26 protein-coding genes and 3 pseudogenes are annotated in these 43,799 nt (G+C 46.7%); 17 read left to right on the top strand and 12 right to left on the bottom strand.

The window, feature by feature from the left end:
- Positions 1-639 precede the first annotated feature (639 nt).
- On the bottom strand, positions 640-3,450 hold the full coding sequence (locus tag JGK11_RS19740) for a TIGR03960 family B12-binding radical SAM protein (protein ID WP_293212561.1): 2,811 nt from the start codon (positions 3,448-3,450) through the stop codon (positions 640-642).
- A gap of 155 nt (positions 3,451-3,605) precedes the next feature.
- Positions 3,606-3,950, bottom strand: a complete 345-nt coding sequence (locus JGK11_RS19735; RefSeq protein WP_293174936.1) for an STAS domain-containing protein — start codon at positions 3,948-3,950, stop codon at positions 3,606-3,608.
- Positions 3,951-4,332: 382 nt separating this feature from the next.
- On the opposite strand from JGK11_RS19735, the gene JGK11_RS19730 reads away from it, so the two are divergent.
- Positions 4,333-4,527, top strand: a complete 195-nt coding sequence (locus JGK11_RS19730; RefSeq protein ID WP_293155487.1) for a hypothetical protein — start codon at positions 4,333-4,335, stop codon at positions 4,525-4,527.
- Between the two features lie 539 nt (positions 4,528-5,066).
- Positions 5,067-5,303 carry a hypothetical protein gene (locus tag JGK11_RS19725; RefSeq protein ID WP_293174939.1) on the top strand — a complete coding sequence of 79 codons (237 nt, stop codon included), beginning with the start codon at positions 5,067-5,069 and terminating at the stop codon, positions 5,301-5,303.
- 4 nt (positions 5,304-5,307) lie between these two features.
- On the opposite strand, the gene JGK11_RS19720 is transcribed toward JGK11_RS19725, so the two are convergent.
- The 3 genes from JGK11_RS19720 to JGK11_RS19710 all read right to left on the bottom strand — a co-directional run bounded on the left by JGK11_RS19720 (position 5,308) and on the right by JGK11_RS19710 (position 12,105).
- The gene (locus JGK11_RS19720) at positions 5,308-5,616 is read right to left on the bottom strand and encodes a hypothetical protein (protein ID WP_293212559.1); all 309 of its coding nucleotides are present in this window, start codon (positions 5,614-5,616) and stop codon (positions 5,308-5,310) included.
- A gap of 138 nt (positions 5,617-5,754) precedes the next feature.
- The gene (locus JGK11_RS19715; RefSeq protein ID WP_293174945.1) at positions 5,755-8,577 is read right to left on the bottom strand and encodes a PAS domain S-box protein; all 2,823 of its coding nucleotides are present in this window, start codon (positions 8,575-8,577) and stop codon (positions 5,755-5,757) included.
- Between the two features lie 729 nt (positions 8,578-9,306).
- A complete protein-coding gene (locus JGK11_RS19710) occupies positions 9,307-12,105 on the bottom strand; it encodes an NHL repeat-containing protein (protein WP_293195757.1) in 2,799 nt (932 codons plus the stop codon).
- A gap of 297 nt (positions 12,106-12,402) precedes the next feature.
- On the opposite strand from JGK11_RS19710, the gene JGK11_RS19705 reads away from it, so the two are divergent.
- From JGK11_RS19705 to argH, 7 genes and pseudogenes are all read left to right on the top strand, one after another.
- Complete coding sequence (locus JGK11_RS19705) at positions 12,403-12,561, top strand: hypothetical protein (RefSeq protein WP_293200741.1); 159 nt, start codon at positions 12,403-12,405, stop codon at positions 12,559-12,561.
- 265 nt (positions 12,562-12,826) lie between these two features.
- Positions 12,827-13,552: a DUF502 domain-containing protein gene (locus JGK11_RS19700; RefSeq protein ID WP_293155504.1), complete on the top strand. Its 726-nt coding sequence runs from the start codon at positions 12,827-12,829 to the stop codon at positions 13,550-13,552.
- Positions 13,553-14,060: 508 nt separating this feature from the next.
- Positions 14,061-14,669 (top strand): annotated as a pseudogene (gene nusB / locus JGK11_RS19695) (transcription antitermination factor NusB); the annotation flags it as partial.
- A 204-nt stretch (positions 14,670-14,873) separates the two neighbouring features.
- A complete protein-coding gene (gene ftsY, locus JGK11_RS19690) occupies positions 14,874-16,577 on the top strand; it encodes a signal recognition particle-docking protein FtsY (protein WP_293195761.1) in 1,704 nt (567 codons plus the stop codon).
- 614 nt (positions 16,578-17,191) lie between these two features.
- Positions 17,192-18,679 (top strand): PP2C family protein-serine/threonine phosphatase, encoded by a 1,488-nt coding sequence (locus JGK11_RS19685; RefSeq protein WP_293174960.1) that lies wholly within the window; start codon positions 17,192-17,194, stop codon positions 18,677-18,679.
- On the top strand, positions 18,669-18,908 hold the full coding sequence (locus JGK11_RS19680) for a hypothetical protein (RefSeq protein WP_293174963.1): 240 nt from the start codon (positions 18,669-18,671) through the stop codon (positions 18,906-18,908). Before JGK11_RS19685 ends, JGK11_RS19680 begins: the two co-directional genes overlap by 11 nt.
- A 315-nt stretch (positions 18,909-19,223) precedes the next feature.
- Entirely contained in the window at positions 19,224-20,609 is a 1,386-nt protein-coding gene (gene argH, locus JGK11_RS19675; protein ID WP_293174966.1) for an argininosuccinate lyase, read from the top strand.
- Positions 20,610-20,713: 104 nt separating this feature from the next.
- Here the strand turns inward: argH and JGK11_RS19670 are convergent, their stop codons facing one another.
- On the bottom strand, positions 20,714-20,905 hold the full coding sequence (locus tag JGK11_RS19670) for a hypothetical protein (RefSeq protein WP_194066729.1): 192 nt from the start codon (positions 20,903-20,905) through the stop codon (positions 20,714-20,716).
- An 885-nt stretch (positions 20,906-21,790) separates the two neighbouring features.
- Between JGK11_RS19670 and JGK11_RS19665 the strand changes: the two are divergent.
- The 5 genes and pseudogenes from JGK11_RS19665 to JGK11_RS19645 form a co-directional block, all read left to right on the top strand.
- Positions 21,791-21,952, top strand: a pseudogene (locus JGK11_RS19665) (redoxin domain-containing protein); the annotation flags it as partial.
- 239 nt (positions 21,953-22,191) lie between these two features.
- Positions 22,192-23,490: an RNA-guided endonuclease IscB gene (gene iscB / locus JGK11_RS19660; protein WP_293212557.1), complete on the top strand. Its 1,299-nt coding sequence runs from the start codon at positions 22,192-22,194 to the stop codon at positions 23,488-23,490.
- A gap of 63 nt (positions 23,491-23,553) precedes the next feature.
- A pseudogene (locus JGK11_RS19655) lies at positions 23,554-23,853 on the top strand (peroxiredoxin); the annotation flags it as partial.
- Between the two features lie 69 nt (positions 23,854-23,922).
- A complete protein-coding gene (locus JGK11_RS19650; protein WP_293185753.1) occupies positions 23,923-24,378 on the top strand; it encodes an NUDIX hydrolase in 456 nt (151 codons plus the stop codon).
- A gap of 158 nt (positions 24,379-24,536) precedes the next feature.
- Positions 24,537-25,343, top strand: coding sequence for an alpha/beta hydrolase (locus tag JGK11_RS19645; RefSeq protein WP_293185754.1), 807 nt, complete (start codon positions 24,537-24,539; stop codon positions 25,341-25,343).
- A 434-nt stretch (positions 25,344-25,777) separates the two neighbouring features.
- On the opposite strand, the gene JGK11_RS19640 is transcribed toward JGK11_RS19645, so the two are convergent.
- Positions 25,778-26,677 carry a pantothenate kinase gene (locus JGK11_RS19640; RefSeq protein WP_293185755.1) on the bottom strand — a complete coding sequence of 300 codons (900 nt, stop codon included), beginning with the start codon at positions 26,675-26,677 and terminating at the stop codon, positions 25,778-25,780.
- A gap of 318 nt (positions 26,678-26,995) precedes the next feature.
- Here JGK11_RS19640 and JGK11_RS19635 point away from each other — a divergent pair, with 318 nt between their 5' ends.
- The 3 genes from JGK11_RS19635 to JGK11_RS19625 all read left to right on the top strand — a co-directional run bounded on the left by JGK11_RS19635 (position 26,996) and on the right by JGK11_RS19625 (position 33,331).
- Complete coding sequence (locus tag JGK11_RS19635; RefSeq protein ID WP_293206657.1) at positions 26,996-29,095, top strand: GAF domain-containing protein; 2,100 nt, start codon at positions 26,996-26,998, stop codon at positions 29,093-29,095.
- Between the two features lie 414 nt (positions 29,096-29,509).
- On the top strand, positions 29,510-31,237 hold the full coding sequence (locus tag JGK11_RS19630; RefSeq protein WP_293185758.1) for a diflavin flavoprotein: 1,728 nt from the start codon (positions 29,510-29,512) through the stop codon (positions 31,235-31,237).
- Positions 31,238-31,585: 348 nt separating this feature from the next.
- Positions 31,586-33,331: a diflavin flavoprotein gene (locus JGK11_RS19625; protein ID WP_293185760.1), complete on the top strand. Its 1,746-nt coding sequence runs from the start codon at positions 31,586-31,588 to the stop codon at positions 33,329-33,331.
- Between the two features lie 158 nt (positions 33,332-33,489).
- Here the strand turns inward: JGK11_RS19625 and JGK11_RS19620 are convergent, their stop codons facing one another.
- The 5 genes from JGK11_RS19620 to JGK11_RS19600 all read right to left on the bottom strand — a co-directional run bounded on the left by JGK11_RS19620 (position 33,490) and on the right by JGK11_RS19600 (position 43,397).
- On the bottom strand, positions 33,490-34,941 hold the full coding sequence (locus JGK11_RS19620; RefSeq protein ID WP_293185761.1) for a methyl-accepting chemotaxis protein: 1,452 nt from the start codon (positions 34,939-34,941) through the stop codon (positions 33,490-33,492).
- 635 nt (positions 34,942-35,576) lie between these two features.
- Entirely contained in the window at positions 35,577-36,095 is a 519-nt protein-coding gene (gene pgsA, locus JGK11_RS19615; RefSeq protein ID WP_293185762.1) for a CDP-diacylglycerol--glycerol-3-phosphate 3-phosphatidyltransferase, read from the bottom strand.
- A 462-nt stretch (positions 36,096-36,557) separates the two neighbouring features.
- Positions 36,558-37,268: a sugar transferase gene (locus tag JGK11_RS19610; RefSeq protein WP_293191465.1), complete on the bottom strand. Its 711-nt coding sequence runs from the start codon at positions 37,266-37,268 to the stop codon at positions 36,558-36,560.
- A gap of 394 nt (positions 37,269-37,662) precedes the next feature.
- Positions 37,663-42,003, bottom strand: coding sequence for a hypothetical protein (locus JGK11_RS19605; protein ID WP_293212555.1), 4,341 nt, complete (start codon positions 42,001-42,003; stop codon positions 37,663-37,665).
- A 221-nt stretch (positions 42,004-42,224) separates the two neighbouring features.
- A complete protein-coding gene (locus JGK11_RS19600) occupies positions 42,225-43,397 on the bottom strand; it encodes an RNA-guided endonuclease TnpB family protein (protein ID WP_293191469.1) in 1,173 nt (390 codons plus the stop codon).
- Positions 43,398-43,799 lie beyond the last annotated feature (402 nt).

Genomic DNA, 43,799 nt, shown 5'->3' with positions numbered 1-43,799 from the left:
GGAAAGCACTCGTAGGTGTCGTGACCTTACTAACGTAGCCTAGTTAAAGACTTAGACTGGCTATCTCGTCCACTTTTGTCCAGTGTTTAGCGGATAGCACTCAACAGACTCTACTCTTGGCATTCGACTGCAACCTCCGCCCCTGCCAACCCTAAAACCTGGTCAGTCGATTTTAGATTTTAGATTTGAGATTTTAGATTTACAAGCACAGATGACTCTGGGAGCTTGAACCTTGGTCTAAAATTTTGGGATCTCCACGAATTAAGTCCGGGCTTGTATCCGTTTTCGATCGAGGTCAAAAACATCTATTGTTGAATACCCGCGGGCTCGGCTTGAACCATGAGATTTTTGACTAAGCCGACGATCGACAACCACTCGATCGATCGAAATTAATCGATCAATTTGGTTCATGCTCCGCTCCTGCGGGTTTAGCGCTAGATTTAGCCCGTGAATGTACAAAAAGGCTTGAAGTTTTGAACAGAAGCAATTTGCACCCAGCCCGCGTTGCTGGTTGGCTCTTAGCGACGAGCGACAAAAGCGCTCAAGCCGCTGCGGCTTCCATAACAAGCAATTATAGCTTGACACGACACATCCCGATCGAGAGCCGAAGGTGAAATATTTCACCACAGCTTCCCTATTTTAACCATAACCCAAGATTAGCTGACTGCGCTGAACCTGCAAAAGCTGAATTTCCTGCTGGCTGACTTGTTCGAGCATGAAAACAAGATGTTCGGGCTTGAGCAAGTTGCCGTCGCTGCGACAACTGCCGGTATAGCGCAAGACGGCTGTACCTTCGGATTGCTGCACAAGTTCTAGTTTGTGCAGCCGATCGCGCAAATTGACATCCCGCGTCTTTCCCGACTTAGTAGTGTGCACCCGCCAAAAAGCCTCTGTTTCGGCGATCGCCTTCACCCAAGCTTCCCAATTGGCAGGATCTGCGACGGAGACAGGGGTAGAATTATCCCGGTCAGATTCGCCATTTTCGGTCAACAGGCCTGTTGCAGCCACAGTAATTACGTACTCCGCTGCTTCTAACAACTGACTGGCAGAAGGAGCTTTGAGGTCGATCGACTCAACCTTGTAAATCGGGATATTTTCCGGCAGAGTCGCGGCCAATTTTGCCCGGAAAATCTCAAGATCGATCGACTCAGTGAGTTCAAAATCAGCAATTTCCCCAGTGCTGGTAACGCCCAGAGGCAGAGCATTTGCCACAGAAATCCGAGGATTTGGGTGGAAGCCCCCGGTAAACGAAATGGGTAAATCAGCCCTACGGACAACTCGATCGAACAATCGCAGCAAATCCAAATGACCAACCAAAGCCATATCGCCCACCTTCCCAAACCAAACCCGAAAACGCTGTTTCCGTTCTGTATTCGGCACAAACTCCCCAGCAAAATCCGGAATTGGCAGGGCATCTACAACCACATTGTGTCCGAAATCTGTGCCGCAAACCCCGCAGCGCGAACACCCTTCAAAGGAACAGTCGGGAACCGTCGCTGCTTCTAAAGCATGAAGCAAATCAAGTTTTAGCCAGTTTTTATCAATTCCCGTGTCTAGGTGATCCCAAGGTAGCGGGCGATCGAGAAAGAGGGGGAGAAGAGGAGAGGGGGAGAGGGGGAGAGTGGGGGAGGGGGAGAGGGGGAGAGGGGAAGATGTGGGAAAATCTTGTTTATCTTCTCTTCCTTCTTCCTTCTTCCTTCTTCCTTCTTCCCTCTTCCTTCTTCCTTCTTCCTTCTCCTCTTCCTTCTCAAACAGATTCCATTCGCCGCTTTCAACTTGGCGGTATTTCCAGGTAAGTCCCGATTCATCGATCGCCCTTGTCCAAGCCTTGTATGCTGTATCCAAGCTTTCCCACCACGCATCCATACCAGCGCCAAGTTCCCAAGCGCGGTGGACTACAGCGCCCAAACGTCGATCGCCCCTACCGACAAAATCCTCCATTGCCGAAATCCGCACATCGGTATAATTCACCTTGATATTTCTCATCGCTTTGAATTCACCCTTCAGCAATTTTTGCTTGCGTGAAAACTCGGCAGTAGAAACCGAATGCCACTGAAAAGGAGTGTGAGGCTTAGGCGTAAAATTAGAAATTGTCAAGTTAAAATTCAGTGGCCGCCTGCCATTAAGCCTGCATTCCCTTTGCAGCCAGCGGACTGTTTCGGCGATTCCCAGAACATCAAAATCGGTTTCTCCGGGCAAACCGATCATAAAATACAGCTTGATTTTATCCCAACCGCGATCGACCGCAGTTTTGACACCCCGCAACAATTCTTCGTTTGTCAAACCTTTGTTAACGATGTCGCGCATCCGCTGCGTGCCGGCTTCCGGGGCAAAAGTCAAACCGCTTTGCCGCGTGCCGCCGAGAATGTCGGCAATATTATCGTCAAATCTGTCAACCCGCTGACTGGGTAAAGACAGAGAGATATTTTTGTCTTTGAGGCGGTTTTTGATTTCCATCCCCACAGCCGGAAGTGCTAGATAGTCGGAACAACTCAGGGAAAGCAGGGAAAACTCGCTGTGCCCGGTGGCTTTCATTCCTTCTTCTATCGCCTCTACGACTTGCTGCGGTTCCACATCGCGGGCGGGGCGAGTCAGCATTCCCGGCTGACAGAAGCGACAGCCGCGGGTGCATCCCCGGCGGATTTCGACTGTCAGTCTGTCGTGTACTGTCTCGACGTAGGGTACTAGCCCGATCGAATAAGCTGGTATGGGAGTTGCTACGCGGCGCAGAATTTTTTCTGGGACTTGCGGGCGGTTGGGATGAACAGAACCATCTGCCGCCATATCGTAGAATTGGGGCACGTAAACGCCGGGAATTTGCGCTAAATCCAGCAATAGTGCTTCTCGGCTCAAATTATTAGTTTTGCCTTCTGCCAAAATCAAGCCAATTTCTGGCAGCAATTCTTCTCCATCTCCCAAAGCGATGAAGTCAAAAAAGTCAGCGTAGGGTTCGGGATTGGAGGTTGCGGTTTGTCCGCCAGCAAAAATTAGCGGCAAATCGCCGCCATTTTGGGCATTTGTCGCTCTTTCTTTCCAAGTTAGGGGAATGCCGGCTAAATCCAGCATTTCCAGAATGTTTGTTGCTCCGAGTTCGTAGCTGAGGCTGAAGCCGAGAATATCAAATTCTGTGAGCGATCGCCTAGATTCTACAGCAAACAGGGGAGTTTTGGTCGTTAGCGCAGCCCTCGGAGAGGATCGCAGTTTTGCTGCTAAGTCTGGTGCGGGCAAATAAGCTCGATCGCACAACTGTCTCGGCAAGGCATTCAAAATATTGTAAAGGATGATGTGTCCCAGATTGGAAGCACCAACTTCATACACTTCTGGATATGTGAGCACCCAGCGTACAGACGCCCCATCCCAAGGCTTGCGTACAGCCCCCAACTCGTTTCCTAGATAACGAGCAGGCTGATTGATTTCTGCTGTAAGTAATTCTTCGATTTTTACTGCCACGGCTCGACTCGCTCTCATATTTGCGACTCTTAAGCAGCCTACCTTAAAATCTGCCAATACGCCAACGGCAGTCCTATCTCTTTGGAGCCCTTTAACTCAAGTTGCTGTGTTTGCTTACTTGTTTTCACTGGTGAGTAGATTCTAGAAGTGCTTGTTTACACAAGACAAGAGTTTGCTGCTTCAAAGCTTTCGACATTTTCAAATATCTCAAAAACTCGATCGAGTTGGCTGAGTTCCAGAATCATTCTAATTCCGGCGGTAACTGAACACAGACTAAACCTGCGTCCCATTTTTTTCGCCTGCTTGAGGCCGGAAATCAATGCCATCAAACCCGCGCTGTCAATAAATGTTACTGCGCCAACATCTACGAGTACCGCTACTACTCCAGGGGCTGAAATTGTTGTGGTTAGTTGCTCTGTGAATTCTCCGGCTGTGGCTGCATTTAGGTGGTCTAGGGGTCGAATCACCCTAAGTGGTTTATGGGCAAGAAGTGTCTGCATATATCAAACCTATGGTTGCTACGTATTTTCAACTACCGTACTGGACGGAGGTAAGCCTAAACCTACTTGACACCTACGAGCGTAACCCTACCTGAGGAAAACCGATCGGTAGTTTTGAGTAGTTTACTGAATCTTTATTTATTTAGTCTTTTTTATAAAAGTTTGTGCAAGATTTACGGAGTAAAGGTAAGCTACTATACTATTTTTTATTTGTGCGACGAGGTTTAGTGTTGGCAATCGTAAAGATTGCGATCGACCTTATCCTAGCTGTTAGGTTAAACTGAGCAATGTAATTGAAATCACTGGTTAGTTCTGATTTGGATCACTCACTCCATCGACTGTTAAGATGACAATAATACTGTACGGAGTTCTCCGATATACTATGCAAGCAACTCATGCTATTCGTCAACTTGTAGAAAAAGCCCTCTACATTAAGCAGTTGACGCCTGACATTGAAAACGAAATCAACAACGAGCTCACCCGTTTGGGCTACATCTCGGATATTGATTATGAGGCTTTAGAGTTATTAATGGATGAAATGGATGCTGGCCGGGTGCAATTGGTATCTAGTAGATAGTTGGAACCGGAGAGCGCGGAAAAATCACAGATTGAAAAAAAATCCTTGCACGGTGGGAAAGACGGGAGTCTCAGAAGCATTTACCCCGGCACGGTACTTTTAAAAGCTCGCACCCAGTTGATGAGCTTGATATTTGAGGCGATGGTTTGTTCACCTCACTATCAAAAAAATACTTTTACTTCAATTAAATATATAACTTTTGGGGCTTGACAAATGAGGTGTAATAGTAATTTATTAATGATTACTGTTACCTAGCTGAGGTGGAAAACCGGTTTGGAACGATCGCAATTAAATTTGTTCGATCTTTCAGACTGAAGTCCTCATCAAACAAGAGAGGAGTTCAGTCCGAACGATCGAAAGTGATAACGGTTATTTTACCGGAATATATATAATCAGGCGCGATCGCCAGTTGTGTAAAGTTTTGTAAAAAGTATACGGGATTTGCATAAAAAAGAACAAGTTGCGCCGATAGCTCAAATAGAGAGGCTCGCGTCCTAGTGGCGAGAGAGTCTGTCAACTTGTATCTCAACTTATGTAATATGTCAAGAGAACCAGATAGCACGGAAACTTCAATCAACAGTCTATTTGCCAAAATCGAGACCTTGCTGATGCAGACTTGGCAAGAAACAGGCCACGGATGCCTAACTATTGAGAGCGAAAAAATCAGTCCGAAAAAAATCCAAGTAATTATTCGAGGCTCTACTTACTATCGCTATGTTATTTCCCCTGAAGGCATAAACAAGTGGGTTTTAAAGCAAATTGCCGAAGGGGATTGAGCGATTAACGGTTGGGTAATTGGTAATTGGTAATTGGGGAATTGGTAATTGGGAATTGGGAATTGGGAATTGGGAATTGGTAATTGGTAATTGGTAATTGGTAATTGGTAATTGGTAATTGGTAATTGGTAATTGGGAATTGGTAATTGGGAATTGGGAATTGGTAATTGGGAATTGGGAATTGGGAATTGGTAATTGGTAATTGGTAATTGGTAATTGGTAATTGGTAATTGGTAATTGGTAATTGGTCGTTATATAATGAATTTGCGATCGCTCCTATCCAAGAAAATTGATTAGTCGTGAGGATTTCCATCCTTGCCGAGTCAATCAAAAAGGGAGCATCTCATTTTTGCAAAAAACATTTTTTTTACAGTGCGAGCGTCCCCGCTCGCGTGCTATATCAGCACGCGAGCGGGGACAGCACTACAGATGCAAAACTGAGATGCTCCCATCAAAAATCGATCGCCCGCGACACCAAACTTGCCACCACCGCCACCAACTCAGCAGGATCGAGAGGCTTGGGTAGGTGAATTTGAAAACCCTGTCGCAGCGCCCGCACCCGTTCCTCCAGCCTACCGTAAGCTGTGAAAGCCACCGCCGGAATTTCCCTGTCCCCCATTTGCTCTCGCACTTGCGGCAGCAGAGCCTCTCCTTCAGCGGTTTGTATGCCGAGATCGATCGCCAACACATCCGGATTCAGCCTAGAAATCGCTTCCAAGGCTTCCATTCCCGAGACAGCAGTCTCCACCTCAGCTCCGCAATCTTCGAGCACTGTACGCGCAAAATCCAAGGAATCCCCGTCGCCATCAACCACCAACACCCGCACTCCCGAAAGGTTGCTGCTAACAAAAGACGGATCTATAGGGGATCTGGCCGGGGTTTCTCGAACCACAAACTCCCCAGCCCCGGTAACAGAAAATCCGCTGTCGCCCTCTTGCTGTTTAATTGGCAATCTCACGAAAAAGCTCGCTCCTTGTCCTTGGCCAGCCGATTCTACTTGCACTGTTCCCCCGTGCATTTCCACAAAATGGCGCACGAGAGCCAAACCTAGACCCAATCCGTTGTACGATCGCGTTGTAGAGGTATCAGCTTGGCTGAAACGCTCAAAAACGTGCGGCAAAAACTCTCCTGGAATCCCTTGTCCCGTGTCGCTGACTTCAATTTCCACACTAGGCGGTGACAAATTTTCACAACAGGCGGATTGTCCGGGCATACTCGTCCTCTCCACCTTGTGCAGCGCCACCCTCACCTGTCCTCCGTCAGGAGTAAACTTAATCGCATTCGACAGCAAATTCCACGCCACCTGCTGCAAGCGGCCGGAATCGCCAAACATCCGCCCCGCAGTTTGGTCGAAATCCGTCACAATTTCAATATTTTTTGCCCCAATCGCCGGAGCGAGAGTATCGATCGCACCTTCAACAGTCGAAATCAAATCTACCCACCGCAAATTCAGCGACAGTTGGCCAGTCATAATCTGCGACACGTCCAACAAATCCTCAATTAGCGTCCCCAGCGATCGCGTATTGCGGTCGATCGTTTCCAGAGCCTTAACAGTCGTTTTTTCATCAAACTTGCGGTGGCGCAGCAGTTGCGCCCATCCCAGCATCGCATTCAACGGCGTCCGCAATTCGTGGGACAAAGTTCCCAGAAACTCATCTTTAATCCGGTTCGCCCGCGCCAATTCCTCAGCTCGATCGTGCAGTTCTTTTTCCAACTCCTTGCGAACCGTCAAATCGAGAATAAAAGCCACTGATTCTTGCCGCTTTTCCCCCAACAAAATATACCCCACCAACACCGGAATCCGGCTGCCATCGGGCCGAATGTATTCCTTTTCGTAGGGACTACAAACGCCCTCGGCCTTTGCCTCTGCGATGCCGATTTCGTCCAGCGGTAGGTACTCCGGCGGTGTAATGTCAATCCAGCGGAGTTCCCCGCGCTGCAACTGTTCCCGCGTGTAGCCAACGAGGCGCAAAAATTCGTCGTTAGCCTCACTGATACCGCCGTCAACATCGCCGAAGAGAATTCCGATCAAGTTAGATTCTGCCAACATTCTCAGCTTTTCTTGACTAGCTTTGAGTGCTGCTTCTGATTGCTTGCGATCGCTCACATCTTGGATGTAAGCCGAGCAACCAGAATCGGAAGGATAAAAACGCACTTTCAACCACTTATTCCATAACGGCACGAATTCTTCATATTCGACTGTTACCTTGTCTGCTAATGCTTTGGTGGCGATTTTGTAAGACGGTAAATCCACGGCCCAGGGATATATTTCCCAAATATTTTTCCCGATCAGTTCTGCTTGTAAGTTGCCAAAAATCTCTTGACCTTTGTGGTTAATATAGGTGAATTTCCAGTTTGAATCGAAGGCGACAAAAGCGTCGGTAATGCTTTCGAGAATGTTAGTAATTCGAGCGTTTGCCGATAGTAGCGCTTGAGCTGTTTGTTCTGCTTGTTTGCGAGCTGCTTGTTCCCGGGACAAAGCCATAACACGTTCTTGTTCTGCCTGTTGGCGATCGCTAATATCGATGCAAGAACCGATGTAACCGGCAAAAGTGCGATCGGGTCTGTACAGGGGTACCCCTGTACTCACAACCCAGCGGTACTCCCCGTCATAGCGCCTCAAGCGGTACTCGATCCGGTACTCGCTGCGGGCGTCGAAGGCTCTCCGGTAAACATCCATATATTTTGGCAAGTCGTCAGGATGCAAGCTTTCCATCCAACCGATGCCGATTTCTTGCGCCAAAGTTTTACCGGTAAACTCCAACCAAACTTTGTTAAAGTAATCGCCAAGTCGATCGATATCCGACATCCAAATCATCACCGGCGCGGTATCTGCCATCATCCGAAACCTGGCTTCGCTTTCTTGGCGCTGTGCTTGAGCTGCTTTGCGATCGAGCCGTTCTTTAACTTCCCGCAGGGCCCGCTCGATCGACGGCACCAACCGCGTCAAACGCCGTTTGAGAACATAGTCTGTAGCCCCGCTTTTCAAAGTCTCAATTGCCACTTCCTCACCCAAAGTAGCCGACACAAAAATAAACGGCACTCCCGGACAAGTAGCGCGGGCCATTTCCAGCGCTGCTATCCCGTTAAAACAAGGCAGCATATAGTCTGCCAAAATAATATCAACACAGTGTTTTTCCAGCGCTACGGCAAAATCTTCCCGAGTTTCCACGCACAGCAAAGAAAAGTCTAGACCGCCATCCATGAGATATGCCTCAATCAGCTCGGCATCTAGGGGACTGTCCTCTACCAAGAGGATATTGAGCGTTTTCACAAAAATTCCTTAATATATTTTACAGAAAAATGCAATCAAAAATCCTTGAATACTTCCATTATTTACCTAATTTCCATCGCCATTCTAAAGAAAAGATAAAAAAATGCTCAGCTTACTGTTGGAACCTCTGCGCCAGGAAAGCGACTGCATTCTGAGTTGCGATCGCAAAACAACTATCTTTCTGAGTTCTGAACACAGAAGAACCCGATTTCTACCCAAAATCTGTGATACCTGTTTAAAAAAACAATGCAACTTTAGCCAAGCTGCAAACCCATACAGAATAAGTCATGACCCATCTCAAATCTCAAATTTCAAATCCTTTGAGCGATCGACCTTAACCCAGAAACCGGGTTTTTGACCCACCTAAGGCCCGCACTGTTTTATAGCAACTGCCTGAAACATACTCATCTATCCCAAGATAGATCTTTGCAAACTCGCTTTAATTCATAAACTCAGTTTCTTCAAAAAATTGTTTTTTGACCACAACAGACAATTTAAATGCGTTCGTTTTGGATGCACAAAAACTCGGTTTCTACGCAACCTACTGAATTACATATCACCTTAGCAAGGAATGTATTCCCTGTCAATAATTGTCCACAAAAAAAACAATTTGAAGCCAATACGCTTAACTTAAGAACAATCCGACTGGCAAATAATGCCTGTATTGCCTAGAAAATCGCGAAGTGAAATTCGTCAAAAATCGTTAAGTTAACCGTATTGAATTAGACGCTAAGCCAGCGACACAATACTAGCTCGTTCGTAAGGCAATTTGTTGGTCGGCAAAACCTCGATACTAATTTCCAGCGAATCCAAAGCCGGATTTTGTGCCAACAGCTTTTCGGTCAAATTCTTATTCAAAATCTCCCAGAAATCCGTTTCATTTGGATAATCAACCAAAAAATTGTCTATGCTTTTGTAAATCGGCACAAAGTCGGGATATTCAGCCTGCGTAATTCCTGGCTTGTACTGATACTTGACATCAATGTTCAGGTTATTCAAACCCTGGTGAGCGATCGAATAATTAGGAATCTTGAAATCCCAGGCTTCCCCTAATTTACCATTTGTAGTGCGACTAACGGTACTGCTGCGATCGTAAGGCAATTGGTTCGTCGGCAAAACATTCAAATCAACAGTCACCGAAGAAATTGCTGGATTTTCGGCAAGCACTTTTTCCGTCAAATTTTTGTTAACAATTTCCCAAAAATCAGTTTCGTTAGGATAGTTAACTAAAAAATCATCAACGCTCTTGTAAATCGGCACATAATCGGGATACTGATAATTTTGAATGCCCTCTTTGTACTGATAATTTACAGCAAAATTTAGGTTGTTTAACCCTTGATGGTTAATTGGGTAATTTGCCGCTGTAAAATTCCACTTCTCGGTCAGCTTACCATCGGAAGGAAAGAAAGCAATTCCTATCGGACGCTGTAACTTGCTGTCGGGAGGGACAAAAATAGAACTGTTACTCGACAAAGGATTGCTCGATATTGGCAGCGGTTCCCCAGTTTTGCCATTGTACCGCAAAACTGCACCAACATTGTTAGCATTGGCGCGGTTGTCAAAGCCAACTGCAAACAAATTGCCGATCGGCGAAAATGCCAAACCACCTACATAATTGCTACTGGGGGAAGTATCAGTATAATTGGTAGATAAAACCTTGACCAAATTCCCACTTTTTAAATTGTAGCGCCTGATATCGTTAGCAAAATCGCTCACGTAAAGGTCGCCGTCAGCGGGCCCGATTGCCATGCCCAAAAGACTCACAAATCCCTGACTCCGAGGCGAAGGATCGGGGGAAGCAAAGATACTTGACTGCCCAGTTTGCGGGTTGTAAAGCAGCACCTGGCTGGCGAAACCTGCACTAAAATCAGCTTTGCCATCACGAGCAACACTCCCCTGCGTTGTCACGTACAAATTGCCGTCAGGAGCAAACAGTAAATTGTTCGGCCCATTCAATCCTCCCGCTTGCTGTTTGCCCGTTGCAAATACATCTATAAATTGTCCTGTTTTGCCGTTGTATCTAAGAATTTGATCGGTCAAAAAACTGCTGACATAAAAATTACCGTCGGCACCAAAAGCTAAACCGTAAGGACGAGATAATCCGCCAGTTTCATCAGCAGTAGTGTTCGGATTGTCGCCGACAAACTTATCAATAAATCTGCCACTAACTCCGTCATATCGCAATACGGCAGATGCTGTCGGCTGTCCGGAATTCCCTGGCTTGTCACCGCTGGCAATGTAAATGTCCGGCTTACCGTCGCCGTTGCCATCTGGGCCAAAAAGAATTGTATCTGGACTAGACAAACCGCCGCTGCCCGCTGGGATAAATTCGCTTAGAAGATTGCCCGTACTGCCGTCAAACCGCAGTACATTATTGCCTCTGGTATTGCCAACTAGGAAAGTTCCTTGAGGATTGCTTGGTTGAGTGCGAGTAACTTTGCTGGTGCGGTTATAGGGTAATGTTTGGCTTGGCAAAACGTTCAAGTCGATCTTAATTGCTGCCAAGCTAGAATTTTCGTTGAGGATATTTTGAGTTAATTTTTTGTTGACAATTTCCCAGAAATCTGTCTCATTGGGATACTTGCTTAAAAAGTTATCAATGCTCTTGAGAATTGACAGGGAATCGGGATATTCGTTTGGGGGAATCCCCGGTTTGTACTGGTAATCAACATCGAGATTGAGCTTGTTCAATCCTTGGTGATTAATTGCGTAGTTTTTCAAGGAAAAGTTGCCATTTTCTTTTGGTTGACCGGCACGACTGCGGAAAACTGTAGTTGCTCGTTCGTAGGGCAATCTGTTCGTTGGCAAAACTTCGATTTGGATGGTAACATCGGTCAGTGCCGGATTTTCGTCTAGCACTTTTTGACTGAGATTTTTGTTGATATTTTCCCAGGTGTCCGTTTCGTTGGGGTAGTTAACTAGGAAGCTATCAATACTTTTGTAGATTGGCACAAAATCGGGATATTCATTTTTGGTAATTCCGGGTTTTAAGCCGTAACCAATTTTGATATTGAGGGTGTTTAAACCTTGGTGGTCGATGGTATAATCTGGGAAATTGAAAGCCCATTTTTCTGAAGGTAATAGCGCAGCAGTTCGGGATTGCGATCGCTCTGGAACTATACCAGTATCACCGATAGCAAAATCCATGCCTGTAAGTTCGTCTCTCTGAAGTGGAGTGGAGATATCGGTCTGGGATGTTAGACTGCGATCGACTTTAAGATTGTCGTCTGGTGAGTGCGGGAGCCGGAAGTCGGTGATTTGGTCAAAAAGGTCGTTAGCGAAGCCCTCGTAGAGGATCGCACTACCAGTCGCACCGGCAACCAAATCGGATGTTTGAGTCAAACCATAGCTGGTATCAAATAAAACATTCGTATCCCCGATCGCAATTTGGGTCAATCGATTTAGGCGATCCTCTACGAGGGCTTCGCTAACGAACTTACTGCCAAATAAGTCTGGTATTTCTGCTGAAACACCCGCAATATTTCCCTGAAGAGGTTTTGCTTCAAACAGTCCGGCTGTATTCAACATAAGCTATTATTGGCGAGATTCCCGCGATCGCAGATAAATTTGACTATATTTTACGGTTTTTCAAAGAATAGTCAACCAGTTTGAGATTTGAGATTGGAGATTTACTCGCAGAATTGAATTTGGGATTATGAACTTTGGTGTAATTTTTTTGACCTTCCAATCAGGAGTCTACGTGGCACGGCATCCATTTTTTAGGGGAGTCAAATAGTTTAAGAAGTAGCTGGCATTTGAGAAACATTTAATCTAAAGTCTCTCACCTTTCTCGATCGCAGTTCTGTCAAGTTCTCAAAAAATAGATTGTCCGATGGGAGTGGGCGCGATCGCGGTACGATCGCCACTGGCATTGTTCTAGCCCGCCCCATGCTAAAAATTTATCAATTGTGGAAGCAGCCCAAAAGCCCTCTACAGGAAACACCCCGACTCCGGCCACCTCAACACAGCGATCTGATTGGTTGATTCCGAGCTAAAATGTCTTAAAATATACAATAGGGTGAGCTGTTGCACAGCCCGCATATATTAAAATCAGGCGCTTTGCCTGCAATAATTCTTTAAAATATAGATACAGCACCGCCGATCCCTAACTCTTCCGCGCTCGGCAAGCGTAGGGTTTGGCAGCAGAGAAGACGATCCAAAATGGTCAATTCCAGTAAAGCCCGTGCAGTTGCTTTATTCTCAGGTTTATCAGGTGATTGCAACCAGTTACGAGGAGATTTGAACCGCCGTGCTCCAACGCATCAAACAAGACTTAAAAAATGACCTGATCGCAGGTCTGCTGGTAGTGATACCTTTAGCTACCACCATCTGGCTGACAATTACCGTCGCCAGTTGGGTAATCAATTTTCTTACCAAAATTCCCAAGCAGATTAATCCTTTTGACGGACTCCACCCGATTTTGGTCAACCTGCTAAATCTCTTAGTAGGGCTGGCTGTACCCCTGCTGAGCATTTTAGTCATTGGTTTGATGGCCCGCAACATCTTCGGGAAGTGGCTGCTAGACTTTGGCGAACGCCTGTTACAGGCAATTCCCCTAGCGGGTTCGGTTTACAAAACCTTGAAACAACTGCTGGGAACTATCCTCAAATCTAATGATAAATTTCGCCGGGTGGTGTTGGTAGAGTATCCCCGGCGGGGAATCTGGACTTTGGCATTTGTGACCGGTACGATCGAGAGTAACGACATTCCGTCTCATTTGTCCGGCGAAAGCCCGATCGGCATTTTCATCCCCACCACTCCCAACCCCACCACCGGATGGTACGCTATAGTCCCGGAAGCAGATGTCGTTAATTTGTCAATGTCGATCGAAGATGCCTTTAAAGTGGTGATCTCCGGCGGCATCGTCAACCCCAGCAACTCAGTTGCGGTCACCGCCGACAACCCCCCCGGCAAAACACTCGAACCCTTGCTATCCGAATCAAGATACCAGCCTGTACCAGTCGAAGAAGATTAGACAAGGCTGTAAAAGTCCTTTTAATCTTTTAATCAAATTTTCGGACGGGCTAGAAGCCCATCCCACAAAACAAAAAAATTGTGGGATGGGCTTCTAGCCCGTCCGAATTATTTTTGCAACTCACGTATATTGAACCAACTGGAAGCGCAGAAAGCCTACACTCAGAAACCGGGTTTCTCTGATACATCTTGGGTTTCAAAGCGAAGTATCTCCTAAGAAACTCGATGGGGAGAGGGGGAGAGGGGGGAGAGGGGGAGAAAGAGTTTCTTTCATCCATAACGGGTGGGCAGCCTCCGTGGGACGCTCCTAAGAAACCGGGTTTCTAGCCAGTAAATTTTCCCAATAATAATTGATCCTAGGTATCTAAAACCTGCCCAGAAACAATCGTTACTGAGGGCAGGTTTTTTTGGGAGTTTTTCTGCTAAAGTCCAAGTCTATGCTCTGAACCAGCGCTTAGCAATCTCAACAATTCTGAAATTCCTAAACTCCCAATTTCTATCTAAAAAATATGAAAAAAGCACGCGAAACCTCACGCGAACTCGCACTCCTCGGCATCAGCCAACTGCCGACTAATCCAGAACTCTTAGAAGCCAAGAAACTGCAAGATGTTCTCCTCGCAGCCATCCGCACTCTGACGACAGAAGTTCAAGAATCCCTAGAAGCAGCAGCTTCGGAAGTACAGCGGGGTAGCGACAAACTCCTGGCTAGCGAAATCCGCGCCGCTGATATACAAAGTGCTAGAGCGATGGTGCGCGAAGCACTCGAACTCACCCAAACCGCCATCAACCGTCTCGGTTCATCGATGGAGTTTCCAGAACTGCTTCAGCTTGCCAACCAGCAAGATGTCCGCACCTATGCTTTGCAAATCCTGACCAAAGTCAGCGCCAACCGCGTTCAAATTGACGAATTGCTCTCGGAAGCCCTGGTAGACTGGCAAATCGATCGCCTGCCCAGGATCGATCGAGATATCATGAGAATCGCGATCGCCGAAATCCTCTATCTCGGCTTACCCGAACAAGTCAGCGTCAACGAAGCCGTCCAACTGGCAAAACGCTACAGCGGCGACGAAGGACATCGGTTCATCAACGGAGTCCTCCGCCGAGTCGTCGATAAAATCAATCATTGGTCATTGGTCATTGGTCATTGGTCATTGGTCATTGGTCATTGGTCATTGGTCATTGGTCATTGGTCATTGGTCATTGGTCATTGGTCATTGGTTATTGGTCATTCGCGATCGGCAATCCGCAATCCGCAATCCGCTCTACACTAAGGACTGATGGCTAAATGACTAATAACTATTCTCTATTCCCCATTTACTTCTATGGTATTTAATTGGTTTCGTCGCCAGTACAGCGAAAGCGGATCTTCTGAACCAGAAACTCCCCCCGAACAGCCCCAAGATGAGGCGGCAAAATCCGCATCGGTTGAGCCTCAAACAGATGCAGCAGTTGAGGAAACTTCCCCCGCTGTAGCTGAGGATTATCTCAATTGGGCCAAAGCTGCTTACAAAAATATTCAAAAACAGCAAAAACCTGAAACAGAAGTTGCCCAGACAGCATCGGCGGAAGTTCCAGCAGCCGAAACAGAATTTGTAGAAGTTGCAGAAGCCGCACCAACTGTTGCAGAAGTTTCAGAAATTGCACCACCACCGCAGAATGAAAGTACCGATGGTCAAGAACCAGATGCAGCCATCCCAGTAGAGATTCCCGAACCTCTGCCACCATCATCCGAGTCGATCGCGCCTCAACCTGTTACTCAAAAATTAGAAGTTACAGCAGAAAATATAGCAATTGCCCAACCTGCAACTGAGCTTGCAGACACAGAATCGATCGCATCTGAGGACTCTACAGCCGAAGCCCTGCCGTTTTGGGCCCGAGCTGGGGCCGATCGCATGGATCGCATCGAACGCCTCAAGGAAACCGCCCTTGAGGAACCAGAAGTCATCGCAGCGGCCGCCGAAAGAGCCGCAATAATCGAAGAAATTCCCGGTTTTGCCTTTGACGAAGGCTTCCTCTGGTCATCTGAAATCCTAGCCAGTCAAGGGCGCCGGCCAGATCAAGTATCCGTCGAGGAAATCAGTTGGCTGCAAAAACTGCGGAAAGGTTTGGAAAGAACTCGCCGCAGCTTAATTAATCGACTAAAGGCGATCGTCGGTCAAGGCCCGCTCAATCAAGACGCCGTAGCTGAAATTGAGACTTTGCTCCTACAAGCCGATGTCGGAGTCGCCGCCACCGACATCATTATCAACCGCCTCCAAGAAAGACTCAAACAAGAAGTCTTGCCGCCAGAACAGGCTCTAGCCTTTCTCAAAAGCATCCTGCGCGACATTCTCGACGCTCCGACAGCCGAAACCGCCGCCGGCAATCCCGCCTACAGCCTGACATTTGCCCCAGAAAAAGACACCTTCAACATCTGGTTAATTGTAGGAGTCAACGGTGCGGGCAAAACTACGACGATCGGCAAACTAGCCCACATCGCCCAAAAATCCGGCTACAAAACCCTGATTGCCGCTGCCGACACTTTCCGCGCCGCCGCCGTCGAACAAGTCAAAGTTTGGGGTTCCCGCAGCGGCGTGGAAATTATTGCCAATCCAGGGAAAAATACCGATCCGGCTGCTGTCGTGTTTGATGCGATCGCCGCCGCCAGCGCCCGAGGCACAGAATTGTTGATCGTAGACACCGCAGGCCGCCTGCAAAACAAAAAAAATCTGATGGACGAATTAAGTAAAATCCGTCGCATTGTAGACAAAAAAGCCCCAGGCGCTACCGTAGAATCTCTACTGGTCTTGGATGCCACCCTAGGTCAAAATGGTTTGCGACAGGCAGAAGTTTTCGCAGAATCGGCAAAATTAAGCGGAGTAGTATTGACAAAACTTGACGGTTCTGCTAAAGGTGGTGTTGCCCTAGCAGTAGTGCAGCAGCTAGGTCTGCCAATCCGGTTTATTGGAGTGGGGGAAAGCATCGAAGATTTGCGCCCGTTTTCTAGTTACGAATTTGTCGAAGCCCTACTCGATTTTAGATTTTAGATTTTAGATTTTAGATTGATGAGGTATCTCTAGCCGTCCCGATTTTTGGAGGCGGACACAGATATTCAAAATCTCAAATTATTAACCTCAAACTACCATCGCAGGACTTGTGCCGATCGCCACCTGACGGTCTGTGGAAAACTAAATATCTAGAAACAATACCTTAAAACCTTCTGTTATTGCTTGCTTGCGATCGACGAAGCGCCATCAATTGGTGTCAACTTAAGGTCTCAGGTAGTAACGTTTTACTCTCTGAGGCTTAGGCCCGCCGATCGGCCTGGCGCCCCCTTAAAAAGCAGTGTGGTTTTATTGTCATCAGATAAATTAGGTACGTAGTTGGGATGCGAGCCCTCTTTATCTATACGCCTAAAGAGGGCTCGCATCCCAACTACATACCTTGATTAAGTAGTTTCAGAAGGGCTCAAAGTCTCCCTTATTAAGGGGGATTTAGACTCAGCTATAAACGAGATTTCTTGAGGATTTCAGGCTTAAATTCACACCAATGACCTACTGCCCAAACTACTTGCTCCAAAAACAACCGGATTTCTGTTCGTGTGGTGCGTAATTCCTCACTCAATCAATCTCCTTTTAAGATCGAAAATCACCAATCTAAAATGACTGCTGTGCCCTTGCCTCGCCCCTCACCTCAACCTGCTGACCGCCCTACGGGTCGCAATTCCACCGACGCGACGCCAGTATTTGCCCTCAAAGAACTGGTGGCGCGCTTGCACCGATACCAGCACAACGTTCAAGATATGTTGGGCTCGCTGGGATTTGCCCTGCGTAGTTTTAACAATCTCAACCAATTTTTGGAGTTGGTGCCTCTGGTGGCAACTCGCGTTACCGACGCCGACGGGGGAGCTCTGGTGCTCTTCAAACCCAACGGTCAAGTTCGGTTCCAGCAGTTGCACTGTCAGGAAGGACGGCAGTGCCAAGATATGCGGAAAGCGCTGGAAATAGCCACCAGGCAAGCTACAGCAGGTGCGGGCGCGGCTGGTGAATCTTTTTCTCAAACCTCTGGGCAAACTTCTAGTCTTGACTTGCAAGTCGGCCGTTATTTGGGCCCGGATGTTCATTTGTTTGGGGCGCCAATTTTAGTCAAGAATTTGGAACGCGGACGGCTGTTTGTTTTTAGCAGTGACCCACAATATGTTTGGACTCCGGGCCGACAGAAATTAGTTCGGTTGGTGGCGGATCAAACCGCCGTGGCAATCTGCAAAGACGAACTGACGGTGAAGTTGGCCGAAAAAGAACGCCTGGACAGAGAGTTAGAAATTGGGGCGGAAATTCAATTGCGGCTGCAACCCCGCAGTTGTCCCACAATTCCCGGTCTTGATGTGGCCGCGCGCTGCCAAACTGCTAGCAGAGTCGGCGGTGATTATTATGATTTTATTCCCGCTGACTATGACCCGATCGGCAAGGAAAATGAGGGGGAACACCCCCCATCCCTGATTAAAAATCTCAAGTCCAAAATCGACAAGGGTCGCTGGAGCATCGTCATTGGCGATGTGATGGGCAAAGGGGTACCGGCTGGCCTGTTGATGACGATGACGCGGGGTATGCTGCGGGCGGAGGTTTTGAACCGCCATTCGCCTGCGAGAATTTTGCAACATTTAAACCGGGTAATGCACGCGGATTTGGAGAATTCTCACCGTTTTGTGACTCTGTTTTATTCGGAGTACGATCCGAAAACTCGCATTCTGTCTTACAGTAATGCTGCTCACCACCCGCCTTTGCTGTGGCAAGCTGCAACTAATTCGATTGTTCGGCTCGATACTTTGGAGGGAATGTTGATTGGCCTGGATGCTGATTCGCACTACCAAGAAGCCCACGTGCAATTGCAGCCTGGTGATACTATTATTTATTACACAGACGGATTTACTGATGCTGCTAATCAAAGGGGCGATCGCTTTGATGAGGATAACTTGACCGCGGCTTTTCAGTGGGCTTGTCAAAATTATCAGCAGTCTGAGGAAATTCTGGATTATTTGTTCGATCGCGTTCACCAGTTTATCGGCATCGGCAACCGCAATGAAGATGACATGACACTGGTTGTACTTAGGGTAACACCGACCACAGGAGAAAATCACCATGATAGTTAATTTAATGCCGGAAATTATTACTGGATTTACCAGCTCGATTCATTGGCATGACGCCGTTCATTTGTTAGTTGTGAAATCTCATTTGAGTTCGCCTGTGATATTGGGTCAAAGCTACGAGATTTTTACTAATTTCCAGAAAGCTTGGAACAATTTTGTTTCGACTGGTCAGATAGGAGCTTTTTTTATAGGTATTTTCATTGGCTGGTTCATTAAAGGGATTATTCCTTAGAGTTATTCTCTAAGAGGTCGTCAGGAAGGGATTTCAAAGGTTCGCCGTCAGGACTTCAGTCCTTTCTGATGCAGCAGCATAATTTTAATAATTTTGTAGTCTAGAATTCAGTTTTTTAGTGTCAATACAGGTATACAAAGTTTGTAGTAATTACCTTAGTCCTTTCTTGCCGAATTTGGGACGAAGGACTTGCCTTATTTACTGCGAACCGGAGGACTCAAATCCTGAGTGCGAACCGAAGGACTAAAGTCCTTACTACGAAACAGTTTTTAGAGAGTTCTGCAAGAGAGATATAATTTAGTTTTACATTCAGCAATGACCACACAACCGAAAACTTGGAGTCAAAGATTTGAGTCGGCGCTGCACCCAGCGATCGCCCGATTCAATGCTAGTATTGGCTTCGATATAGAACTGATTGAGTATGACTTGACCGGTTCTATCGCTCATGCTAAGATGCTCGCCAAAACTGGGATTATTTCCGCATCAGAAGGCGAACAGCTAGTCAATGGTTTGGAACAAATCCGCCGCGAATACCGCCAAGGTCTTTTTGTGCCGGGAGTTGATGCAGAAGACGTTCACTTTGCTGTAGAAAAGCGCCTGACGGATATCGTCGGGGATGCGGGCAAAAAGCTGCACACGGCCCGATCGCGCAATGACCAAGCCGGCACCGATACTCGTTTGTATTTGCGCGATCGCATCGCAGAAATTCGCGAGCAATTGCGGGAATTTCAAGGGGTTTTGCTCGAAATTGCAGAACTCAACGTCGAAACTTTAATCCCCGGTTACACGCACTTACAGCGCGCTCAGCCAATCAGTTTGGCTCATTACTTGTTAGCTTATTTTGAAATGTCCGATCGCGATTGGGAACGCCTTGGCGATGTCTTGAAGCGGGTGAATATTTCGCCTTTGGGTTGCGGCGCGCTGGCGGGGACGACTTTCCCGATCGACCGACACTATAGCGCAGAACTCTTGGAGTTTGACCAGGTTTATGCTAATAGTTTAGATGGAGTGAGCGATCGAGATTTTGCGATCGAATTTCTCGCAGCCGCCAGCTTAATTATGGTACACCTGAGCCGCTTGTCAGAAGAAATGATTTTGTGGTCTTCTCACGAATTTGGATTTATTACGCTCAAAGATAGCTGCGCTACGGGCTCTAGCATCATGCCCCAGAAAAAAAATCCCGACGTGCCGGAGTTGGTGCGGGGCAAGGCGGGGCGGGTTTTCGGTCATTTGCAAGCCTTGCTTGTAGTAGTGAAGGGATTGCCTTTGGCCTACAACAAAGATTTGCAAGAAGATAAAGAAGCTTTGTTTGATACCGTCAAAACTGTACAAGGTTGCTTGGAAGCAATGACGATTTTGCTGCGGGAAGGAATCGCGTTTAACACCAATCGCCTTGCCAGTGCCGTTACAGAAGACTTTTCTAACGCTACAGACGTAGCAGATTATTTGGCTGCTAAGGGCGTTCCCTTCCGGGAATCTTACAACCTTGTGGGCAAAGTTGTGAAAACTTGTCTGTCGGGGGGCAAACTCCTCAAAGATTTGACACTTGAGGAGTGGAAAGACTTGCACCCAGCTTTTGATACAGACATTTATAGCGCGATCGCACCGACTCAAGTGGTCGCTGCTCGCAATAGTTACGGTGGCACCGGATTTGAACAAGTGAGAAAATCACTGATTGCTGCGCGCGATCGGATCGCCTAAACTATCCTCGTTGAATTCTTAGGCAAATTCAGAATGGCTATCTCTCCTTAGAACGATCGTGTTTTGCACTCTCGGTTCTAAGTTGGGCAGATAGCCTGACTATATTACTCTTCAGCAGCAGCCATATCTTTGTCCCGTCCGCCGCCGCTCATGGCGCCCATCCCGCCGCCGTTGCCGCCGTCAAATCGCCTTCTCTTGTTGGAGAACATATCTTGATTTCTCCGCTTGCGAAACTTGCGAGCGTATGCTTGATTTCGTTGTGCCTTCTCTTTCTTGAGATTGCGGCGCTTAGCCATTCTGACCTCACTAATAAACATTGACATTCCCCAAGCTTTCGGCGAGGGGATTCTTCAGGTTAAAACTCTCAGCACTTGCTTGTGACTGAGATTCTGGCTTGGGTGAAGTCACTTGTTTCCGACAGGATTGCTCCAGCGGCTTTAGAGGTGTCTTCTCCCCAAGCGTGAATTCCGGTATACCCTACCGTACTCGATCGATTCTCTTTAATGTAGTTAGGTTTTGTTCAAATTTAGCTTTCCTAAACCGCAACACCGATCGGTGTGACTGCGAACTCAACTAATTGAGTGCGAGTTTTTACGTTGTCTAGTTATACTCAATTTTAGACCGATGACGATTATATCACACCCGGCACTATTACCGATCGACAAGAACAGTCCCTCGACTGAGAGTCTCTTGAGTCGCTCTTCATCAGCGCGCGATCGGGACGCAACATTTTTTACTTGCGAAAATATTCTAAAAACTCTTGACCGAGAAGCGGGGCCGGGGCCCCTAGCTTCAGATATGGGGCCCCGGCCTGTAGCGGCGACCGCCGCCTAGAAACGAGTGCGCGGCCCCGGCCACCGTGATAAAATAGTAGAAGCGATTAAGAATCACCATCTACACGTTGAATCAATCTAGTACGGAGAAATCCCGGCAACCGAGATATCTGGCGCGAGATCCAGAATACTTAAAGGGCAAATAAAGGCAGATTGAGGAGTGTACCTAACTGGCAAAAGTGATGGACTCAAGCAAGCAAAACATACTAAAAGTAAGCCCAATCGCAACATCTTCGGATAGTTGATCTTGAGGGTCTAGAGGGACACTTGAATGTCCCGCTGTCGCCTTTTCTAGGTGGGCAGGAATCCCCGTTGCTTCAGCGCTGGGGAGGTTCAAAAATACCACAAATGACACTAAATCCTGGTGATGTAGCCCCTGTTTTCAGCCTGCCCGACGCTGCCGGCCAACTTGTGGGCCTCGCAGATTTTCGAGGCCGACGAGTTGTACTTTATTTTTATCCTCGGGATAACACCCCCGGCTGTACCAAAGAAGCTTGTGCCTTTCGCGAGTAGCAAAGAAATGGAGTAAATCGGAGTTTCCAGTTTACCCCAGGGATAAAAACCCTGCTACACCAGAATAAGATCCTTGAGATCTACGCTACCTGAGGTCAAAACCCCAATAGAATTCGCTAGTTCTAAGCGGTTTGGCAAATAGAACATTGCCTAGTTTTTGAAGGTGAAACACTATTGCCAGTGACAAGTCTCAGGAGCATTTTCAAAGCAAACATCACCCGAAAGGCGAAGCAGAAATGCAACCAACCAAACAACAGAACTGGGTATTTCAAATCAACGGAGATAAGCAACCGTTAGATATGATTCACCCCGGCAGATGCCGAGAATTACAAAATCGTGGGAAGCTTGCCAGTTTTCGCAGATTCCCTTATGTCGTAATCCAGCAACAAACTATCGAAAATCCCCAAACAAAGGAATACATCCTCAAGATTGACCCAGGTAGTCAGTGGACAGGGTTTGCCATTCAATGTGGTAATGATATCTTGTTTCGAGCAGAACTAAATCACCGAGGAGAAGCAATCAAATTCGATTTAGTTAAACGGGCAGGGTTTAGACGTGGAAGACGTTCGCGCAATTTACACTATCGCAAGAAACGCTTGAATCGTGCCAAGCCAGAGGGTTGGTTAGCTCCATCAATTCGACACAGAGTGCTAACAGTTGAAACTTGGATTAAACGCTTTATGCGGTATTGTCCAATTGCCTGGATCGAAATTGAACAAGTTCGGTTTGATACGCAAAAGTTAGCTAATCCAGAAATAGATGGAGTTGAATACCAACAAGGTGAATTACAAGGATACGAAGTGCGTGAATACTTGTTGCAAAAGTGGGGTAGAAAATGCGCTTACTGTGGCACAGAAAACGTACCGCTAGAAGTTGAGCATATTCAATCTAAGTCGAAAGGGGGGAGTAGCCGCATTGGAAATCTAACTCTAGCTTGTCATGTCTGTAACATCAAGAAAGGCAACTTGGACGTTCGCGATTTATTGGCAAAATCGCCTGATATTTTGAAGCAAGTTTTAGAGAATTCCACAAAACCGTTAAAAGATGCGGCTGCGGTCAATTCAACCAGATACGCAATTGTGAAAATGGCTAAATCTATTTGCGAGAACGTGAAATGCTGGTCTGGTGCAAGAACGAAAATGAACCGAGTGCGTCAAGGTCTTGAAAAAACTCACAGCCTTGATGCTGCTTGTGTTGGCGAGTCTGGGGCAAGCATTCGAGTTCTCACCGATCGACCTCTATTGATTACCTGTAAAGGTCATGGCAGCCGCCAATCCATTCGAGTTAATGCTTCTGGATTTCCGGCAGTGAAAAACGCTAAAACTGTTTTTACTCACATTGCAGCAGGTGATGTAGTCAGGTTTACTATCGGCAAAGACCGGAAAAAAGCTCAAGCTGGAACTTATACGGCAAGAGTTAAAACACCTACTCCAAAAGGGTTTGAGGTTTTGATCGATGGCGCAAGAATAAGTCTCTCAACCATGAGCAATGTAGTTTTCGTACATAGGAGTGACGGCTATGGCTATGAGCTTTAATTTGCTCCCGTTGACTCGGAATTACTCCAATAAAACGATTTCTAGCGATCGGACTACGAGTCGCGAAATATTGCAGTGATCGGTGTCAGTACAGACGGGGCAAAATCTCACACCAAGTTTGCAGCTAAATATCAACTGCCTTTTCCCTTGCTGTGCGACTCAAACGCCGAAGTGGCAACCGCCTACGGTTGTTACGGACTCAAAAAATTTATGGGCAAAGAATTTATGGGCATTACTCGATCGACCTTCGCGATCGACCCTAATGGTAGGATTGAAAATGTTTGGCGCAAAGTCAAACCAGAATCTCACGCAGCGGAGATTTTAGGACAGTTGCCGGACATTTTGCCTGAAAGAAGAATATAATAATTCTGACCCCAAATCTGCGAGATAGCAGGTCTAAAATTACTTTCCCCTAAACAAGCTTTTGAGTGTATGCGTAGATTGTGGCAATTTGTACAGACTGTGCTGGGTCTGATTTTTCGACATCCCGTCACTGGTACCGCCGTGATTCCTGTGTTACCTGACGGGCGAATAGTGTTAATTCGACGCCGCGACAACGGTCGCTGGGCACTTCCGGGAGGTATGGTGGATTGGGGAGAGGATATTCCGACAACAGTGCGCCGAGAATTGGCGGAGGAAACAGGACTCGATTTAGTCAAAATTCGTCGCTTGGTGGGCGTTTATTCGGCTGCCGATCGAGATCCTCGCTTGCACTCGATTTGTATCGTGGTGGAAGCAGAGGTGCAGGGCAAGATGCAAGTTCAGGATTCGCTTGAAATCAGCGAGGTGGAGGCTTTTTTGCCGACTGCGCTGCCGGAAGACCAGCTTAGCCATGATAATGGCGAACACTTGCAGAACTATTTTCAAGGCCTGACAACTTTAGCGTAAATTCTCAGGGCATCTACATTTGAGCAACGTTGGGAATTACCTCACCTTAACAAGCTACCTTTTATTAGTAGGGAATTAATTTTTAATGTTTCCATGCTTTAATTTATGATATCTGAACATTAATTTAATAATCTTTTTATTGCTGAATATTAAACCGGATGTACTCACCGTTACGCAATTCTCGGGTCAAACTCTCTTTAGGACACATTTTCTGGCGCGAAGTCGGCAGAGGCCCAAATTTAGTATTTTTGCATGGTTCTTGGGGCGACGGCAGTCAGTGGCTGCGGACGATCGAGCTTTTGAGCCCGGACTTCCAATGCTTCGCACCAGATTTGCTGGGCTTTGGCGACTCGGAACACCCAAATGTTAATTATTCGATCGATCTGGAAGTAGAATGTCTCGCCCAATACCTCGATGCTTTGAACCTGCAAGAGGTTTATTTAATTGGTGACTCTTTGGGCGGCTGGGTGGCTGCTAGCTACGCCATCAAATATCCCGATCGAGTTCAGGGTTTAGTGTTGTTAGCCCCAGAAGGCGTCAAGGCTGGCAACCAGGGGGGGCGGTGGCAGACGGCTAGCTGGCTGATAGCTCAACCTCCGTTGGCATACTGGTTGTTGCGATCGATCTATCCAATTGCTAAGTTGCTGGGGGGTCAAAAGCAGATTGACAGACTGCTAAACTTGAGACAGCAGTTGATGCAGTCCCCAGTTGCCGTGCAGTTGCTGTTCGGGCGGCGGCGGTCTGAAATTATAGCAGAGTTAGTTGATGAGAATTTGGCCTTGCTGAAAGCGCCTGTTTTGGTTTTGCAAGGTTCTGAAGATACCCCCGCAGCTTTGTCTCTGTGTCAATCCTATGCCGCTCTGGCTCCTAATGCCGAACTGGAATCTGTCAGTCCGGGAGACATCAATTTGCCGCAGGAAGTCCCGGATATTGTTGCTCGCTATATTCGCCAGTTTGCCAAATGAATTGGTCATTGGTACACCTTTTAAAAAGGTATGTTGTTGCGCTTGAGCGCTCTTTATATGCAAGAGCGCTTAAGCGCAACAACGTGCCTAATATGCAAGAGCGCTTAAGCGCAACAACGTGCCTAATATGCAAGAGCGCTTAAGCGCAACAACGTGCCTAATAAACATTAACCTGCATAATAGAGCCAGTTGCTGCGTTTAACACTGTGTTGATTGAGGCAGATTTTTTCTGTTCTTATTATTCCCATTCCGATTGATTGCAAAGAATTGGTCGCCGTCAACATTTAACAAACTAATATGAATTCAAAAAAAATACAACCGTATGCCCCTGTTCCAAACCTGTACGGAATCAATCATTACCAATTCTTCAACATCAAATCTCAATCAATTGGTCAATCCCCCAATCCCTCAATCTAAAATCTAAAATCTAAAATCTAAAATCCCACGGTTCCCCAAAAAATAGCCTCTGGTGCGTCAATTACCGAGGAAGCCGTATCGGGAAATAGTGCGGTCAGGTATTTCAATAACAAAATGCGATCGCCCCCCGTGACTGCAATTTTGCTATTCGGAAACAACCTCCGCCAATCTTCAATAAAATCCCTAACTCCTGCCACCGCCGCATATACAACCCCGCTTTGAATTGCCCCAGCAGTATCTGTAGCCCAGCGACGCGGCAGATTTTCTGGTAAGCCTACTGAGGGCAATGCAGCGGTTTTTTTCCCTAACGAGGACAACTGCAAACCCAAACCCGGTAAGATGGCACCCCCGACTAAATACCTATTGACATTAGCCCCAGTAAATGTTAGAGCTGTACCAGCATCTATCAGTAAAATTGGCCAACCCAATTGGTTGCCAGCACCCAATAAAGCTAAAGCTCTGTCAATCCCCAGGCTAGGATAGAGTCCCCCGATCGGTAACTGGTCTAAAGTAATAATTCGGACTTCAGGATAACTCTGCCAAATTGCTGTTTGCTGGGGAACTACTGAGGCCAAAACTAAAGGTGGCGGCACTACAGAAAGTGTGTGAGGACTAGACACAGCGGGAGTAGCAGGAAGACAAAGCAGATTTTGAGCTGATATTTGCTCGATCGACCTCATCACCGTTTCCACCAAATATTCCGCTTTTTCTGCCTCACAGAGCCGGGAAACAGCATCAGTTTTGAGATGCTCAGTATCCCATGTTCTCTCCAAAGTTCTGCCCTTAAATAATCCCCAGTGCAACCGCGAATTGCCGATCGCCAAAGCTATTTTAACCAGGCTTTTACCTGTCAATCCAGCGATCGGGTTGTCAGTGCCAGATCCCGGACAAAAATTGTCGGCAATTGAGTTTTTCATGTTCATCGATCGATCGCGCGCAAACATTATCACTAAAGATAGATTTTAGATTAATTTTATTCGCTTAGGGGGACGGTTAACTCTAATTGACATCTGACGAAAAAGATGGCGCGTGCCTCATTAGTATTGTCGGCTCCTTGACCATAATTATTATTTATAAATATTTGTAAAGCAAATAATTGCTATGCTCGGGATATATCATTTATAATGTTTTAATATCGTCCTAAATTCGTGGTAGCGACGATCTGCTGTTGGCGGGGTAAGCAAATGTGTAAACAACCAGAGTCTATCAAAATACTGTACAAGTGCTGAGTAAATATGTCTTTAAAAATACAACAACAAGAAACCCCCTGGCAGAGACTGACTGCGCGGTTGCCTGAATCAGGTAACTGGAATCAAGAAGAAGGTCTTTCGCTGCCGGAAGTAGACCAACAAAAAGCCATCATCGTGCAGATGCAGCAGCAAGTTCAGCTATCAAACTTGCTCAACGAAATTAATAACGAAATTCGCAGCACCCTTGATATAGAACAGATTTTAACATCGGCGTGCCGATTGCTGGGGCAAGCGCTACAGTGCAGCCGCGCGAGTATTTTAGTCAAAGAATCCAATACAGAAAAAACGTTGGTCACGCGGGGAGAGTACAACGCGGGAGACTATCCCATACAACTGGGGATGAAAGTACCGATTACTGACAACCCGCACTTGGCCGCAGTCGTGTCTGGACAAGAGTCGCTAGCATTGACGAAGTTTCTGGATTTTCCGGGGTTAAATGCACAAACCCGAAAAATTGCCGAGACTTTGGAAATTAAGTCAATGCTGGCAGTCGCTACTCGCTATCAAGGTGAAGTGAATGGCATAATTGGCTTGCATCAGTGCGATCGCGAACGGGAATGGACTGATTGGGAACGGCAACTGTTAGAAGGGGTAGCATCGCAATTGGCGATCGCGATCAATCAAGCCAAACTCTACAGCAAAACCCGCCGTCAAGCCGAACGAGAATCTCTGCTGCGACTGATTGGCAACCAAATTCGCAGTACCCTGGATCTGGGAACTATCCTGCAAACAGCGGTGAGAGAAGTCCGCCAATGGTTGCAGTGCGATCGGGTAATTATCTATCAGTTTGAAGATAACTGGCAAGGAACAGTTGTCGTTGAAGATATGACAGTTCCTTGGCCTTCCATTTTAGGAGATATGGGGGAAGATAAGTGTTTTAGGGGAAATTATGCCGATCTTTACCAGCAAGGGCGAGTCAAAGCAATTAATGATATTTTTCAGGCCGGTTTAGAGCCTTGTCACGTTGATTTTTTAGACAGCTTGCAGGTAAAAGCTAATCTGATCGTACCGATTGTTACATCCCAAAGCGCAGACAATTCACTTTCTACAGACATAAATTCTCCTGTAAAATTTCCCGGTAAACTGTGGGGTTTGTTGATTGCTCACGAGTGTCACGATACCCGGAATTGGCAGCGCCAAGAAATGGAGTTGCTGTCGCAGCTAGCCGATCAAATGGCGATCGCGATTCAGCAAGCAGAACTTTACAGCCAAGTCCGAGAAGCGGCAGTCAAATCTCAAGCTCAAACCCAGCAATTGCAAGCAGCCCTCCAAGAATTGCGATCGGCGCAGCAGCAATTGATTCAAAGCGAAAAAATGTCTGGTTTGGGGCAAATGGTAGCGGGAATTGCTCACGAAATCAACAATGCCAACAATTTCATTCACGCTAACTTGTTTCACGCTCAAGAATATTTTAAAGTCTTAAACGAAGCTCTAGAATTGTGCGGGAATGCCTGCCCAGAAGCAGCGGAGGCAATTGTCAGAATCAATGAAGAACTAGAACTCGATTACGTTCGAGATGACTTTGGCAAACTGCTCAATTCGATGCGGGAAGGCAGCAGCAGGATTAGAGCGATCGTGATGACGCTGCGAAATTTTTCTCGCTTAGATCACGCAGAATTTAAAGCTGTGGATTTGCATGAAGGTTTGGAAAGCAGTTTATTGATGCTGCAAAATAAACTAAAATCAAATATAAAAATTGACAAGCAATACGGAAATCTGCCGCCAGTCAAATGTCATGCCGGTCAAATCAACCAAGTATTTTATAATTTGATTGACAATGCCTTAGATGCGATCGCCTGGGCCGACAAACCGGGAGAATTAACGATCCGCAGTTGGCAAAGCGAGCCGGACTGGGTAACAATCTCTGTGCGCGATACAGGAAGTGGCATTCCGGCGCACATTCAAGACAAGATTTTTGACCCGTTTTTTACGACTAAACCTGTAGGAAAAGGTACTGGTTTGGGGCTTTCAGTGTGCTATCAGGTAATTGTACAAGCTCACGGCGGGCGGATTCGGTGCGTCAGTCAGGTTGGTGAAGGCACTGAGTTGATTGTGGAGTTACCACTTACTAATCAGAAGGGATAAGATTTGTCATATTATTTCCTCCGAGAACTCCCACAATAAAATTCGATCGTTGGCCCCAACGTAACAACACTTCGGAGAGTTTCAGGGCCGCCCTATGAGCGGCTAGAAACCCGGTTTCTACGAGTTTTTTGTTGGGAACGAGAAATATACGAAGAAACCGGGTTTCTGAGGTCGCGGGTGCGTGTATTTTTTTTTAGCTCGATCGGCAAAATCATAATTTTGTCAAGACCCGATCGGTAGATTTGTGCAAAAACTGGCGTGAAGCGAATCTATCGGGTAGGGAATCGCCCAACTCAAACATTAATAACTTTGAAGTTACTTAACAGCATCATAAGAAATTTTATGAAGATTTACAAAAGAAACGTGTCAGAATGGAAACAATAAGGTAATGGATAACAGACAAGGAGGCAGAGTATGGTAGCCCTGACTGAACGAGTCCAACGCAGATTGACGGTGGAAAAGGTCGAAATTGCCTCTGATACAACGGCAATTCGATGCCTGGACTGGGATAGAGACCGTTTTGACATCGAATTCGGGCTCAAAAACGGTACAACTTACAACTCTTTCATCATTCGCGGCGAAAAAACAGCCCTCGTAGATACCTCGCACGAGAAGTTTCGCCAGCAATATATGGACACTCTGAAGGGGGAAATTGACCCGAAAGAGATTGATTATCTAATTATCAGCCACACTGAACCAGACCACAGCGGTTTGGTGAAAGATGTGCTGGCTTTGGCACCCCAGGCGATTGTCGTGGGGGCGAAGGTAGCAATTCAATTTTTAGAAAACCTGATACACCAGCCATTTGAGCGACTTGTAGTCAAAAATGGGGACAAACTAGATTTAGGAAACGGCCACGTTATCGAATTTGTGTCGGCGCCGAATTTGCACTGGCCTGATACTATTTTCAGCTACGACAGCAAAACTCAGGTGATGTTCACCTGCGATGCTTTCGGGATGCACTACTGTTCTGACAGTACCTATGATGACGATTTAGCGGCGGTTGAGGAGGATTATCACTTTTATTATGAGTGTTTGATGGCTCCAAATGCTCGATCGGTACTGAGTGCAATGAAGCGGATGGCCGAGTTGGGAGAAATCGGTACGGTGGCAACCGGTCACGGGCCGCTGCTCAGGTACAATGTGGTGGAACTTACCGGACGTTACAAAAAGTGGAGCCAAGAACAAGCTAAGGCAGAAACCACTGTAGCGGTATTTTACACTTCTGATTACGGATTTAGCGATCGCCTCGCCCAAGCCATTGCCCACGGGATTACCAAAACCGGTGTCGCCGTAGAAATGATGGACTTGAAAACCGCCGAATTGCAGGAAGTGCGGGAACTTGTCGGTAGCGCTGCGGGGATTGTGATTTGTTCGCCACCGAGTAATGGCGCTGCTGCGGAGAATGCCGAAGCTGCTATTAACACAATTTTAGTTGCAGCTAACAACAAACAATCCTTCGGTTTGTGCGAATCCGGCGGTGGCGATGACGCATCGATTTATCCGCTGCGAAACAAGTTCAAAGAGTTGGGTTTGAAAGAAGCATTTCCCAACATTTTGATTAAAGAAGCGCCGACGGAAGCGATTTATCAAGTTTGCGACGAAGCCGGTACCGACTTGGGACAGTGGCTGTCGCGGGACAAGGCTGTCAAACAGATGAAATCCCTGGATAGCGATGTTGATAAAGCTTTGGGACGCATCAGCGGCGGATTGTACATTATTACTGCTCAAAAAGGCGAGGTTAGCAGTGCGATGTTGGCTTCTTGGGTGACGCAAGCCAGCTTTAAACCGCTGGGTTTAACTATAGCAGTTGCGAAGGATCGGGCGATCGAATCGATGATGCACGCGGGTGATAAGTTTGTACTCAACGTGCTGGAAGAAGGCAATTATCAAAGCTTGATGAAGCACTTTTTGAAGCGTTTTGCCCCAGGTGCCGATCGATTTGCCGGAGTTAAAACTCAACCTGCTACCAACGGTTCTCCGATTTTGACCGATGCTTTGGCCTACATGGAATGCGAAGTGGTCAGCAGGATGGAACTTTCGGATCATCATATCGTATATGCTACGGTCGATAGCGGCCGCGTCTCCAATCCCGAAGCACTGCCGGCAGTTCACCACCGCAAAGTCGGCAATCACTATTAGTCAGTTGACAGTTGACAGTTGACAGTTGACAGTTGACGGTTGTCAGTTGTCAGTTGACTGTTGAGTGTTGTCAAAAGCAAGAGAGAAATTAAACCCTCGAGTTTTTTGTCTTTCTTGTCTGAGTCAACACACTCCAAAGGTATTAGTAAGGTGCGTCAGCCGAAGTTTTATTCGAGTTAATCATCAACTATCTGCTGACGCACCCTACATTTAAACACAGGACGATGCTACTGTATTTCTTCCTTTCTCCCTCTGCGTCCTCTGCGTCCTCTGCGGTTAATAAAAAAAATCTCATTCACAAAATCAACAGTTTCCCCCTTGCAAACTTAATATAGATAGGTGCAATTAATGACTAATACTTTGACTCCTAGACTCGCATCTAATACCAAACCCCGCGACGTGCAGTTTGTCCCAATTGCCACAGATACCGCAGCAGTGCGATCGCGCACTTGGGACAGACTAAAATTTGAAGTAGAATATTCCCTGCAAAGGGGGACAACAGCCAACAGCTATCTCATTCAAGCTGACAAAACTGCTTTGTTCGACCCGCCGGGAGAATCTTTCACCCAAAATTATCTGGAATCTTTGCAGAAACGGGTGGACTTGAAAATGCTGGATTACATAATTTTGGGGCATTTCAATGCTAACAGATCCGTCACGATCAAAGCTTTGTTAGAATTGGCTCCACAAGTAGCTTTTGTTTGTACGAATCCGGCGGCTATTGGTTTGCGATCGGCTTTTCCCGAACAAGAGTTAAACATTATGATCGTTCGGGGTGAAGAAACTCTTGATTTAGGTAAAGGTCACAAATTAAAATTCCTGGCGACTCCGACTCCGCGCTGGCCTGATGAACTTTGCACCTACGATCCGCAAACTCGAATCGTGTTCACTGACAAATTTTTTGGTTCTCACGTTTGCGGCGATCAAGTATTTGATGAAGGCTGGAGCGTTTACAGCGAAGATCGGCGCTATTATTACGATTCCCTGCACGCATCTCAGGCGAAACAAGTGCTGACAGCAATGGATAAATTAGCTGATTTGCCAACAGCATTTTACGCTCCCGGTCACGGGCCGATCGTCCGTTACGGCCTCCACGAATTGAGCAATTTGTATCGGGAATGGAGCCAACAACAAAATTCAAAAGACTTGACAGTTGCTTTGATTTATGCTTCGGCTTACGGCAATACTGCTACTTTGGCGCAGGCGATCGCCAAAGGGATTACGAAGGCCGGTGTTGCTGTAGAAAGCATCAATTGCGAATTTGCCGAACCGGGAGAAATTCAAGAGGCGATCGAGAAATGTGCCGGATTTATCATCGGTACTCCGACGCTAGCCGGACACGCACCGACGCAAATTCAAACGGCTTTGGGAATTGTGTTGTCTACAGCAACTAAAAGCAAATTAGCGGGGGTTTTCGGTTCTTTTGGCTGGAGTGGCGAGGCGATCGACTTAGTGGAAGGAAAATTAAAAGATGCTGGCTATCGGATTGGATTTGAGCCGATTCGAGCCAAGTTTAAGCCGACGGCTGCGACGATTCACGAGTGCAAAGAAGCGGGAACGGATTTTGCTCAAGCCTTGATTAAGTCGCAAAAATTGCGGGCGCCGAAACCGCAGTTGACTGGTGGGAGCGATCGCACGGAACAAGCTGTAGGAAGATTGGTAGGTTCCCTGTGTGTACTGTCGGCGCGGCGCGGGGATGTCACGAGTGCGATGTTGGCTTCGTGGGTGTCGCAAGCCACGTTTAGCCCTCCGGGTTTGACGATTGCGGTGGCTAAAGATCGATCGATCGAAGCTTTGATGTACGCCGGAGATAAATTTGTGCTCAACATCTTAGCAGAAGGGCGACAGTTGCGGAAGTATTTCATGAAAAACTTTGCTCCGGGAGAAGACAGATTTGCCGGAGTTGAAACAACAGAAGCTAGCAACGGCTGTCCAGTTTTGACTGATGCTTTAGCTTATCTCGAATGCGAAGTGATCGGTCGGATGGAATGCGGGGATCACTGGGTGGTTTATGCGGCGGTTGAAAGCGGTCATTTGTTGAAAAATGACGGGGTGACAGCCGTGCACTACCGGAAATCGGGGAGTCATTATTAAGCTGCATAGGTACGTTGTTGCGCTTCAGCGCGCTCTTTCCTAAGATCCGGAAAGAGCGCTGAAGCGCAACAACATACCTTAGCCAGCCTTTTGGTAGTTTTATATATGCTATCCTGACAATTAAACCGCACCTTACAGCTTTTTACTTCTTCCTTCTACTAAGCCATTTTATTTAGTTCTGCTGCGGTTTGGTTGAGCAGTTCCGTACAAACTTTAACTTGAGCAATGCTAGTAGCAGTTTCTGTTGCTCCTAAATTAACATGGTTCATTGCTGCGAGCACTTGTTCAATTGCGATCGCCTGTTGGTTAGCATTTAGAGCAATTTGTTGATTGTTCAAAAATACCTTGTCTATCGCCTCTGCTACACCAGCAAAAATTTCTGTTGTCCCCCTAGCTTGTGTAATTCCTTGTGCTGCGGTTTTTGAACCTTCATCCGTTACCATCACCGTGTAGCCGATCGCAACTTGAATTTCTTTAGCTAGAACATTAATTTTATCGGCTGATTGTTTACTTTCATCAGCTAGTCGCCGAATTTCTGTCGCGACAACAGCAAAACCCTTGCCGTTTTCCCCAGCACGGACTGCTTCCACAGCAGCATTAAGAGCTAACATATTTGTTTGGTTAGCGAGATCGGCTACCAGGTCAGAAATCCCACTAATTTTAACAGTATTTTCGTTCAAGTATGTAATCTGTTTGGCGATCGCGTCTACTTTTTCTTGCAGAGTTACTATTCCCTTCATCGTCTTTTCTACAGATTGATTTCCAGACTCAGCTAGGGTTAGTGCTTGATGCGACGAGACTGCCGATGCTTCTGCTTGCTTGGCCGACAAAGACGATGCAACACTTAACTCGTTCATCGTCGCAGTAGTTTGATTCACAGCATTAGCTTGCTGAGATATCGTGTATTCTTGTCGCTCGACTGCGGCAGTAATTTCCATGGAAGAAGAAGCAATCTTCTTGACAGATTGCACTATGGGGTTAACAATATCGCGGCTGACGATCGCAGTCAAGATTACTGCGGACAACAAAGCAAAACTCAGAGTACAGACTAGCAAAACTGTCAAACCCTGAATATTGGCTTCAATTTCCTGATGTTTTGTTTCGCCAACTTTTCGCTGGAGTTGGATTAGTTCTGAAAAAGCCTCAACTGTTTCGGCACCAAAAGGAGTTGTCGTAGCTGCGCGATACTCTGCTGCTTCCTTAAGTTTACCTGCTTGCTGCAACTCAAACCACTTAGGTCTGGCCGCAATATACCTGTGATAAGCATCTTGCAGCTTATGGAAAGCAACTTGCTCTTCTGCGGTGAGTTCGCCTTTGGCATATTCTCGCAGGTTATCGTCAATTATTTTGTATAATTGTGGCTCTTCGGTCAAAATGTCCGATCGCTTGGATGGTAAAACTAGAAACTGTGGGAAGCCGTAACGCAGCTTCCACAAAGCTGACTCTGAGTTGGCTAGAGCCACCGTCCCCTTAACTTGATATGCGTACATTTTCTCCGCATCTTGTGCTAATTCAACAGTATTCCGCCAACCCACAAATCCGACTACTGCGAGTAAAGCCGTCAAAGCTCCAAAGCTAGCCAACAATTTAGCCCGAATTCCTAAGTTCATTATTTTTGCTAATTTGCAATAGAGTATTTCCTAGCAGCGCTATTAATAGCAGTTATGGACGCACCAACATTCAATAGACTTGCATGGCATTCATTAGCTCGCTTTTCTTTGAACGATCTGCGTTCATCTGCGTCGATCTGCCTTACATCTGCGGTTGACTGATATGTTAACCGCAGATACAATTCCAGTCTAGTCAACTACTGTTTCAATTGTGGCGATCGCAATCCAGGATATTTTTGGGTCAATTATGGACGCAAGAACGCCACAGATTGGCTCTTCCCACATTGGGCGCCCTCGGTTTTTACTTGTTTTTATAGAGCTATTAAGCTATAAATTATACTTTTATACCGCGTGTTAAGTAATGAAAAACTTTTTTAAAGGCATAATTTATTACTGTAAGGATGGATTATTCTCAGTAATTATACTGTGTGAGCCTATTCCTAAGCGGGTGCGGAATGTGCGATCTCAAGCATGGCAATTTGCCATACCACAAAGTGCTTGTATAGCAGATTAGTGCATCCAGAATTCTTCGTCAAAAACGTTTTTGTGTACATTCCAGCAAAGTTCGATCGCCCGTTGCGACCTTAGCTAGCTAGAATATCCAATTTGTATTCAAACCAATAACTTGCTCATCCTTACTTTTCCTCAGCAGTCTTGGACGGCCAGAGATAGATAGCGCCAGAAATTAAAGTTAAACCCACAGAAACCCAAAACGCAATTAATGCCGGAACGTTCCAGTCTTCGGAGAGGGGAGCGATTAAAAGTGCGATCGCCACAATCTGACTCACCGTCTTCAACTTGCCCCAAATATTAGCTCCCGAAATCGTAGTTTTATTAACACGCCACCCCGCAATTGTCAACTCCCGCCCCAAAATTAAAAACACTGCCCAAGCCGGGACTTTACCCAACTCAATCAATACTAAAAGCGGTGCGAGTACCAACAATTTATCCACCAAAGGGTCGAGAAACTTACCCAAATCGGTAATTTGGTTCAGCTTTCTAGCCAAATACCCGTCCAGCCAATCAGTAGCCGCCGCTACCACAAAAATCGCGGTACAAATCCAACGGCTTTGCGCGCTTGGGTCGTACAAACCGTAGAGCAGAAACGGCACTCCCAATAAGCGAGAAAAAGTAATCAAATTAGGCAAATTCATAAGACAGTTAATAGTTGACAGTTGACAGTTGACAGTTGACAGTTGACAGCTTGTCCGAAGAACGCAGTCGAAGAGTTGACAGTTGACAGCCTGCCCCCCGATCGCAGTCGAAGAGGGAGCATCTCAGTTTTGCAAGAAGCATTTTTTATGGTAGTGCGAGCGTCCCCGCTCGCGTGCTTATACAAGCACGCGAGCTTAAGAGCTCGCACTGTAAATGCAAAACTGAGATGCCCCCGATCGCAGTCGAAGAGAGCTGGTCGTTGGGCTGACAGTTGACCGAAAGAAGAAAGATGAAGGAATAAAAGAATAGTAAAAAAATTAAGGGCAAGCTTTTTACAAGCTTGCCCTTAATTTAGCATTTTTTGGTAGCTGTTTAACTTTGAGCAAAACAGCTTTTAACTTAATATTCATCTAATCGAAGCTCACAAAAAACAACCCAAAACAACCGATCGACTAAATCAATTAACACGCACCGTGTTTATTCAATACAACCCAAATAGTTTTGCAAATCAGGCTGATGTCGTAGACAACAGACCACTTGCGCTGATAGTCTAGATCCATGTGCACAATATCGTCAAAGTCTTTAACTCCAGAGCGTCCGTTGACTTGCCACTCCCCAGTCAGACCGGGTTTGACATTTAAACGCTGCCAGTGAAAGTCCTCGTAGCCTGCGACCTCATCGGGAGTTGGCGGTCGAGTTCCCACCAAACTCATGTCCCCGACTAGCACGTTCCAGAATTGAGGCAACTCGTCCAAGCTCGTGCACCGCAAAAAGCGACCGATGGGGGTAATTCGCGGGTCATTATCATTCTTGAAAATGTGACCCTTGGCTTGGTTGGTAACTAGGTGTTTGAGATTTTCTGCACCTACAACCATCGATCGAAATTTCCAGATTCTGAAATGCCGTCCTTTGAAGCCACAGCGAACCTGACTGTACAGCAGCGGGCCCCGACTGTCCAAAAGCATCACTAGCGCTACCGGCACGGCTAACGCCACAGCAATTGCCAGTCCTAACAACGAGCCCAAAATATCGATCGACCGCTTGACCTTACTTGTTACGGATCGGTGAAGTGGCTGTTTTGATACACAAACTCTGTAAGTAGGTTTCGGAATAAATAACGAAAGCATTTCTGATAACACTGATAATTTAGAAGCACCCATCACAAATTTCATCTGATTAGTCTCAAGATTTAACAAGATGATCTCACGTCTATCTTATGAGACTCTCCCGATCGCGAGAAGAGGAACTCCAGGGCTTTGCACAATCTTTAAAAAGCTGCTACTCTTTTATAAAGTTTGTGTGTATTTATTTTAAAAATGTATAAATTTTAGGTAAAATTAACTAGATTCAACAAAAAAAGTGAGTTTTTGAGCGCCACAAACCCGGTTTTTATAAGCAATATTCGGGAAGAAAGGGATAATTCGCCTCAGAAAACCGGTTTTTTGCAGTTTACCAGAAAGAATCGGTTGAAAGCCCGCCCGCCTTCGAGAGAGAAATTAAAATCAGACTATTCATTACTCCAATCCTCGGACTTAAGGGTAGAGTTCGCTCTCCTTCGGTCAACTGTCAACTGTCAACTGTTGAACGATCGATATCCGTGGGAATATCCCAAGCAATTGTTAGTGGCTCCAACAATTTTTGCTGGCTGCTAGAGGCAAGTTTGCCTAAATATTCGCGAACAACAGAGGCGTGTTCCACATTCAAACGATAACCCCGCGAAACATCTTCAAAGAAAAGCGGCTCCGCCAAAATTGCTTGCCAATCCGGATTTTGCCTCGACTCCTCGGCTAGCAGCATGAAATCTTCCTCCTCTGGCAAAAGCCCCGCCGGCAATCTTCCTTCCAAAATCCCCAGAATTCGGGGCTCGCAGGTGCGGGTGTTCACGCCCTGGCGTTCGAGCAACTGCAAAATTTCCTCAAAGCTCAGAGTTTTCTTACCCAAAACCTGCATTAATTCCCACAGCAGAAAAAAGTCGCTGTACTGTTGCTGTCGCACATCCAAAATTTGAGGATAGAGAGCTAAACTTGCCAACCCGCAGGCAACTTGACCGCTTTTTTTTGAAGAGTTTGTGCTTTGAAATACGGAATTTGAGGCGAAATTGTAAATTTCCGAAATATCTCGATCGCTCTCCAATTCGCGATCTTGAACCACGATCGCATTCGGCAGCTTTTGTCGCAACCAGCGGGCGATCGCAGGCCAACCACCCATGCCCCCAGTACAAATCGCCTGATTGATTCGGGCCGACGACATTCCCGCACGGCTGAGCAAAGCATTCAATTCACGATTCAACTGCTGTACAAAAGGCACTAAAACCAAACTTTCCAAATCTCGACGCTTCACTTCCCAATGCTGCTGGTCAATATCAAAAGCAAAACTTTCTTGATGTTGCAAAATAACTTTCAAATGCCTTGCCACTTCTAACAATTGCAGGCCAAAATCTGAAGATTGCAACCGCTGCTGCAATTGATAGCGACTCGGTAAATCTGGATGACCAGGACGCGGCAAATCGATCGACATTCCCCAACTTTCATTCTTAGCCAACAACTGACAAATAATATCTTGATCGAAAGCATTGCCAGCCGCATCAAAACTTTGGCAAGTAAAATCAGCACGAGTTAAATCTTGAAGATTTTCCTGCAACTCAACTACAGCTAATTCCACCGTGGCAGCCCCCGCATTCACAATCAAAGTTCCCCCGCTAAAAGAGGAAGCATTGACAGTTAGCGGTGCAGCTTCTGCAAGGGAGCTTTCAATAGTATCCATTGCCGCAGATTGCACTCCTGTGGCATTTTTTATAGGAGTTACAGCAGCAACCAAAGTGGCGATCGCATCGGGAACCACAAAAATTTGTGCGCCCGAAGCCACCAGATCCGCGCCCAAAACAGCCTCCCGCAGGTTAAACCCATAGGCCTGAGACCAGCTTGCTGGAGTCCCCAAAATCACGCCCTGCAAGTCTTGCAGCGCCGCATCCAGAATTTCTGGCGTCAGTCCCGAAGCTTTACAGATTAAATGGGAAATTGGCAATAGAGCAGAATTCGCCTCCGGGCTGGCAGAATCCAAAACTTCCGGCGATGTGCGAAATTTTTTCCCCTGGTGCTTTCGATTCAAAGTAGCCAGCAGCGCCCGCACAGCGTGCAGCGGTAGGGCGATCGACACAGCCAGATCGGATGACCACTGCAACAGCGGTTCGTACATCCCACCAGTTGCCCGCTGATAAGGAATGCCCACCTTTAAAGGCAATTTAAAATTTTGCAATAAAAATTCTCCCGCACGCAAATCCAACTGCGGGGATCCCACTGACTTGACTGTCACCTGCGGGCCGCTGGTGGCGGTTGGGGCTGTTTCCTCGATCGCCGCGACTGAGGGAATCCGAAAGCTCGCGCTGGCTGCGGAAACCTCAGCCTGGGCTGTTTCCCAGTAAATTGGGTGCAACTGGCCGCTGGCGCGATCGAGCAAAGCCGCCGACAGCCCGCTGGAACCAAAATCAAGGCCCAAATACCAGAGAGAATTCGGGCGTTTTTGGGATTGAGAGGATGAAGGGGCGATCGCACCTGGAACAGAATGTAGCGCTGACTCTTGCTGCTGCCCAACAGCAAACTCTCTAGATTCGGTTATCTCCTCAACAACCCCGGCTTTACTCTGTCTGGAAATTAGGTTTTTTTTTTGACTTTTTGGAGGATTTGACGGCAGTTCCTCGGTTTCCGGAGTTTGGGCCACTTCTGGATCGGTATCCTTCAAACTCGCCAAAATCTCGTCTAGCGTCAAATTCGATTCATCTTCACCAGCAAACAAATCATCCTCAAGTTCATCCTCCAAAACAAAGGGTTCATCTTCAGATGAAAGTTCCAACTCATCGGAGAACAAATCCTCCAGCGATCCGAGTTCTTCCTCCGCCGCTTCCGCAAAGGGATTGTCTGCACCGTCGTCAGGGGAACTCCCCAATAAATCCAAGTTGTTAGAAGCACTTGAAGTCGATCGCCTTGGAGCATTATTATCCGAACCCTCGAGATTGTAGAGGTCTGCCTCCAACAGTTCCATCGTACTCACATCCAACTTGAGAGCTCGATCCAGGTCATCTTCTAATGCCTCAACCGGCAGCAAATCCTCCTCCGGCGAAGCTTGGATGTAAACATCGTTGAGCCCTTGGGACGAGCTTCCAAAATCTCCAGTTTGAACATCACGGGCACTGGGTACACGGGTGTTCCTGGGTTGGTTCGAGCTAATTCGATCGCCCGCGCTCGCAGTCGGGGGCCCCTGCTCAGGACGCGGCCCCGGCACAGCAGCAGTGTCGAAATGCTCGCCTAGGTTTTGAGCCATTTCTAGATTTTCTCGATCGTCCAACTCAAGTTGAGGCTCGATCGAACTTAAGGCTGACGGTGCTGAAACTTCAGCTACTGTTGTAACTTGCGGTTCAAATAAATCTTCAGTATCTAAAGTTAGAGCCTCTACAGAATTACCGATTGCAAATTCTGAATCTTCATCTGCTAGAACATCTTCCAGCGATTCGCCTTCATCCAGTAGATTTGCAAACAAATCTTCCGCAGAATTTAGGGGTTCTGTAGTTTCACGCTCTGCCACTGATGGAGATAGTACCGCTTCTGTCGCGGCAGCACTTTCCGTATTTTCGATCGTGAAATCTTCCAGTTCTAATTCTAGTTCTGCGACTGTTTCTCCCGCGAACAAACTAGCGTACAAATCCTCAACATTTTCGTCATTTTCTGCTAAGAAATTTTCCGAATCAGCACCCGAAAAGCGAGTTGGCTGTGGAGGGATTTCCGGTGAAGAACCGAACAAATTATCTTCCAAATCCGGGAGCGAGAGAGGAGTTTCAATGCGATCGCGATCGCGCCTCAACTTTCCGAATTGCGAAGAAATTTCTGTCCCGGCGTAGGGCAATCTGTCTTGTTCTGGGAGTTCGCCACTGCGCTCTTCACTTTCGGCATCGGCTGATGAGTGGATCTTGGTATTTGAGAAGCCGCCAGTAGCAACAGAGCGATCGGATGCGGTTGGGGAACCTGTTTGGACATTTGCCAGGGCGATCGGCTGCTGCACGTAGGAAGAGGCTTCTCGTCCCAACTGTGCGACCAAGTGATTAACAAAAGTCGCGAACATTGCCTCGCTCTGCTGGCTCAAACCATGCATATTTTCAAGTCCTTGGGACAAGGAAGCTTGATAGCTTTGCAGATTTGCTTCCAAAGCCTCGAACACGATACCCATCGTAGAATCGAGCCTCATCAGCAGACTGTCAGCACTAGCTTGGAACCGTTGCATTTGCTCCAATCTCTGAGCCGGTGTTAGCAGCGGGAGTTCTTCTGAGGTTTGTGCGCTTAAAGCCGATTGCTGCGATTGTGCAGCAGTGCTTGGTAATAATTGATTTTCTAGGCTACCAAAAATTTGGGATAAATCGCGATCCAAGGTTTCTTCCAAGCGCCCCGTCAGTACCTGCAAGAATTCAGAAATGATTTGCTGTTGGTTTGCTTGTTGCTGAGCTAGGGATTGTTGTTGCTGCCGTTTTGCTTCTAGCTGTTTGATTTCTTGAATGAGGGCTTGTTGCTCTTGTCGCAGAGCTACTATTTCTTCTTGGAGCGGCCCCGTCAAACCCGATCGCAGGTTGGTGATTTCCTCAGTGACGGCAAGCATAATTTGCTCTGTTGCTGAGGGGCGATCGATCCTCGGGGGCATTTTGGGTACTGGAACTGGTTCCGGGCGGACAGTTGGGCTGGCGGGCCCCTTGCGGGCAGCTACCTTTGACTCTGAGGAAACCAGATAAGTGCGAACTCGCTCTAAAAGTTGGCGCTGGTGGACAGTATCGATCGAACCCGTCCAAGGCAAGCGGGGTGCGGGCTTGCTGAGTACCTCATCAATCTCAGCAATCAGTGCTTGAATTTTGTACTTCTGAGAATTCAAGGGCGGAACCTCTGGGAATGCGGCTAAGTAGAAACTTTATTGAAAAAAGATTGAAGTCAGGCGGCAGCTATGCCAATAGATAGAATAATCTGAATGTGAGTCCGTCAATAATTGACTAATATTTGCTGACAACTTTGAATTAACCTTTTGCTTTTGCCTTCGGTTGACTTCTATTGCCTTGACATCCACCCCGTCCTCTTATGAGCGGGGATTCCCAATCGTCACCGATCGGGTTTCTGCTTCATAGCACCCGCCCTAACAGACTTGCTCTGTTCGGGTCTTACGGTCGCTCCACAGACTGCAACGGCTAGCCCAGCCGCCAAAATATTTTTTGCAGCGTTAATATCGCGATCGTGGTTTATCCCACACTTAGGACATTCCCATTCTCGAACATTCAACGGCAATTTTTCAACAATGTGACCGCAGTTTCCACAGCGTTTAGAACTAGGAAACCAGCGGTCTATTTTTACAAACTCTCGCCCATACCACTCGCACTTGTAACTTAGTTGGCGAATCAACTCACCCCAACTAGCGTCACTAATAGCAAGAGCTAATTTATGGTTTTTCACCATATTCTTGATAGCTAAATCCTCAACTACAATCGTTTGGTTTTCACGAATAATTTGAGTTGTCAGCTTGTGCAAGAAGTCTTTGCGAATATCGACTATTTGTGAGTGGACTCTAGCCACTTCCAACTGTGCCTTGTATCGATTGTTACTTCCTTTTTGCTTTTTGGCTAGGGCTTTTTGCTTTCTTTTTAATTTTTTGCGAAGTTTTTTGAATTGTTTGGGATTAGCAATCTTGTCGCCATTACTGGTGGTAATCAGGCTAGCGATCCCTACATCCAATCCGATAGTTTTATCGGTTTTAGGAAGCGGTTTAATCGTATAGTCATTTACGAGTATGGAGACATACCAACGTCCAGCGGGTGTTAGTTTTACGGTAACAGTAGACGGGATGCACCCTTCGGGAATTTGCTGGCTCCAGCGAATAGGTAACGGATCGTTACACTTTGCGAGAAACAGTTGGCCATTTTTCCAACGGAAAGCTGATCTAGTAAATTCAGCGCTACCGCCGCTGTGCTTTTTCTTGAAATTAGGATATTTAGCTCGTCCTCCAAAGAAGTTGGTAAAAGCTGTTTGAAGGTGTCTAAGTCCTTGTTGAAGGGGTACACAACTAACTTCGTTCAGGAAATCAAGCTCTTCTTCTTGTTTCCAATTTGTTAGCATTGAGGAGGTTTCTTTGTATCCAACCCTCTCTTGACGCTCATACCAGGCTTCCGTGCGAGCGGCTAAAGCCTTGTTGTACACTAACCGAGTGCAACCCATTGTCCGTCGCAAGATATTTTCTTGCTCGGTGGTTGGGTAGAATCGGTAGCGGTAGGCTTTTTCCATCTTCACATAGTATCAGGTCTTTTGTAAGGCAATCGATTTGTTTTGTATATTTTTGTAAATCCGTTTTATAAGGACGGGGTTTCTACCCATTTTTCTGATGATAGGTTAGGCGGTACTTCCGCATCAAATGCCCGCTTCTGTTGACTGCAAGCGCTCTCCAATTCTGCGGCTGCTTTCCTTGTTTCCGGACACAGACAGGCGATACCCGAAGACGGATAGCAGCGATCGCCCGAACTGCCACTGCCTCACCCATAACCGCTCGTAAAAACATGGACAAAGCTACCCAAAAGTAGTCAATGTTATACATCTACGTTAGTAATTTTAGTCCACAGTCCTAAAACTACAGGAATAAACGGCAATCCCTCTATTCCCTTCATGAAGTCGGGAATTACTTTTCTCGCT

Origin of the sequence: Microcoleus sp. PH2017_34_RAT_O_A, assembly GCF_020737885.1 — a bacterium.
In the GTDB taxonomy this organism is placed as follows: domain Bacteria; phylum Cyanobacteriota; class Cyanobacteriia; order Cyanobacteriales; family Microcoleaceae; genus Microcoleus.
Note: the sequence above shows the minus strand (reverse complement) of the source record. Positions and strands in the feature narration are given on the sequence as shown.

Excerpts from the sequence above, each read along its gene's own strand:
- JGK11_RS19735 (WP_293174936.1), bottom strand. The coding sequence starts at position 3,950 with ATGCAGACACTTCTTGCCCATAAACCACTTAGGGTGATTCGACCCCTA.
- JGK11_RS19730 (WP_293155487.1), top strand. The coding sequence starts at position 4,333 with ATGCAAGCAACTCATGCTATTCGTCAACTTGTAGAAAAAGCCCTCTAC.
- JGK11_RS19725 (WP_293174939.1), top strand. The coding sequence starts at position 5,067 with ATGTCAAGAGAACCAGATAGCACGGAAACTTCAATCAACAGTCTATTT.
- JGK11_RS19720 (WP_293212559.1), bottom strand. The coding sequence starts at position 5,616 with ATGGAAATCCTCACGACTAATCAATTTTCTTGGATAGGAGCGATCGCA.
- JGK11_RS19710 (WP_293195757.1), bottom strand. The coding sequence starts at position 12,105 with ATGTTGAATACAGCCGGACTGTTTGAAGCAAAACCTCTTCAGGGAAAT.
- ftsY (WP_293195761.1), top strand. The coding sequence starts at position 14,874 with ATGGTATTTAATTGGTTTCGTCGCCAGTACAGCGAAAGCGGATCTTCT.
- JGK11_RS19685 (WP_293174960.1), top strand. The coding sequence starts at position 17,192 with ATGACTGCTGTGCCCTTGCCTCGCCCCTCACCTCAACCTGCTGACCGC.
- JGK11_RS19680 (WP_293174963.1), top strand. The coding sequence starts at position 18,669 with ATGATAGTTAATTTAATGCCGGAAATTATTACTGGATTTACCAGCTCG.
- argH (WP_293174966.1), top strand. The coding sequence starts at position 19,224 with ATGACCACACAACCGAAAACTTGGAGTCAAAGATTTGAGTCGGCGCTG.
- JGK11_RS19670 (WP_194066729.1), bottom strand. The coding sequence starts at position 20,905 with ATGGCTAAGCGCCGCAATCTCAAGAAAGAGAAGGCACAACGAAATCAA.
- iscB (WP_293212557.1), top strand. The coding sequence starts at position 22,192 with ATGCAACCAACCAAACAACAGAACTGGGTATTTCAAATCAACGGAGAT.
- JGK11_RS19650 (WP_293185753.1), top strand. The coding sequence starts at position 23,923 with ATGCGTAGATTGTGGCAATTTGTACAGACTGTGCTGGGTCTGATTTTT.
- JGK11_RS19645 (WP_293185754.1), top strand. The coding sequence starts at position 24,537 with ATGTACTCACCGTTACGCAATTCTCGGGTCAAACTCTCTTTAGGACAC.
- JGK11_RS19640 (WP_293185755.1), bottom strand. The coding sequence starts at position 26,677 with ATGAAAAACTCAATTGCCGACAATTTTTGTCCGGGATCTGGCACTGAC.
- JGK11_RS19635 (WP_293206657.1), top strand. The coding sequence starts at position 26,996 with ATGTCTTTAAAAATACAACAACAAGAAACCCCCTGGCAGAGACTGACT.
- JGK11_RS19630 (WP_293185758.1), top strand. The coding sequence starts at position 29,510 with ATGGTAGCCCTGACTGAACGAGTCCAACGCAGATTGACGGTGGAAAAG.
- JGK11_RS19625 (WP_293185760.1), top strand. The coding sequence starts at position 31,586 with ATGACTAATACTTTGACTCCTAGACTCGCATCTAATACCAAACCCCGC.
- JGK11_RS19620 (WP_293185761.1), bottom strand. The coding sequence starts at position 34,941 with ATGAACTTAGGAATTCGGGCTAAATTGTTGGCTAGCTTTGGAGCTTTG.
- pgsA (WP_293185762.1), bottom strand. The coding sequence starts at position 36,095 with ATGAATTTGCCTAATTTGATTACTTTTTCTCGCTTATTGGGAGTGCCG.
- JGK11_RS19610 (WP_293191465.1), bottom strand. The coding sequence starts at position 37,268 with ATGAAATTTGTGATGGGTGCTTCTAAATTATCAGTGTTATCAGAAATG.
- JGK11_RS19600 (WP_293191469.1), bottom strand. The coding sequence starts at position 43,397 with ATGGAAAAAGCCTACCGCTACCGATTCTACCCAACCACCGAGCAAGAA.